Here is a 54676-nt window from a genome sequence, read left to right on the forward strand (position 1 = left end):
AATCCGGCGAGCTCAAGCGCATCGTCGAAGAGGCGACCCAGGGATGAGTGCCTGGCCGTCGACGTCACCGACTGACGGGGCGCTCGATGGCCGCCCGTTGCAGGACCGCGTTGTGCTGGTCGCTGGTGCCGGGGGAGGACTGGGCAGTGCCGCGGCGGTCGCCGCCGCAGCGGCCGGGGCCACCGTGGTCCTGCTGGGGCGCAAGCCGCGCCGGCTGGACCGGGTCTATGCCCAGGTCCAGGCGGTCGGCCCGGAACCCCTGCTGTACCCGCTGGACCTGGAAGGCGCCAGCCCCGATGACTATGCCGAACTGGCCCAGGCCCTGCAGCGCGAGCTGGGGCGGCTGGATGGCCTTCTGGTCTGCGCCGCGCATTTCCCCGGCCTGACCCCGTTCGAGCTGGCCGACCCTGCCAGCTTCGCCCGCGCGGTCCACGTCACCCTGACCGCCCCGGCCTGGTTGGCCCAGGCCTGCCTGCCGCTGCTTCGGCAGCGCGAGGATGCGGCCCTGGTATTCTCGGTCGATGCCCCCGAACGGGTGGGGCAGGCCTACTGGGGTGGGTACGGCGTGGCCCAGCATGGCCTGCGTGGCCTGATCGGCAGCCTCCACGATGAGCTGGGCCGCAGCCCGGTCCGGGTCAGCGGTCTGTACCCGGGGCCGCTGCGCACGGCACTGAGGGCCCGCGCCTATTCCGTCGATCAGGATCCGGCTGCTCAAGGGCCCGAAGCGGCCGCCGCTGCGGCCGTGACCCTGTTGTCCCGCGCCGGCCATGCCTGGCGGGGGCAGATTCTCGATGCCAGCGAGGCAGCTCCCGGCGAGTGAGTCCCGGGGAAAGACGGAGTGAAGAACCCGTCACGATTGCGTTGCGATCCGGTGCCGTTTGTCGCACAACCGTCACATTGATGGCGTAGCGTGTTAATCTAGTGTTAACCGTTATGGCTGCCTTCAGCCAAGCGGTAGGGAACCCCAGATAACTCTCCGACCAGCCACCCGCAGGGCTGATTGGATGCGCTTTTTTTCCGCCATCGCCAACTCGCATCGAGGCTACCGAAAAATGACCCACCCACTCCGGATGTCCAAGCTTACCCTTGGTCTCGTGGCTGCACTTGCTGCCGCTCCCGCCTTCGCCCAGAGCACCTCTGCCGGTGTCGGCGGCCAGGTCATGACCCGCGGCGGCCAGCCCGTCGCCGGCGCTGAAGTCACCATCACCCACACCGAGTCGGGCACGGTTTCCCGTGCTACCACCGATGCGGCCGGTCGCTACAACGCGCGCGGCCTGCGCGTGGGTGGCCCGTACAGCATCACCATCACCAAGCCGGGTGAAGGCACCAAGACCGAAGATGGCGTCTACCTGGGCGTGAACCAGACCGGCACCATCAACGCGACGCTGACCGGCGATCTGGCCGGCGCGACCAACCTGGACACCGTGCAGGTCACCGCCGTCGGCGGCGGCTCGGAAGTGTTCAGCGCCACCAAGATGGGCTCGGGCACCAACATCAGCCAGCAGCAGATCGAAGTTGCGCCGTCCATCGGCGGCAACATCCAGGATCTGATGCGCCTGGATCCGCGCGTGACCTTCATCGATCGCGCCTCGGGCTCGATTTCGGCTGGTGGCCAGAATCCGCGCTTCAACTCGATCAACATCGACGGCGTCTCGGCCAGCGACACCTTCGGCCTGGAAGGCAACAACATGCCGACCCGCCGCCAGCCGGTCGCCATGGAAGCCATCGAAGCACTGGACATCAACCTGTCCAACTACGACGTCAGCATCGCTGCCGCCGCCGGCGCCACCGTCAACGCGGTGACCAAGTCGGGTACCAATGAATTCCACGGTTCGGTGTACGGCACCTACCGTGATGGCGACTGGTTCGGCGACAACCCGGAAGGCCAGCCGTTCAAGGGCTTCACCAAGGAAGAAACCTACGGCATGACCCTGGGCGGCCCGATCGTCAAGGACAAGCTGTTCTTCTTCGCCAACTACGAAAAGTTCAAGCAGGCCGCCCCGGGCGCCGACCTGAGCGGCACCGCGCTGGGCAAGACCAACCCGCAGTTCACCCTGGCCGACGTGACCCGCGCGCAACAGATCGCGCAGGGCTATGGCATCAACGCCGGCGGCTTGGAAAGCAACGGCGACACGGAGATGGAAGAGTACGCGCTGAAGCTGGACTGGAACATCAGCGAGAACCACCGTGCCAACATCCGTTACAGCAAGATCGACCAGAGCAAGCTGCGCATCAACGGCATGACCACCAGCTCGGCCTCGCTGAGCTCGTACTGGTACCAGCATGACAAGACCAACGAGAGCTACGTCGCCCAGCTGTTCAGCGACTGGAGCCCGAACTTCTCGACCGAATTGAAGGCGTCGTACCGCGAGTACTCGGCGATCCGCAACGTGTCCACCGACGCGCCGAGCATTCGCATCTACTTCGGCGGCACCCAGGCTGCGCCGTCGGGTGACTCGCTGTACCTGGGTACCGAAGTCAACTCGCAGAACAACATCCTGGAAACCAAGGCGTGGAACTACTACGCCGCCGGTACCTGGACCCTGGGTGACCACGACGTCAAGTTCGGTGCGTCGTACGACACCAACGATATCTACAACTACTTCGGCGCGAACTCGTGGGGTGCCTACACCTTCTACGGTCTGGACAACTTCGCCGCTGGCCGCTGGAGCAGCTACAACTACAACCCGGAGCGCACCCCAGGCTCGATTCCGGCTGACTACAAGTTCAGCAACCTGGCCCTGTTCGTGCAGGACACCTGGTATGTCAACAACAACCTGACCCTGACCCTGGGTGTGCGTGCCGACCGCGCTGACACCAGCCCGGCCCCGGCCTACAACGCTGCGGCGTCGACGTTCTTCGGTCGCGACAACAGCGATGTGCTGAGCAACAAGTTCCTGATCCAGCCGCGCTTCGGCTTCAATTACACCTTCGACAGCGAGCGCCCGACCCAGCTGCGCGGTGGCGTGGGCCTGTTCCAGGGTGATGCGCCGCAGGTGTGGCTGAGCAACAGCTACTCGGCGACCGGCTTCAACAACTCGGTCTACGCCTACACGCGTAACGACCCGACGCTGCCGTTCAACCCGAACAAGGACAGCCAGCCGGTCCCGACCACCCCGGGCTCGAACCGTCAGAACGTCAACTTCGTCGGCAGCGACTTCAACATGCCGTCGGTGTACAAGGCCAACCTGGCCTTCGACCATGAGACCCCGTGGTACGGCATCGTGGCTTCGGCCGAGCTGCTGGTCACCAAGGTCAAGGACGCGCTGTACTACAAGAACCTGAACCTGGGTCCGGTGCAGCAGCTGGGTCCGGACGGTCGTGAGCTCTACTACGCAACGGCGCGCAACGGCAACCTGTGGACCAACAGCGACGCGCGCGCCGGGCGCAATGGCGCCTACGACTCGGTGTACGAAATCGCCAACACCAACAAGGGCCGCACCTCGCAGTTCACTGTGTCGTTGAGCAAGCCGTGGTCGGAAGCCAGCGACTGGTCCTGGAACATCGGCTACACCTACACCGATGCCACCGAAGTGGGCTCGCTGACCAGCTCCACCGCCAGCTCGGGTTGGGGTTACCAGTACGCCTTCAACGCCAACAGCGAAACCGAGAACACCTCGCGCTACCAGATCCGTGACCGCCTGTCGGGCTCGCTGAACTGGAAGCACAAGTTCTTCGGTGACTACGAAACCAAGGTCGGTCTGGTGTACGAAGGCCGCAGCGGCCGTCCGTACAGCTACGTCTACGTCAACGATGCCAACGGCGACAGCCGTTCCGCAAACGACCTGTTCTACGTGCCGAACCCGGGCGAGGTTCTGTTCGGCAATCTGGTGGGCAGCAACTTCACCCCGGATGCGGCAATGGAGAAGTCGTTCTACGCATGGCTTGCCGACAACCCGCAGCTGGCCAAGTACGCGGGTAGCTACGCTCCGGCAAACCAGTTCCGCACCGGCTGGATCAACACCTTCGATATCCGTATCAGCCAGCAGCTGCCGGGCTTCATGAAGGGTCACAAGTCGGAAGTGTGGCTGGACATCCAGAACGTCGGCAACATGCTCAACAAGAAGTGGGGCAACATCTACGACTACGGCTTCTTCGCCGATGCGCGTGTGGCCACCCTGCAGGGCATGAAGGACGGCAAGTACGTCTACAACTTCCGCGGCGCTGACCTGCCGGCGGTGGCTAACAATGACGCAGACGGTTTCGACGTCGGTGTCTCGCAGTGGTCGCTGCAGCTGGGCTTCCGCTACCAGTTCTGATGCGCTGACGTAGCTCTGCTGTAAACGGAAACGGCCGGGGAAACCCGGCCGTTTCCCGTTCAGGCGAAAGTCCTTGCAGGGTGTTGGGCAACGGCGTAGCATCTCGAAATGTGCGCGGTGCCAATGCCGCACAGGCGGTCCCGGAAAGGCGAACGCGGGCAGCACACATCCAACGGTCGGGCTTCCCGGCCGTTTTGCTTTTTAAGGGGGCGGCAGTACAGTCGGAAACCTTGAAGGAAGCGAAAAATTGGATATGACCACGAACGAAAAATCGGCCCGTGCACTGCCGGTGCAGGATGCACGGATCTACCCGCGCGGTGGGCTGGATGTGCTGTCGCGGGCCGAGGTGGCGCGCCTGCGCGATGCCTCCGCCGGCGGCATGCATGAGCTGCTGCGCCGCTGCGCGCTGGCCGTGCTGACCAGCGGCAGCGCCTCGGACGATCCGCGCGCTGCGCGCGATCTCTACCCTGATTTCGACATCCAGGTGGCTCAGCAGGATCGCGGCGTGCGCATCGACCTGGTCAACGCACCGGCGATGGCCTTCGTCGACGGTGAGATCATCCGCGGTGTCGCCGAACTGCTGTTCGCCGTCGTGCGCGACCTGGCCTACATGGCCATCGAGATGGGCCCGGCCTACGCGGCCGAGCTGGAGTCGTCCGAGGGCATCACCAATGCGGTGTTCGGCCTGCTGCGCAACGCGCGCATCCTCAACCCGGGCGATCCGAACCTGGTGGTGTGCTGGGGCGGACACTCGATCTCGCGCGACGAATACCTGTACACCAAGCAGGTCGGCTACGAGCTGGGCCTGCGCGGCCTGGACATCTGCACCGGCTGCGGCCCGGGTGCGATGAAGGGCCCGATGAAGGGTGCGACCATCGCCCATGCCAAGCAGCGCCGTACCGTGACGCGCTACATCGGCCTGACCGAGCCGGGCATCATCGCTGCCGAGTCGCCGAACCCGATCGTCAACCACCTGGTGATCATGCCGGACATCGAGAAGCGCCTTGAGGCCTTCGTCCGCATCGGCCACGGCATCATCGTGTTCGCCGGCGGCGTGGGCACCGCCGAAGAGATCCTGTACCTGCTTGGCATCCTGCTGCGCGAAGAGAACAAGGACCTGCCGTTCCCGCTGATCCTGACCGGTCCGACCGTGGCGGCGCCGTACTTCGAGCAGATCGACCGGTTCATCCGCCTGACCCTGGGTGATGAGGCTGCCGAGCGCTACGAGATCATCATCGGTGACCCGGTCGCGGTGGCCAAGAAGATGGCCAACGGCATCAAGCGCGTGCGCGAGCACCGCCTGGCGCAGAAGGACTCGTTCTTCTTCAACTGGTCGATCGAGATTCCGTGGGAGTACCAGCAGCCGTTCGTGCCGACCCACGAGGCGATGGCCGCGCTGGACCTGCACCACGGGCGCGCGCCGCACGCGCTGGCCGCCGACCTGCGCCGGGCGTTCTCGGGCATCGTCGCCGGCAACGTGAAGGAGGATGGCATGCGCCGCATCGAGCAGTTCGGGCCGTTCCAGATCCATGGCGACCCGGACATGATGCAGGCGCTGGACGCGCTGCTGCGCGCCTTCGTCGAGCAGCGCCGGATGAAGATCTCCGGCGAATACCAGCCCTGCTACCAGGTCCTGGCCTGAGCTCGAGCCGGCGCGATGGGGATCGCGCCGGCACTGGCAGGGGAGGGCGGGTCGTCAAGCCTTTGACGCCCGTCGCCCCGGATTGACCGTTCATCCTGCCGCCGCTTGCCGGTGGCAGGGCGATGGCCCATCGTGGCCACCAACACGCTGGGGAGCGTCCAATGTCTTTGCGCCGGCAAAACGGCTTCACGCTGGTTGAACTGATGGTCACGCTGGCGGTCTTCGTGATCCTGGCGTCGATCGCCTATCCGAGCTTCCGCGGCATGATCCGCTCGAACCGGCTGGCGACCGCCAACAATGAGCTGATCGCGCTGGCCAACCTAGCCCGCAGCGAAGGCATCCGCAACAGCAACGGTGGCGGTGTCTGTGGCAGCGCCGATGGCAAAGCCTGTGATGGCGACTGGTCCAAGGGTGTACTGGCCTGGTCGGACCTGGATGGCGACGGCCAGATGGGCAGCAATGATGTCGCGCTGCGCTTCTCGCAGGGCAATCCGCAGCTGAGTGTGGTGGGGCCGCCGGGCGCGGTCATCGCCTTCGACGGGCGCGGCCGGCGCAGGGCTGTCGCTGACCAGACGCTGGTGCTGTCGCCGGATGCGTGCAAGGCCGGTGAATCGAAAAGCACGTTGACGATCAACCAATCCGGCCAGGTCCGGGTGACCAAGGGAACCTGCTCATGAGCCGCCGCAATCTGGCCCGCCCGCGTTCGTCGCAGGGCGGTTTCAGCCTGATCGAAGTGATGGTGGCGGTGCTGATCCTGGCGTTCGGGCTGCTGGGCTTCGCCCTGCTGCAGACCACCAACGTCCGCTTCGTGCAGAGTGCGAACTACCGCACCCAGGCCACCAACCTGGCCAACGACCTGATCGAACTGATGCGCGCCCAGCGCACCGACACCCTGGCCGGCGGCGCCTATTCCTCGGCCTCCTTCTCGGCCGGCTCGGTGAAGCCCAGCGGAGCCTGCGCCTGGCCGACCGGCGCCGCAGTGACGCCGAAGACGAACGTGGCGCGCTGGCAGTGCGAGGTCGCGCGCACGCTGGGCGAGAAGGCCAGCGCGCAGGTGACCTTCGTGCAGGGTACCGGACAGGTCACCGTGGCCATCAGCTGGGGTGACCAGCGCTGGGATCCGAAGGATCCCGACAGCCTTACCACCTTCGGCCTGACGACCTTCCTGTGAGCGCGCCCATGAGTCCAATTTCGCGAGCCCGAGGCCTGTCGCTGATCGAACTGATGATCGCCATGGTCATCGGCCTGGTCCTGATGCTGGGCGTCACCCAGATCTTCATCGCCTCGCGTGCGGCGTCGCGCCTGTCCGAAGGCGCGGCCCGCACCCAGGAGAACGCGCGCTTCGCGCTCGATTTCCTGCAGCGCGACCTGCGCATGGCCGGCCATTTCGGCTGCGTCAACGACCAGGCCCACGTGGTCAAGAACACCGGCGATGTCGGCTACCACCTCGGCATCAGCTCGGGCAGTGGCGACCCGCAGGATTTCTCGGTTCCGGTACAGGGGTATGAGGCGGCAGGCACGGCGCCGGGCGCCACGTTGACGCTCGGCCGTGCGTGGAGCGCGGCACAGTCGGTTCCGAAAAGCATCGCCAACCTCAAGCCGGCGCCGTTGCCGGGCAGCGACATCCTTGTGCTGCGCCTGATGAGTCCGGAAGGGGCCGTCGTCACCGGCATCTCCGTGGCCGCGGGTGCGACCACCCTGACCGTCTCCAGTGATGGCATGGCCCGACTGAAGGCCAATGCCGCAGGCACGCCGACGGTCTTCGGCGTGGCCGACTGCACCCGTGCCGACGTATTCCCCGCCACCATCAGCGGTTCGACCGTGAAGGTGGACAAGGTCGACCTGAGCAACTACTCGATCAACAACGCGATGACCATGCTGTATCGCGCCGATGGCATGGCGTACTACATCGCGACCAATCCCAATGGCGAGCCGGCGCTTTACCGGGCACGCGCCAATGGCGCCGGCGGCTATGCCGATGGCGAGGAGTTGGTGGAAGGCATCGAGAACATGCAGTTCCTGTATGGCCTGGATGCCACCACGAACATCACCCTGCCCACGCCGCCGACCGGTCGCATCGTCGACCAGCGCGTGGCCAGTGCGGTGAGTACCGGCACCGATGCCACCGCCGCAGGGCAGTGGCGCCGCGTGGGCATGGTGCAGGTTGGCCTGCTGGCGCGCAGTCCGCAGCGTGCGTCGGCAGAAGCGCCGGGCAGTGCGGCCACTTATCCGGCCATCCTCGGGGTGGGCTTTACCCCGGCCGATCCTTACGACCAGCGCCATCGTGGCGCCTATGAAGCGTCCGTTGCGCTGCGCAACCGCTTGTTCGGGAACTGACGACCATGCGCACTCCTCCTTCCTCCAGGCGCCGTCCCTTCGTTGCCCAGGCACGACAGCAGGGTGCCGTTCTCTATGTCGCGCTGATCATGCTGGTGCTGCTGGCCCTGCTGGGCGTGATCGGCATGCAGGTGGCCGGCATGCAGGAGCGCATGGCGGCCGGCTACCGGGCGACCAACATGGCGTTCCAGAACGCCGAAGGCGCGGCACGCAGCGCCGAGAACGCGGTGGAGAACATCGCCAACCGCAGGGATGCCGGTACCAATCCGGCCGTGGTGTCTTCCGACATCAACCAGCAGTGCGATGACGGCTTCGATCCTTCGGGGTGGGTCGCGAAAACCAAGCTGGGCAGCAAGCCGGCCATCTATGTCCGTGAGATCCAGGGCTGCATCCAGGGGGAGGGGGCGCTGGACATGGGCAAGTCGGTGGAGAAGCCAACCCCGGTCTACCAGATCACGACCTACGCCGGTGATACCACCAGTGATGCGACGTCGCGTGCGGCGATCGATACCGTATTCAAGCTGTGAGGCTGGGGAGCCCATGAACACTCGCAACCGCAGGATCCTGGCAGGCGTTGGCCTTGCCGTCTTGGCCGCTGGCGGCTATCTGGCACATACCCTGTTTGCTGCACAGGCGCAGGGCGTGCTTGCGCAGGAGCCGATGAACGTGCAGACGCGCGCGACGCCGGCCTTCATCATGGCGGTGGATGATTCGGGTTCGATGAACTTCGAACGCATGTTCCCCGGTGGTGACGGGCGCATGCGCTGGAACAGCAACACCAACAGCTTCTTCAACAACGATGGAAGCTTCTTCAGCGTGGGCTCGGCGTGCGCCAACAACTCGGTGGACTGCTACCTCTACCTGTACCCGCATGCGGATTTCAACAAGGAGTATTCGCCGGGGCGCGCCATTCCGCCGCTGGACATCTACGGCTTCGCGCGTTCGCATGTCTACAACGCCAGTTACTTCAACCCGGCAGTGACCTACCGGCCGTGGACCAATGCCGACGGCACGCTGTGGGCGAATGCCTCGATCACCCAGACCCGCGCCGATCCACGGTCCGATCAGCGCGGCTACAAAGCCGTGTACAACATGACCGTCAATCGGGCCGACACCTCTGAGAAGTTCCAGTTCGTCAACGGCATGCGGATTCCCGACCTTTCCGGCACCGGCAATGAATACTATGTCGACAGCTGGTGGGATGGCGGGTGGAAGACCGCCGCGATCAGCAACACCGGCAACACCACGTACTCCATCAGCTACTTCCCGGCGACCTTCTACCTGCCGGCCGCAGCGCCTGCACCGGACGGATACAAGACCGACGACACCAGTCGCCCGGTGATCACCGGTGCCTGTGGCCCGGGCTGCAACCTGCGCCGCTACCAGATCAAGTCGGGCAACTACTCGAGCCCGGCCGCCTACAACGCCGCGATCCAGAATTTCTCCAACTGGTTCCAGTATCACCGCAACCGCGTGCTGGCCATCGTCGGTTCGTCGACCGCCGCCCTGGTGAGCGTGGATACGATGCGAGTGGGCTACTTCACCATCAACAAGCTCAGCAACGCGACCATGTATGACATGGTCACCAACCGAGCTGACCTCTACAAGCAGATTTATGCGCTGACGGCCAACGGCGGCACGCCCAACCGTCGCGCGGTGGAGTATCTGGTCGACCAGTTCCGTCGTACCGACGCCGATGCCCCCGTGCAGCTGGCCTGCCAGCGTAATGGCGGCATGCTGTTCACCGACGGCTACACCAACTCCGGCAATGCACCGAGCGGGTCCTTCGGTGACGCCGACTCGGTGAACTCGACCCACCTGCCGTCCATTCCGTTCTCCGACGGCTACAGCAATACCATCGCCGACATCGCCGCGGCGGCTTATGCAGGTGCCCGCACCCCCCTGCGCACCGGGACCAGCTTCCCGGCGGGGCAGGTGCCGGTCAGTGACAAGTGCAGTTCCCTGGACAAGAGCAGCCCGGACTGGAAGCGCCTGGACTGCCAGACCGACCTGCACATGAACTTCTACGGCGTGACCCCGGGCGCGCAGGGCAAGATCTACGGTGTCAACCAGGCCGCAACCGCCGATCCGTACAAGACGGCGCCGAACTGGGCCGGCAATGGCAATCCGCTGGATGTCGATGACGGTACCGTCATCGATGAGCTGTGGCATGCGGCCGTCAACAGCCGTGGCGAGTTCATCAACGCGCAGACCCCGGCGGACGTCACCGAGGCGATGCGCCGGGTACTGTCTTCGATCAGCGGTGGCGCATCGCCTTCAGGCACGATTGGTATCAGTGGTGCGCGCATCGGCACCGGCTCACTGGCGGTCACTCCGCGCTATGACATCACCAACAGCGGCACCGACTGGTCGAGCAAGCTGACTGCGGCCAGCGTCAAGGTCAACGCCGACCAGGTCGCGGAGCTCACCGAGGTGTGGGAAGCCTCCAGCCGCCTGACGTCGTCCGGCCGCCGGATCGTGGCCAACAAGCTGGGCTCGCCGGTGGACTTCAACAGTGCCCGCATCAGCCTGCAGGATCTGTGCAGCAAACCCAGCGGCAAGTACGCGTCGATGCTGGTCTGCTCCACCGACAAGCTGACGACGATCAAGGCCGACCTGGCCAGTGCCATCAACTATCTCAGTGCCGACAGCTCGACCGAGGTCCGCAACGGCGGCAAGTACCGTGACCGGACCACGCCGCTGGGTGACATCGTCAATTCGGCGCCGGTGGTCAGCTCGCCGCTGGACGATTACGGTTACCGCCAGCTCGGCGGCACCTATGCCAAGAGCTACACCGACTACCTGGCCACCAAGGCCAAGTCGCAGCGGTACATGGTCTATGTCGGTGCCAATGACGGCATGCTGCACGCCTTCGATGGCGGCATGAAGGCTGATGCCAAGCAGGACGGTACCGGCGGCACCGAGAGCTTTGCCTACATCCCGGCCACCGCGCTGGGCCACATGGCCAACCTGCTGTTCCCGTACAAATCCGATACGGCCGACCAGACCTTCCGCCACCGCTATTACGTCGATGGCCCGGTTGCCGTGTCCGATACCTACAACGGCACCGCGTGGCAGACCAGCCTGGTCGGCACCACGGGTGCAGGTGGCCGTTCGGTGTTCGCGCTGGATGTCACTGCACCTGGCAGCTTCGGCACTGGCAACGTGCTGTGGGAAATCAGCGACATCAACTCGTCGCTGAGGGACGAGGTGCGCAACAACATCGGTTTCGTGCTGGGCAAGCCGGTGATCGTGCCGGTGAAGAGTGGTACCGGCGTAGCCTGGAAGGCGATCTTCGGCAACGGCTACGGCAGTGCCAACGGCAAGGCGGTGCTGTTCGTGGTCGACATGGCCAGCGGCGATATCCGGATGATCGAAGCGGTCGAGGGCACCTCGGGTGCCGGCATCTCCGGAGACAATGGCTTGGGCAATGTGGTCGTCGTCGATCGCTGGACCGGCACCAGCCAGGATGCGCGCGGCCGTGATGGGCTGGCCGACACCGTCTATGCCGCCGATCAGCGTGGTGCCGTGTGGAAGTTCGACCTGACCAGCAGTGCGAACACCACGCTGACCGTGCCGATGTTCACCAGCCAGGTCGCCCAGGACTCCTCGAACAAGACCTATCGCCAGCCGATCACCGGTGGCATGACCGCTGCCACCGGTCCTTCGGGCGGCGTGATGCTCTATTTCGGCACTGGCAGCTTCTCCTTCACCAGCGACAAGGATGACAAGGCGCAGCAGGCGCTGTACGCCGTGAACGATCTGTCTGGCAAGACGGTGACCTCGACGGTGACCGCTGCCAACCTCGTTCCGTACACGGCCGCGGCCGCCACTGCGGGCGTCGATGAACGCAAGATCACGGCGGGGGCGGCCCCTGCAAATGCGCGAGGCTGGATGATCCAGCTGCCTGCCGGCAATGGCGAGCGTGCGGTGGGCAACCCGACCCTGGTCAGTGGCATCGTCTTCATGCCGACCTACGTGCCCAACATGCAGTCGGTAGGCTGTTCGACCAGCGGTTCGAACTGGCTGTTCGGGTTGTCGTCGATCAGTGGCTTGCCGATGTTGGAGAACGTGCGCTATGGCTCGCCGGCTGGCAGCCGGCCCGGGGCAGGGACCGCGGCCATTGCGCTGAAGACCGGAGGAACCGCGCCGGTGCGTGACGTCTCGCTGTCGGTGCTGCCGCGTCCGACGGATAACAAGGCGCCGCCCGGAGGCAGCACCTGCTGGATGGCAGTGGGTGCTGCGGGCAGCCAGTCGCTGTATCTGCCTTACCCGTGCGGTCGCCAGTCCTGGCGCCAGCTCCAGTAACCCAAGTGCGAGGATCCACGCTCATGTTGCACACTCCCATGCCTCGCCGCGCGGCTGGCTTCACGCTGATCGAATTGATGATCGTGGTGATCGTCATCGGCATCCTGGCGGCGATCGCCATTCCGTCCTACCAGGAGTACGTGCGCCGATCGCATCGTGCCGTGGTGAAGGCGGACCTGGCCGAGTACGCGCAGCGCGCAGAGCGCTACCACACCAGCAATAATTCCTACACCGGCTATGCACTGCCGACCAAGGTGTCGCCGCGTGATGGCGGCACCGCGCGCTACAACCTGGACTACAAGGGGGATGGCACCAGCTTCACCATCACTGCCACCCCGCAGGGCACGCAGGCAAAGGACAGCTGCGGCACGATGAGCGTGGACCAGGCCAACCGCAAGACGGCCGACGGTGGCGTTGCCAGCTGCTGGTGAAACAGGTGTTGATCTTCCTGTAATCGACCAGTACAATGCGCCTCCCCGCCCGAATAGCTCAGCCGGTTAGAGCACTTGACTGTTAATCAGGGGGTCGTTGGTTCGAGTCCAACTTCGGGCGCCAGATACTGCAAAAGCCGCGAGAAATCGCGGCTTTTGCTTTTCTGCGCAGACGTTCAGCAGGGTGCATCGCGATCCACGCGCTCGCTTCGGGTGCGGCCGCCATTGTTGACGATCAACGCGCCATGCAGCCGGTTGCCCGCGCAGATGCGCAGGGTCAGGTTGGCCCCGGGGCTGCGTCCATCTGCCTGGAAGAACAGCTGGGGACGTCCGCTGCTGGCCAGGGCCAGGATTGATACGTCCGAGCGCCCGGTGTTGTGGATCAGGATCGCCTCCGGCGACGCCGGCTCCCCGCGCTGGTCGCCACTGCGGTAGATGATCCAGCCGGCGCTCCAGTCGTCGCTGCAGCGCAGGCCGTCGACACTGGCGCAGAGGCCGATCAGCTCGCGCCTGCGCAATGCTTCGCTGCGCGCGCCGGACAGGCTCGCGTGCAGGGTCAGCTGCAGTGCATCGGCGCGTTGCCGCAGCAGCAGGGGCTGCAGCGCCGGCCAGGACGCGGCCAGCAGCACCGCCAGCACGGCGATGACCACCAGCAGTTCAGTCAGGTGCACGCCCCGCGCTGAGCGGGGGCCGAGGGGGCAGGGGGCATGGGTCGAGTACATGTATCCAGCCTCCGCGCCGGGCTGTGCGGCCGCCATCGGGAATCCCCGTGGCGGACTGCCCGGCGAACCCTCAGCCAGCCGTCACCCCTCGCCCCGTATACTCATCATTCCCGGGAACTGGCAACACCATGAGCGACAGTTTTGAACTTGTCTCGCCGTATTCGCCGGCGGGCGACCAGCCCGATGCCATCGCGAAGCTGACCAGCAACTTCGAGGCCGGCATCGCCAAGCAGACCCTGCTGGGTGTGACCGGCTCGGGCAAGACCTACACCATCGCCAACGTCATCCAGAACGTGCAGAAGCCGACGCTGATCATGGCGCCGAACAAGACGTTGGCGGCGCAGCTGTATGGCGAGTTCAAGGCGTTCTTCCCGCACAACGCGGTGGAGTACTTCGTCAGCTATTACGACTACTACCAGCCCGAAGCCTACGTGCCGTCGTCGGATACCTTCATCGAGAAGGACAGTTCGATCAACGAGCACATCGAGCAGATGCGGCTGGCCGCGACCAAGACCCTGCTGTCGCGCCCGGATGCGATCGTGGTGGCGACGGTCTCGGCGATCTACGGCCTGGGTGCGCCGGAAGACTACCTGTCACTGCGCCTGATCCTGTCCAGGGGCGAGCGCATCGACCAGCGCGACCTGATCAATCACCTGACCCAGCTGCAGTACACACGCAATGAGTACGAGCTGCAGCGCGGTACCTTCCGCGTGCGCGGCGAAGTGATCGACGTGTTCCCGGCCGAGTCGGACAGCGAAGCACTGCGCCTCGAACTGTTCGATGGCGAGGTCGAGAAGATCACCATGTTCGATCCGCTCACCGGCGAGACGCTGCGCAACATGCAGCGCTTCACCGTGTATCCGAAGACCCACTATGCGACCACGCGCGAACGCGTGCTGGCGGCGATCGAGACGATCAAGGTGGAGCTGAAGGAGCGGCTGGAGCAGCTGTACGCGCAGAACAAGCTGGTGGAGGCGCAGCGCCTCGCCCAGCGCACCCAGTTCGACCTGGAGATGATGGCCGAGGTCGGTTACTGCAACGGCATCGAGAACTACTCCCGGCACCTGACCGGCAAGGCCGCCGGCGAGCCGCCACCGACCCTGTTCGACTACCTGCCGGCCGATGCGCTGCTGGTCATCGACGAATCGCATGTGACCATTCCGCAGATCGGCGCCATGTTCAAGGGTGACCGCTCGCGCAAGGAAACCCTGGTCGAGTTCGGTTTCCGCCTGCCGTCGGCGCTGGACAACCGTCCGCTGCGTTTCGAGGAATGGGAGGAGCGCTGCCCACGCAGTATCTACGTGTCGGCCACGCCGGGCCCGTATGAGTACCGCGAGGCCGGTGACGAGATCACCGAGCTGGTGGTGCGCCCGACCGGCCTGATCGACCCGGTGGTGGAGATCCGCCCGGTAGGTACCCAGGTCGACGACCTGATGAGCGAGGCCAACGAGCGCATCAAGGCGGGCGACCGCGTGCTGGTCACCACGCTGACCAAGCGCATGGCCGAGAACCTCACCGAATACCTGACCGAGCATGGCATCCGCGTGCGCTACCTGCACTCGGACGTGGACACGGTCGAGCGCGTGGAGATCATCCGCGACCTGCGCCTGGGCAAGTTCGACGTGCTGGTTGGCATCAACCTGTTGCGCGAAGGCCTGGACATGCCCGAGGTATCGCTGGTGGCGATCCTGGATGCCGACAAGGAAGGCTTCCTGCGTTCCACCGGCTCGCTGATCCAGACCATCGGCCGCGCTGCCCGCAACGTGCGTGGCAAGGCGATCCTGTATGCCGACAGGATCACCCGTTCGATGCAGGCAGCGATCGATGAAACCGACCGCCGCCGCGCCAAGCAGGTCGAGTACAACGAAGAACATGGCATCGTGCCGCGCTCGGTGGCGCGCCCGATCGTCGATGTCCTCGAAGGCGCGCGTTCGGATGCCGCGGAGAAGGAGGCGAAGAAGGGCAAGGGCAAGGGACGGGCTGGCGTGGCCGAAGAGGCCGCTGACTATCGTTCGCTGTCGCCGGCGCAGCTGGGCGTCCGTCTCAAGGCACTGGAACAGCAGATGTACCAGCACGCCAAGGACCTGGAATTCGAGGATGCCGCGCGCGTGCGTGACCAGATCCGGCAGCTGAAGGAAGCCAGCCTGGGCTGAACGCGGCAGTGCAGCATCATCTTCACAAAAGTGTTGCGCTTCCCTGCCGGCATCCGTAATATACGCGGCCTGCACCGACGCAATCGCGGAAATGCAGAAGCAAAACGGGCGGTTAGCTCAGCGGTAGAGCACTACCTTGACATGGTAGGGGTCACAGGTTCGAACCCTGTACCGCCCACCACGAAGTCCTCGGAAGAGGGCTGTCGTGAACTGCAAAGCCCGGCCCTGGCGCCGGGTTTTTACGTAACAAGGCCAGCCTTCGGGCGGCAAGAACAAGATGGGCGGTTAGCTCAGCGGTAGAGCACTACCTTGACATGGTAGGGGTCACAGGTTCGAACCCTGTACCGCCCACCACCTGCTCCCGGCGTTGCCGGTGAAGCGGTGGAAACGATGAAAGCCGGCCCCGGGGCCGGCTTTTTTCGTTCTGGAAGAAGTGGTGCCCGTCTTGCCCGTGAAACCACATCCCTGCCGGTTCAGTGGCGTGAAATCAGCGGGTGATGCTGATCGAGCGCTGGATCTGCCAGTGGCCATCGACGCGTTCCCACAACTGCGCCACACGTACCCGGGCCAGCACAACGTGCGGGCTGCCGCCAGGGGCGTCTGCCGGTTGCTGGCTGCCCAGCCGCAGCACGCGGTCCTGGCGCAGGTGATAGAGCTGCAGGGGCAGCGCTTCATGCGCGTCCTGCGGCCCCTCGGTGCGCAGGATCTGGCTGCGCAGGGCATCCTCGGTGGGCCCGCTGCCGTTGCCGAACAGGCTGGAGAACAGCAGGATCAGGGCAAGCATCGGCATGGCACGGTGCTCCAGCGGGAAAGTGCGTGCAGGCTGGCATGGCCGGCCGGGCACCGCAGCCGGCCTGCGACGAAGGCGGGAATTGCGCCGCCAAAGGCAGGCAGGTGGCGATGAATCCGGGCCGCGCAGGCGTAGACTCGGCGCTACCGCGCAACCGCGCCATCACTGCAAGGAGCTGCCGCATGAGCGATCACGTCCCGGTATCCAGGCCCAATCCGTTCCTGGAACGCCTGTTCGGCGGCAACATGCTGGAAGGCACGTTCAAGGCAGTGATCTGGGTTGCGATCCTGTGCGCGCTGCTGGCGTGGACCACGCTGCGCTGAGCGACGCTGCCGCGCCGGGCCTGCCTGGTTGCAGGCCCTGCTGACGCGATGAATCCCGCTGCCGCCGCAAGGGCGCGGCAGCAGGGTCCGTTCGCGTGCCGTCAGGCGCTGAAGGCCTGGCGCAGGCTGCGCAGGGTTGCCTGGCGATGTTCCCTGGCCGTCGGCTCGCCCATCTCCAGTTCCTGCAGGCGCAGTCCAACCAGGGTCATCGACAGCGCATAGCCGCGTGCCGCGTCGGCAACGCGTGACAGGCCCACTGCACGGCGGGCCAGTGCATTCACATGTTCAAGGTCGGGCATCAGCCCCAGATAGGCGCGCTCGGCACTGTCCAGGTCTGGTGCACGCAAAATCGCGTGGGCTTCGGCGGTGGGGGAGACGGAGGCCATGGGGGGGGTCCTTGTCCGTAGGGGGCGCTCGCTCAGAACGAGCGCATCAGGGAAATGAAGGCCGACGTCTGCGTGCCGCGCCGTGCCATCGGGCTGTCCTTCACTGCATCGCCGAACCACTGGTTGGCCACCACGCCGGTCGCGCGCCATTTCGTACCCAGCGGCGTGCTGACCGCGATCTGCAGGCTCGGTGACGTGGTACTGCCGGGGCGATAGGCGTCAAGTCCCGAGCGCAGTGCTTCTTCGTCACTGATGCCGTAGTAGTAGTCGAGCAGCCGTGCACTGGAATGCACGACACCCGCCCGCGGCACCCAGGTGAAGCGGCCCGCCTGGATCGGATAGCTGTAATGCAGTCGCGACTCGAAACCACCGCCATGGCCGGTGACTTCACGCATCACGCTGGCCTCGACCATGCCCCAGTCGGCACTGTACTCACCGTTGATGCCCGCCATGGCTGACATCTGCCGGCTGTGCAGGCGGCGCAGCTGTGCATCGTTCACGTCGTCGGTCTTGAAGCGCAACGTGTAGGGCGTGACCGCCGCCGACAGCCGCAAGCCCTGATCCTTGTAAAGGTACATGCCCAGCGAGCCGGGACTGGCGAAGAAGCGCTTGCCCTGCCAGGCAATGGCCGGGACCACCAGCGGTTTGACGTCATAGTGCGCGTACGCACCGGAGGTCGCGCCAGCGCTGATGCCGGCCTGCACGCCCGGGTTCTGCTCGGCAGCGTGGGCGAGCAACGGCACGCCGAGGGTAGTGGTGAGCAGCAGCGGGCGCAGCAGGGTCGGGGACAGCGACGGCATCGATCAGCCACTTTGCGGGGGATGGCTGCGCATGGTGACGGGGTAACATTGTCAGAACATTGCGCCCGCGTGATCGGCACGCATGGGCGCAAAACCAGGGCGCCAGGCACTATGATCGGCAGCGTTTCCGGTAGACGAGTTCCTGATGCGCATCCTCCTGGTCGAAGACGATCCTGATCTGTCCCGCGCCCTGCAATCGGGCCTGGAGCGGCAGGGTGTGGTCGCCGACGTGGTCGGCAGCCTGGCCGAGGCCGCGCTCGCGTTGCGCGAACCGGTGCACCAGCTGCTGCTGCTTGACCGCCAGCTGCCCGATGGCGATGGCGCCGGATTCGTCGCGACGGCGCGTGCGCTTCGGCCGAACCTGGCAGTGATCATGCTGACCGCCAAGGGCACGCTGTCGGACAAGGTCGAAGGCCTGGACGTCGGTGCCGATGACTATCTGGTCAAGCCGGTGGCGATCGAGGAACTGATGGCGCGCATCCGCGCCGTATCGCGCAGGCCTTCGGCGATGGTGACGCCGAGCCTGCGGCTGGGGCGGCTCGAGTTCGATTTCGAATCGCTGCAGGCACAGGTGGAAGGCCAGCCATTGGCCCTGCCTCGGCGGCAGGTGCTGGTGCTGCAGGCGCTGGCGATGCGGCAGGGTCGTACGGTTACCCGTAGTGCGCTGGAGGCTGCGGTGTACGGGTTCGACGATGAGATCCAGTCCAATGCACTCGATGCGCATATCTCCAAGCTGCGCAAGGCGCTGCAGCAGGCCGGGGCCGGCGTGGAGATCCACGTGATCCGCGGCGTCGGCTACCTGCTGGCGGAGGCCTGAGATGGCCCGTCCGATCCGTTCGATCACCCTTGGCCTGGCCTGGCGCCTGTTCCTGGCGCAGGCCTTCACCGTGCTGTTCGCGGTGGTCGCGCTGATCCTGACCTGGGGTGACAAGGACTCCTGGGGCATGGACATGTTCGTTGCCGAGGCGGTGGCCAAGGCGGTGCACAGCGAAGGCGGCCGCCTGGTGCTGGACCAGGCGCGCTGGGACAAGCTCGATGCCAACGCCGGGGGAAATCTCTGGTTCGCCGCGGTGGACGACAGGGGCATGTGGCTGGAGCGCGGTACCATTCCTGCGATCCACGCGCCGCTGCTTGCGCGCCTGCCGACCGTGGGCGCCACTGAACTGGGTTCGCTGGTCCCACCCTACCTGGACGTGGCGCGGGTGATGATCCGCAACGAGGAGGGGCGCCGCATCACTGTGATGGCCGGTGGCGCGCCGAAGGGCGGGCTGCTTGATGGCGCGCTGATGGTGTTGCGCCTGATCGGCCTGTGGTTCTTCCTGCCGCTGATCGTGGTCACCCTGCTGGTGATGCCGACGGTGATCCACCGTGCGATGCGGGGCGTGCGCCGTTCTGCGCAGCAGGCCAAGGAGCTGGACATCGGCCAGCCCGGTGCGCGCCTGGATGCGCAGCTGGTTTCCACGGAAGTGGCGCCGCTGGTGGAAGCATTCAACGATGCCATCGACAAGGTGCAGCAGGGCTACGCGGCGCGCGACAAGTTCCTCGCCGACGCGGCGCACGAGCTGCGCGTACCGATCGCCGTGGTGCAGGCGCGCCTGTCTCAGCTGCCGCAGGGCGAGCTGAAATCGCAGCTGCTGACCGACGTGGCGCGGCTGGGCAATGTTGCCGAGCACCTGCTCGACCTGCAGCGGCTTGACCGCAATGTCGGCGCATTGCAGCGGCTGGACCTGGCCCTGCTGGTGCGAGAGGCTGCCGCGGACCTGGCGCCGCTGGTGGTGGGGGCCGGTTACGGATTCGAAGTGGACGCGCCGGAGGCGCCGGTGTGGATCCACGGCGACAGCCTGGCGCTGGGGCGGGTGATTGCCAATCTGGTACACAACGCGATCGTGCATGGCGGTGGCCGAGGCACCATCTGCGTGCGGTTGGACACACGCGGGTTGCTGGAAGTCAGCGACCAGGGCGCGGGCATTCCGGTGGGCGACCGCGAGGCGATCTTCGAGCCGTTCCATCGCCTGCGCGCGGCGGGCAGCGGTAGTGGTCTCGGTCTGCACCTGGTGAAGGAAATCGTGCAGCACCACGGTGGCTCGGTCAGTGTCGGCGAGGCTTCGGGCGGCGGCGCGAGCTTCCGGGTCAATTTCCATCGCGGCAGCGTCCGGCGCTGACGCGTTTGCGGGGCAAGTCCCGATAGGCAACCTGCCGCAGGCAACGTCAGGCTGGCCTCATGGCCGTCGAGCGTTCCCCGTCTCCCTTGCTGGGCAGTGGCGCTGCTGTGGCGCTGACACTGGGGGCGTTGGCCTGCGTGCAGCTTCCGCAGCTGCCGCCGCTGTGGGTCTGCAGGGTGATGATCGTGCTTGGCATCGCAGGGTGGGGCCTGCGTTGGCGGGGGCGCCTGCCGGCGGTCGTGCTGTTTGGTGCCGGATGGACGGCGCTGCACGGGCACTGGGCATTGCAGGACCAGCTTCCACCGGGCCAGCCAGCACGGGATGTGGTAGTCAGTGGCCGGGTCATCGATCTGCCAGATCATGGGACCACGCACACCCGCTTCCTGCTGCAGGTCAGCGAGAGCAGCGAACTGCCATGGTTGCGCGGCAAGCGGCTGCAGGTCACCTGGAACGATGCCTGGCGTGCCGCCGATGCCACCGTTGCAGGGCGTGGGCGCCATCAGGTCCTGGCCGGTGCGCAGTGGCATCTGGCCCTGCGCGTGCGGGCGCCGCGATCGCGGATCAATCCCGGTGGTTTCGACAGTGAACGCCATGCGCTGCTGCGCGGCGTGTCCGGCAACGGCACGGTGCGGGAGCCGGCCAGCGCGCGTGAGCTGCAGGCCGCGCATGGCCTGCCGGCATGGCGTGAACGCACCAGCGCCGCCATCGCCGCGCAGGTGGCCCATCCAGCGGCGCGCTTCGTGCAGGCGCTTGCGCTGGGTGATACGCGCGGCCTGTCCGACACCGATTGGGATCAGTTGCGGGCGCTGGGCCTGACCCATCTGGTGGCCATTTCCGGGTTCCATGTCGGAGTGGTCGCGGGGCTGGGGGCGTTGCTGTGTCGGGGGCTGTGGTGGCTGTGCCCCCTGCTGGCCCGCCATTGGCCGCGTCCGCTGGCGGCGGCCTGCGCTGCAGCCCTGGCCGCAGCAGGCTACGCGGTGCTGGCCGGCGGTGAATTGCCGACCGTGCGCACTGCGCTCATGATCGGGCTGGTCGCACTGGCGCGCAGCGGGCGACGCCCGCTCGGTCTCATGCAGGGGCTTGCGCTGGCGGCGCTGGCGCTGCTGCTGCCGGCGCCCCTGGCGGTGCTGTCGGCGGGCTTCTGGCTCAGTTTCGGTGGCGTGTTGTGGCTGGTGTGGTGCTTGCCGCCGGGACGTCCGCGCGGGGTGGCCGCCTACCTGCGCGGGTTCCTGGCCGCACAAGGGGTGGCCAGCGTCGGCCTGTTGCCGCTGGGCATCGCCTTGTTCGGGGGCACTGCCTGGCTGGGGCCGCTGGTGAACCTGCCGGTCATCCCGTGGTGGACATTGCTGGTGGTGCCCCTGTCGCTGCTGGGCACCGCGCTGCAGGTGCTGCATGACGGGGCCGGGCGCTGGGCGTGGTGCGCTGCGGCGTGGTTGTTCGAGATCAGCTGGCAGGCGCTGCAGCCGTTGGCGGCGCATCCTCGGGCGATGTGGTGGTTGGCCGAGGCGCCGGCCTGGGCCGTGCCGGCGGCGCTGCTGGGCGTGTTCTGGTGGCTGCTGCCGCGTGGTGCCGGGGGCGGGCTGGCCGGCCTGCTGCTGTGCCTGCCGCTGCTGTGGCCGCAACGTGAGCGACCGGCGGAGGGCGAACTGGAGCTGCTGGTGCACGATGTCGGCCAGGGCACGGCGGTGTTGCTGCGTACCGCGCGGCATGCGCTCTGGTACGACGTCGGGCCGCCGAACGGGGGCGAGGGCAGCGAGCGGGTCCTGGTTCCGTCATTGCGGGCGCTGGGGCAGGCTCCGCCTGACCGGGTGATGATCAGTCACGACGATCTCGACCATGCCGGCAACCTGCCGAGCCTGCGTCTTCAGCTGCCAGAGCTGCCATTGCAGGCGCCGCCGGGCAGTACGATCGCCGGGGCCGGGCGTTGCCAGCGCGGCCTGCGCTGGCACTGGGACGGCGTCGATTTCCAGGTGCTGCACCCGGATGCCGGCAGCCAGCGGGCCGAAAACGAGGACAGCTGCGTGCTGCGCGTGACCAGCGCTCAGGGCGTGGTCCTGTTGCCCGGGGACATCGGTCGTCCGGCCGAACAGGTGCTGCTGCGGGCGTCTCCGGTGGCGCTGAAGGCGGACGTGGTGCTGGTGCCGCACCATGGCAGCGGCGGCAGCTCCAGTGCGCCTTGGGTGGCGGCGGTGTCACCCCGGCTGGCGCTGGTCTCGGCCGGGCACCAGAACCGCTTTGGCCACCCGCGCCGGGACGTGGTCCGGCGCTGGCAGGCGCAGGGAGCCGAGGTGGTGTCCACCGCAGAGTCCGGGGCGATCCGCGTATGGCTTGGCGCACAAGGGCTGCAGCTGCGTGAACAGCGTATCCATGCATCCCGGTGGTGGGATGCCGCTGGGCGGGCGCGGTCGGCTGCTATCCTATCGCCGATCGAACAAGCGGCCGTTGGGCCGGAGGGTTGAAACGTGTGGGAACTGGTCAAGGCCGGTGGCTGGCCGATGGTGCCGCTGCTGCTGTTGGGCGTACTGGCTTTGGCGATCATCCTGGAGCGTTTCTGGTCCCTGCGGCGAACGGAGGTGCTGCCGCCCGGCCTCGGCCAGGAAGTGCGCAACTGGGCCGCACGCGGCAAGCTTGACCCGGCGCACCTGCAGACCCTGCGCGCCAACTCGCCGCTGGGCGCATTGCTGGCGGCCGCACTGGAAGCCCGCAACCGCCCGCGTGACCAGATCCGCGAGCGCATCGAAGACACCGGCCGCCACCTGGTGCATCGCATGGAGCGTTTCCTCAACGCGCTGGGCACCATTGCGTCGGCCGGTCCGCTGCTGGGCCTGCTGGGCACGGTGATCGGCATGATCCAGATGTTCCTGGGCATCCTCGACCATGGCGTGGGCGACGTGAACCAGCTGGCCGGCGGCATCGGCAAGGCCCTGGTGTGCACCGCCACCGGCATGATCGTGGCTATCCCGGCATTGATGTTCCATCGCTACTTCAAGGGCCGCATCCACGGCTACGTGGTGGAAATGGAGCAGGAAGCCAGCGCCCTGCTGGACACGCTGGATGGCCGCCCCGGGGTGATGACCCCGTCGCCGTCCGCGCGCCCGGCCAACGCCGCCACGGCGAAGGCCTGATCGATGCGTATCGGCAATGACCGATCCCAGGATGAGCCGCATATCGATCTGGTCCCGCTGATCGACGTCATCCTGGTGCTGATCATCTTCTTCGTGGTCACCACCACCTTCGATGCGCGCTCGACGCTGCAGGTGCAGCTGCCCACCGCCAGCCAGCAGCCCAACAACGAGCCGCCGCGTTCGCTCAGCGTGCTGATCAACGCCGAAGGCCGTTATTTCATCAATGACCAGGAAGTGCTGCGCAGCGACGTCGAGTCGGTCAAGCAGACCATCGCGTCTGTCGCCGGCAGTGACCGCAGCCAGCCCGTGCTGCTGCGTGCCGACGCACGCACCCCCTACCAGGCCGTGGTGACTGCGCAGGACGCGCTCGGTCAGCTCGGTTTCCGTCGTATCGCCATTGCAACTGCGCCAGAGGTGCGTCCATGAGTTCCCATCACGCGCCGGTGTGGCCGATCTACAAACGTCTGCTGGGCTACACCCGCACCTACTGGGTGTTCATGGTGGGCGCGGTCATCGCCATGGTGGTCGAAGCCCTGGCCGGCTACCACTTCACCAAGCTGATGGAGCCGCTGGTCAACGAAGGTTTCGTCGACCCGCAGCCGCGCGCGGCCGTGGTGCTGCCGCTGACCATCCTCGGCCTGTTCCTGATGCGCAGCCTGGCCACCTGGGTCAGTGACTACACGCTGGCCAAGACCGGCCGCAGCGTGGTCCGCGACCTGCGTGAGCAGGTGCTGCAGAAGTACCTGCACCTGCCGTCGTCGCACTTCGATACCGAAGCGACGCCGGTGATGGTCAGCCGCCTGAACTTCGATACCGAGCAGGTCACCCAGGCCAGTGCCGACGCGCTGAAGACCGTGGTGGCCGATACCCTCACCATCATCGCGATGCTGGCGGTGATGCTGCAGATGAGCGTCAAGGTCACCCTGGCGATGCTGGTGGTGGTGCCGCTGATCGGCGTGATCGTGTCCTACGTCGGCAAGCGCTACCGGCGCATCAGCCGCGGCATCCAGGACGGCATGGGCACCATGGCCCAGACTGCCGAGCAGTCACTGGCCGCGCAGCAGGAAGTGAAGGTGCATGGCACCCAGCAGCACGAGATCTCGCGCTACTCGCGCCTGGCCAACCGCATGCTGGCGCTGAACATGAAGGTCGAGGTCACCCGTGCCGCCGCCTCCAGCGTGGTGCAGTTCCTGGCCGCACTGGCGCTGGCGGTGATCGTGTGGGTGTCGACCCGCGAAGCCCTGGCAGGCCGCCTCAATGCCGGCCAGTTCATGGGCCTGATGACCTCGATGATGGCGATCATTCCCTCGCTGCGCCGCCTGACCAGCGTACAGACGTCCATCTCGCGCGGTGTTTCCGCCGCTGAGCGCCTGTTCGGCATCATCGACATGCAGGTGGAGCGCGACGAGGGCCAGCACCGCGTGCAGCGCGTGCGGGGTGAACTGGCGTTCGACCACGTCATGCTGCGCTACCGCGAGGACAGCGGCATCGCCCTGGACGACATCAGCTTCGTTGCCAGGCCGGGCACGGTGACGGCCATCGTTGGCCGTTCCGGCAGCGGCAAGACCAGCCTGATCCGGCTGGTGCCGCGCTTCTACGAGCCCAGTGGCGGTGTCATCACCCTCGACGGCGTGGCCCTGGACGACTACCCGCTGGCCGACCTGCGCCGGCAGGTGGCGATGGTCGGGCAGAAGGTCATGCTGTTCGATGACACCATCGCTGCCAACATCGCCTATGGCATGGAAGCGACCGACGAGCAGATCCGCGCAGCGGCCGAAGCCGCCAACGCGTGGGAGTTCATCGCACGCATGCCGCAGCAGCTGCAGACCCCGGTGGGCGAGAATGGCGCGCTGCTGTCCGGTGGCCAGCGCCAGCGCCTGGCGATTGCCCGCGCGATCCTGCGCGACGCTCCGATCCTGATCCTCGACGAAGCCACTGCGGCGCTGGACAACGAATCCGAGCGCCTGGTGCAGGATGCACTGCAGCGCCTGATGCCCGAACGCACCACGCTGGTCATCGCGCACCGCCTGTCGACCATTGAGCATGCCGACCAGGTGCTGGTGATGGATCATGGCCGCATCGTTGAACGTGGTACCCACAAGGAGCTGCTCGAACTGGGCGGCCTGTACCAGCATCTGCACAGCATGCAGTTCCGCGAAAGGCAGGACTGATGGCCGGCAAGGGTACCCAGACCCCGCCGTACTGGTACGACGGCACCCCGGTTCCGTGGACGATGCGCCTGCTGGCGCCGCTGTACGCAGGTGTCACGGCGCTGCGCCGGCGCGCCTATCGGCGTGGCTGGCGCAAGCGCCATTCGTTGCCGGTGCCGGTCATCGTGGTCGGCAACATCACCGCCGGCGGTACCGGCAAGACGCCGCTGACCATTGCCCTGGTCGAACGCCTGCGCGCGGCCGGCTGGAGGCCGGGCGTGGCCAGCCGTGGCTATGGTCGCGAAGACGCCGACAAGCCGCTGTGGGTGCAGGCTGATACGCCGACCGCCAAGGGCGGGGACGAACCGGTGCTGATCGCCTGGAAGACCGGCGTGCCGGTGCGCGTGGATCGCGACCGTGTCGCCGCCGGCAAGGCGCTGATCGAGGCCGGTTGCGATGTGATCGTCTGTGACGACGGCCTGCAGCACTACCGGCTGGCGCGCGACATCGAGATTGAAGTGGTTGATGCGCAGCGTCGCTACGGCAATGGCCGGATGATTCCGGCCGGGCCGCTGCGCGAGCCGGTCAGCCGCGCCAGCGAATGCGATTTCCGCGTGGTCAATCTCGGCCAGGCCGATGAGGAGACTGCGGCACAGGCCTGTGGCTTCGGCCAGTGGCCAATGGCCCTGCACATCGACAGTGCGCAGCCGCTGGCCGGTGGCCGCGCGCGCCCGCTGGCCTACTTCAAGGGACAGCGCGTGCATGCGGTGGCCGGCATCGCCCATCCGCAGCGCTTCTTCGACATGTTGCGCGCGCGCGGGATCGGCGTGGTGCCGCATGCGTTTGCCGACCACCAGGCCTACCAGCCGCAGGACCTGTCCTTCGGCAGCCAGCTGCCGGTACTGATGACCGAGAAGGATGCGGTGAAATGCCGGGCGTTCGGCAACGACTGGCACTACGCGGTTCCGCTGCGCGCGGAGTTGCCCGCGGCGTTCTGGGTGGCGTTGACCGATCGCCTGGACAAGCTGCGACCGAACTGAGTGGCGCGGTGGCGCTTGCATTCACGCGCCGCTGGCCGCATTCCCGTTGTAACGAGCCTGCCGAGTACCGCCCGCATGACCGAATTCGTCGTCGCCATTCCGGCCCGCTATGCCGCCTCGCGGCTGCCTGGCAAGCCGCTGCGCCCGCTGGGCGGCGAGCCGCTGGTGCTGCACGTGGCACGCCGCGCGCTGCAGGCCGGCGCCACTGAGGTATGGGTCGCTACCGACGATCAGCGCATTGCCGACGCGTTGTCCGGCCTGGCCGAAGTGAAGGTGGCGATGACCGCGACCACGCACGCCTCCGGCACCGATCGCCTGGCCGAATGCGCGCGCATTGCCGGCTGGGCCGATGACACGGTGGTGGTCAACCTGCAGGGTGACGAGCCGTTCGCACCGGCGGCGGGCATCCGCGCGGTGGCCGATGCGCTGGTCGCTGGCAATGCGCCGATGTCGACCCTCGCCACGACCGTCGAGGACGCGCACACCCTGTTCGACCCGAACGTGGTGAAGCTGGTGCGCAACGTGCGCAACGAGGCGATGTACTTCAGTCGCGCGCCGATCGCCTGGCACCGCGACGGCTTCGCACGCAGCCGCGACACGCTGCCGGACGGCCATGCCTGGCTGCGCCACATCGGCATCTACGGCTATCGCGCCGGCTTCCTGCAGCAGTTCGCGGCGATGCCGCCGGGCCAGCTGGAGCAGGTCGAGTCGCTGGAGCAGCTGCGCGTGCTGGAAGCCGGCTACCCGATCAGCGTGGCGATCTCGCCCGAGCCGTTCCCGCCGGGCATCGACACGCCCGAGGACCTGGAGCGCGCCGAGCGGCTGCTGCAGGCGATGGCAGCGCGATGAGGCTGCTGGTCGTCTGCCTCGGCAACATCTGCCGTTCGCCGATGGCCGAAGGGGCGTTGCGCGCACGGCTGGACGCCTCGCCGCTGGCCGGGCGGGTGCAGGTTGATTCGGCCGGCACCGGCGACTGGCACGTGGGCGAGCCGCCGGACCGCCGCGCGATCGCCTGCGCGGCCGGGCACGGCGTGGACATCGGCGGCCTGCGCGCACGCCAGCTGCAGGCCGTGGATTTCGACCGTTTCGACTGGATCCTGTGTGCCGACGAGGCCAACCTGCGTGATGCCGGGCGTCTGGCGTCGGCCGGCCAGCGCGAACGCCTGGCGCTGTACCTGCCCTGGTCGGGCGGGCAGGGGCGGGTAGCGATCCCCGATCCCTACACCGGCGGCAGCGATCATTTCGAACAGGTCTGGTCGCTGGTCGACGATGCTGCAAAACGTGCGGTGGCACGACTGTTGCATGACGCCGACTCCGGCATAATCGGGTCATGAACGTCCAGCCCGTCCCGGACCTGCCCGAGTTCGCCACCTGGCTCAATGCCACCCCCTGCACCCTGACCGAACTGCGCGGTCGGCCGGTCGCACTGCTGTTCGTCAATGCGGCCTCCGCCTGGAGTGCGCAACGCCTGGCCGAGTTCGGCCAATGGCTGTCGCGCCACCCGGGCAAGCTGCAGCCGCTGGTGCTGCAGGTGCCGCGCTTCGATTTCGAGCGCGACGCCAGTGCCGCACTGAAGCTGCTGCGCCGGCAGGGCCTGACCATGCCCGTGCTGCTCGATGCCGACTGGGATGGCTGGCGCCGCTTCGGCGTTACCGCCTGGCCGACCATGGTGCTGCTGGACGCGCAGGGCCGCGAACAGCAACGGCTGGTCGGGCAGGGCGCACCCGGTGAACTGGAGCGCGCCTTGAACGCGTTGTGCCAGGGCGCGCCTTCGGCACCGCCGCGCGGCGGCAGCGAACTGCATCCGGAACCGCGCCAGTCCCTGCGCTTCCCGCAGGGACTGGCGGTCAGCACCGAACGCCTGTACATCGCCGACAGCGGCCATCACCGCATCCTCGAATGCAGCCATGGCGGTCGCATCCTGCGCCAGTTCGGCCTCGGCACCGCCGATTTCATGGACGGCAACCTCGCCGAAGCGGCGTTCCACCGCCCGCAGGCGCTGGTGCTGGAGCGCGATTCGCTGTACGTCGCCGACACAGGCAACCACGCGGTGCGCCGTATCAACCTGCTGACCGGCATCGTCGACACGCTGTGTGGCAACGGGCGTCCCGGTGCGCCGGTGGAAGGTCCGGTCGCGCAGGCGCGGCAGGTCTCGCTGGACCATCCGGTCGGCCTGGCCATCGCCGACAACCAGCTGCACATCGCGATGGCCGGCGACAACCGTATCTGGAGCTACCACCTGGGCCAGCGCAGCCTGCAATGGCGCGCCGGCAGTGGTTCCATCGACGAGCGGGATGGCAGCGGCCATCTGGCTGCCTTTGCCCAACCGACCGCGCTGGCCGTGGTGCAGCAGGTGCTGTACGTCGCCGATGCGTTGGGATCCTCGATCCGTGCACTGCAGCTGCGCGGCGACCTGGTGCAGACGCTGGTCGGGCAGGGGCCGTGGCGCTTCGGCAGTGAAGACGGCCCGCGCGCGCAGGCCAGCCTGCAGTTCCCGCAGGCGATCGCCTTGAGCGCGGACGCCCCGCTGCTGTGGATTGCCGATACCGGCAACGGTCGCCTGCGCACGCTGCGCCTGGGCGGCGGCGAACTGACCACCCAGCCGCTGCCGCGCCGCCTGCATGGCCCGGCTGGACTGGCGGTGGGCGCAGGTGCGGTGTGGATCGCCGAGACCGACGCCCACGCCGTGCTGCGATTCGATCCCGACAGCGGCGTGCTCAGCGAAGTGCCGATCAGCGAATGACCGACGTTCCCGCTCCGGTCTTCGACGGCAAGGCCTTCGCGGCCCAGCTCAGCACCGCCCCCGGCGTGTACCGCATGTACGCGGCCGACGACACCCTGCTGTACGTGGGCAAGGCGCGTGCGCTGCGCAACCGCGTCGGCAGCTATTTCAACGGCAGCCCGAAGAACGCGCGGATCATGTCGATGATCTCGCAGATCACGCGCATGGACGTGACCGTGACGCGCTCGGAAGCCGAGGCGTTGCTGCTGGAAAACCAGCTGATCAAGTCGCTGTCGCCGCGTTACAACGTCTCGCTGCGCGATGACAAGACTTACCCGCATGTGCTGCTGACCCGCGAGGACTGGCCGCGCATTGCACTGCATCGCGGCCCGCGTGCCATTCCCGGCCGCTACTTCGGGCCGTATCCCGGCGTGACCGCGGTGCGCGAAACGCTGAACCTGATGCACAAGCTGTTCAAGCTGCGCAGCTGTGAGGACAGCGTGTTCCGCAACCGCTCGCGGCCCTGCCTGCAGTACCAGATCGGCCGTTGCAGCGCGCCCTGCGTGGAGCTGGTGCCGGCGCCGGACTACGCCGAGTCGGTGCGCCGCGCTGCGCTGTTCCTGGAAGGCAAGAGCGACGAACTGACCCGTGAGCTGGGCGAGCAGATGCAGGCCGCCAGCGAGGCGCTGGAGTTCGAGCAGGCCGCGCGCCTGCGCGACCTGATCTCCTCGCTGCGCAGCATGCAGACCCGTCAGTACGTGGACGGTCGCGCCGCCGACCTGGACGTACTGGCGGTGGCCATGCAGGGCTCGCAGGCCTGCGTGCTGCTGCTGGCCTTCCGTGATGGCCGCAACCTCGGCACCCGCCCGTTCTTCCCGCGTACCAATGGCGAGGAGAGCCCGGAGGAAGTGCTGGCCGCGTTCGTCTCGCAGTACTACATCGAATTCGAGCCGCCGCGCGAGATCCTGCTGGACCGCGAGATTCCCGACGCCGACCTGCTGGTCGCCGCACTGTCGGCCTCGGCCGAGCGCAAGGTGCAGCTGAAGTGGAACGTGCGCGGCGAGCGCGCCGGCTACGTGGAACTGGCCAGCCGCAACGCGCAGCTGACCCTGGCCACCGAACTCAACAGCCGCGACGCGCAGCACGCGCGCAGCGATGCACTGCGCGACATGCTGGGCCTGGCCGAGCCGGTCAAGCGTGTCGAGTGTTTCGATATCAGCCACACCATGGGTGAGGCCACAGTGGCCTCATGCGTGGTGTTCGACGCTGCCGGTCCGGTGCGCGCGCAGTACCGCCGCTTCAACATCAGCGGCATCGAGCCGGGCGACGACTATGCCGCCATGCGCCAGGCCATCGACCGCCGCTTCCGCCGTGCCGTGGAAGAGCAGGGCGTGCTGCCGGACGTGCTGCTGATCGACGGCGGCGCCGGCCAGCTGGCGCAGGCGCAGGCCGCACTGGCCGACCTGGGTGTGGAAGGCGTGCTGCTGGTGGGCGTGGCCAAGGGTGTGGAGCGCCGCGCCGGCCATGAAGCGCTGGTGATGCCCGACGGCCGCGAGCTGCGCCCCGGCGCGGCCAACCCGGCGCTGCAGTTCATCCAGCAGGTGCGCGACGAGGCGCACCGCTTCGCCATCACCGGCCACCGCGGCCGCCGCCAGAAGGCGCGGATGACCAGCAAGCTGGAGGACATCCCCGGTATCGGGCCGCGTCGCCGCGCCAGCCTGCTCAAGCATTTTGGTGGCCTGGTCGGCCTGAAAGCCGCTGGCGAAGCGGAAATCGCCAAGGTGGAAGGCATCAATGACGCCCTCGCGGCACGTATCTACGCTAACCTGCACGGGTTGGCCACGCCTGATGCGGCCGAGTAGAGAGAGAAGCACGCAAGCATGAAGTTGACCCTGCCCACCTGGCTGACGTTGTTGCGGATCGTGATGATCCCGGTGCTGGTGCTGGTGTTCTACCTGCCCTACACCTGGACCAACTTCGCTTCGGCGGCGATCTTCGGCCTGGCCGCGATCACCGACTGGCTCGACGGCTGGATTGCTCGCCGTTACCAGCTGGAGTCGGCCTTCGGTGCCTTCCTCGACCCGGTCGCGGACAAGCTGATGGTGGCAGTGGCACTGTTCCTGATCGTGCAGGGCCACCCGACGCCGTGGATGGCGTTCTGGGCGGCGGTCATCGTCGGACGTGAGATCGCGGTGTCGGCGCTGCGCGAGTGGATGGCCGAGCTGGGCCAGCGTGCCAAGGTGCGTGTAGCGATGATCGGCAAGGTCAAGACCACCGCGCAGATGGTTGCGCTGCTGTGCCTGCTGTATTCGGTGGCCCCGAACGTGCCGGTGGAAGACATCTGGATGGGCTGGCCGGTGTTCCACATCGGCGATTGGACCCTGGCGATTGCCGCCGTGCTGACCCTGTGGTCGGGCCTGCAGTACCTGCACGCCGCCTGGCCGAGCCTGCGCGATGACGAGCGCGCGGCACGCGAGCGTGCGCGGCAGAAGAAGCTGGGCAACTGAGCCCCGGGGTCGGATCCCTTTCCGAAGGAAAGGGCTCTGACCCCATCGATGCGCCCATCCACGCATGGCGTGGATCTACTGGAAATTTTGCATCCACAGATGATGCGGATCCATCGGTTTGCGGGGATGCTGTAGTAGATCCACGCCATGCGTGGATACGCGGTGCAAGTCGCTCCGCAGACCCTGAAAAAAGCACTTGACGCCATTCCCAGAATAGGTAGAATTTCGCCTCCCAAGCGGGAATAGCTCAGTTGGTAGAGCGCAACCTTGCCAAGGTTGAGGTCGCGAGTTCGAGTCTCGTTTCCCGCTCCAGATTCAAGAAAAACGCTCCCTGAAGGGAGCGTTTTTCGTTATGCGCGGCCGTGTCCACGCGGATCAATCATCATCCTGTGTCGACGCACGCGCACGCATGCCGGTGATGCGTGCTTCCTCGCGTGCCACCTGACGGTCGGCAAACCACTCCTGCACATCTCCCGCGAAACTCGCCGGTCGCCCCTTGCCCTGCACGCCCTCGGCGATCGAGGCCAGGCTGGAACGCGCGAGCTCCTCGCGCATGGCTTTCTGTGCATTGATCATCACCGCGTGGATGCCGCACACGCCACGGTTGGCCCATCGGGGTGGGGCACCATCAAACAGCGCGCAGCGCCCACGGATTTCCTGGCAGTCGAACAGTGCCTTCTGTCCCTCAACGGCATCGACCACATCCAGCACGCTGATGTCTTCGGGCGCACGCGCCAACTGGTAGCCGCCACGGATACCACCCGTGGACTCGACGATGCCGGCCTTCTCCAGCTTGGGGAAGATCTTTGCCATGAAGGCCGCAGGCACGCCCTGAAGCTCGGCCAGGTCGCGGCTGCTTGGCCGCTGCTCCAGCGGCGGGACCAGCCAGAGCAGGCAGTGCAGGGCGTACTCGACGCCCGTTCCGATGTGGGCCATGGGACCGGTCCATAAAAAATATAACGCGGACTATAGGGGCCTGAGTTACCCGCCGCAACCCTGCGGAACTTCATGCAGATCTTTGATTTCATTGGCGTTGTGGCGGGGAAAAGGAATAGGGCAGGGAGGCGCTGGCCTGAACCGCGCCGCCGTCAGGCGCTTGCACCACATAACGCGGACTCATATGATCCGCGTTATGTGGTGCGCCGCTGCAGCACATCGCCCGCGCCCGTGCCGTCCGGGCACCCGGGCGCCTGAACCCCCATTCCCTGAAGGATTTCCTCCGTGTCCCAACGCATTCTTGTCATCGGCGCCGGCTTTGCCGGCATGTGGAGCGCGCTCGCCGCCGCCCGTCTTCTCGACCAGGTCGCGCGTCGTGATGTGGAGATCGTGCTGGTGGCGCCGTCGCCGGAACTGCATGTGCGCCCGCGCCTCTACGAAAAGGGACCGGAGCGCATGAAAGCGCCGCTGCAGGCGATCTTCGATGCCGTTGGCGTGCGCTACCTTGCCGGCCGCGTTGAACACATCGACGCTGCCAACCAGCAGGTGCAGGTGGTGGACACGGGTGCCGATGCCGCAACGCAGAAATTGCGCTACGACCGCCTGGTGCTGGCCGCCGGTAGTCGTCTGAACTGCCCGCCCATTCCCGGCTTGCAGCAGCACGCCTTCAACGTCGACCAGATTGCCGATGCAGCCCGCCTGCAGGCACATGTGGAAGGCCTCGCCGCTCGCCCGCAGAGCGCGGCGCGAAATACGGTGGTGATCGCGGGCGCGGGCTTCACCGGTATCGAAACCGCGGCAGAAATGCCGACGCGCCTGCGCGAAGTTCTCGGTGCCGATGCTGCAGTAGACGTCATCATGGTCGAGCGCGCCGATGCGGTGGGCCCGGACCTGGGCGAAGGCCCGCGCCCTGTCATCACGCAGGCGCTCAAGGAATTGGGTGTGTCCTGGCGGCTGGGCTCGGGCGTCGCTCGCGTGGATGCGGAGGGCGTGACGCTGGAAAACGGAGAACGCATCGACGCCGCCACCGTTGTCTGGACGGCCGGTGCACGTGCCAGTGCGTTGACTGCTCAGATTCCCGGCCAGCACGATGCGGTGGGTCGCCTGCACGTGGACCGCACGCTGAAGGCGAACGGTGTCCACGCGGTGTTTGCTACCGGCGACTGCGCGCATGCCGCCACCGATGACGAGGGCAACGTGGCGATGATGTCCTGCCAGCACGCGATGAACCTGGGGCGCTCCGCCGGACACAACGCCGCGGCTGACCTGATCGGGGAAGCGATGATTCCGTATGCGCAGCCCAAGTACGTGACCTGCCTGGACCTGGGGCCGTGGGGTGCGGTCTACACCGAGGGCTGGGATCGCCAGGTGGTGCTGGCCGGTGCCGAAGCCAAGGCGCTGAAGACCCGCATCAACACCGAATGGATCTATCCACCCAGTGGCGCGCGCGCGGAGATCCTGGCGTCTGCAGATCCGCTGCGGATCGTTGTGGCCTGACGGCGCAGAAACGTTCTGCGAGCAACGCTCCCGAAAGGGAGCGTTGCGCTTCATCCCCACTTCACCGCCACTCCTTCGCCTCACCACGCGGCAGTTCGAAGCTGCATCTCCGTTCCTCCAGGGCGATGCAGCCATGTCCCACACTCCCTCCGCCTACGACCACGACGTGGTCATCGTCGGCGCCAGTTTCGCCGGTGCCGCCTGCGCGCTGGCCGCTGCCCAATACGGCCTGCGCGTCTGCGTGCTTGAACGCAAGGCCGACCCCGGCGAGCGCCTGCACACCACCGGCATCGTGGTGAAGGAGGCGATGGAGCAGACATGGCTGGGGCGCATGCCCGAACATCTGGTGCAGCACGTCGCGAACGTGCGCCTGTATGCGCCCAATCTGCGCAGCGTGTTGCTGGCCGCACCGGGCTACTACTTCCTCACTACTGATACACCGAACCTGATGCGCTGGCTGGCCAGCGAATTGCGCGCGAACGGTGTCGACCTGCGCCTGCAGCAGTCCTTCACCGACGCCCGTCGCTGTGGTGACGGCTGGCAGGTGGAAGGGGCAGGCCGCTGCGCCTATCTGGTCGGCGCCGACGGTGCACGCTCACGTGTTGCCCAGCACACCGGCCTCGGCCAGGTGCGTGACACCCTCTACGGCGTCGAACGTGAGTTCGCTGGCCTGCAACTGCCGCAGGGCGATGCACTGCATTGCTTCGTCAGCAAGCGCTACGCGCCGGGCTACATCGGCTGGGTCGCGCAGAATCCGACCGGCGTGCAGGTGGGGTTGGCGCTGCGTCACGATCCACAACGGGTGACGCCGCCGGACATCGAGGGTTTCCTCGACCACGTGCGCGATGTGGTCGGCATTCCGCCTTCGGTGCGTCCTTCGGCCACGCGTGCCGGCCTGGTGCCCTGCGGCCGGCCGGTTGGGCCGATCACCGGCCAACGCGTGATCCTGACCGGCGACGCTGCGGGCATCGTCTCGCCGCTCTCAGCCGGGGGCATCCACTCCTCGTGGCGGCACGCCTGGGCGGTCGGTGATGCCATCGGCCGCCACCTGCGTGGCACCGGTCCACAGCCGGAGCGGGTGGCGCGCCAGGTGGCGCCGGCATTCCCTGGCAAGCGCCTGCTGCGCTGGGCGATGGATCATCTGCAGGCCGATTGGCCGCTCGATACGCTGCTGCATACAGCTGCCACGCGCCGCATCGCCGAGCAGGTCTACTTCCATCGCCGTGGCCTGCGCACGTGAAGGGGGCAGGCAGCGGCGCCTGAACGCCGTCCTTCAGTTCACGTGAAAATTCCTGTTGACGCCGTGCAGCAATATCGACACAATAGCGCTCCTTCGACGCAGGTCGAACGAAATCTGCGGGAATAGCTCAGTTGGTAGAGCGCAACCTTGCCAAGGTTGAGGTCGCGAGTTCGAGTCTCGTTTCCCGCTCCAGATTCAAGAAGAACGCTCCCGCAAGGGGGCGTTTTTCGTTTGTCACACCGGTTGCACCACCGCCGCGCTAGCGTGCCTTGCCGGGCAGTGCGCTGCACCAGGTCCGGACATCCTGCTGGTCGAAACCGGGGCAGCGGTTGTCCTCCCGGATGTAGACGTAGGGGACGTCATCTTCGTAGGTGAAGTGGTAGTAGTAGTTCCGGTCCTTTCCGTACAACCAGTAGTTCGACGAGCCGTCGTTGATCGCATACGGTTCGAAGGTGAGGATCGAGGATTCGGCAGGAATGAAGTTGCTGCGCTCCATCAGGAGCAGCAGGGCGTTCGAGGCCAGTGGGGTGGCCAGCGCGACAACGAGCGCAGCGACAATCAATGTCGTGATCGAGGCAGTCAACAGCCAGCGGCGGGGACGTTTCACAGGCAGGCAGCATCGAAGCAAGACAGTGCCGCAATGTGCAATACGCAGTGAAAGGCGTCCAGTGTTCCGCGCGGGGAACGCATTGAAAGCGTAGTGAAAGGCTGGGTCAGCGTTGCCTGAACCGCACGCGTGTTGTGACCTTTTTCGGACCAATTCTCCATGTTCGCTCCACAATCGCACGGTAGCCTTCATGCTCCTTCTACACGTTGGCGGGCTGGTGGTCAGGCGTATCACTTCAGTGGCAGTGCCCAGGACCGGGCGCGGACTCTCCCTGCAGGCAGTGCTGCGCCCCGGCGCGCTGTTCGCAAGCCTGGCCTTGGCTGGCTGCATGTCGGTGCCGGTTCCGGACCTGCCTGATCGCACGCCCAGCACCTGGACCCAGGTGCCGCAGGGCCAGGGCGTGGCGGTGGACGCCAGGCAGTGGTGGAAAGTGCTGTCCGACCCGACGCTGGACGGTCTGGTCAACCAGGCCATCGCCGGCAATCTCGACCTGCAGCAGGCCACGCTGCGGCTGCAGGCGGTACGGATCGTCGCGGGCACGTCCGACTCGCGGTTCCTGCCGGAGATCTCGGCCAGCGCCAAGCAGGTGCAGGATGCTGCCGCGGTCGATACCTACTTCCATGCGGGCATTGAAGCGATCTGGGACCTGGGCCTGTTCGGCGCCGCCGAAAGCGCGCAGTTGAGCGCGCAGGCTTCGGCCGGCAATGCCGAGGCGCTGCGCAATGCCGCGCAGGTGGCGGTGATCGCCGACGTGGTGCGCAGCTATCTGGATCTGACCGTGGCGCAGGCCCAGCAGGATCTGCTGGCCCGACAGCAGGCCGTGGATGACCGCGGCGAACAACTGGCGCGGGTCCGCCAGCGCCTGCGCCTTGATGAGCCCGGCGAACTTGATCGCCTGCGTGCACGCCAGGCCGCCACCCGCGCGGCTACGGCCCAGGCCCGCGAGAATGCGGACAACGCGGCCCGCGCGCTGGCGCTGCTGCTCGGCCGCGATGGACCGGATCCGGCCTGGCGCGCATACCGCACGCCGCCGAAACTCGGCGCATTTTCGCTGCAACAGGTCCCGGCGGACCTGCTGCGGCATCGGCCGCAGATCCTGCTGGCCGAATCAGAGGTGATGCAGGCTGCCGCCAGCAAGGGCTCGGCGCGCGCGGCGATGTATCCGCGGGTCAGCCTCGGCGGCTCCATCCTGTATGCCTACAACCTCACCCAGAACGCCCGTTCCAATTCCGATTCCAGCCCGTCGATCGGCCCATACATCGATATTCCGCTGTGGGACTGGGGCCAGCGTCGTGCGCGCTTCCATGCCGATGAAAAGCAGCTGGATGCCGCGTTGCTCGGCTACCGCAAGGCCGTGCTGGAAGGCGTGAGCGAAGTGGAAGGCGCGCTCGGCAGCCTGGCACGCCAGGACAGCAGCATCCAGTCGCTGCGTGCGGCCGATGATGCCGCCGGCCAGCAGGTCAAGCGCCAGGCGCGGCAGGTGCAGCTTGGCCTGTCCAGCGAATTCGATGGGCTCGACACGCAGCGTGCCGCACTGGCCTCGCAGGCCGATCTGATCGGTGCGCAGGGCGCGCGCGTGCTGGCTTTTGCTTCGCTGTACCGCGCCCTCGGCGGTGCCCCGCTGCCCGCCGAGGGTGAGGGCGAATCGCAATGATCGCGCTGGCCCGCAAGACCCTGGCCTATGAGTGGCGCCGGTTCCTGCCGGTGGTGCTGGCGATGTGCTTCGCCGGCGTGCTGTTGATCGTGCAGGCGGCGCTGGTGCTGGGCATCTTTGGTACCGCCGCGATCTACGTGAAGGCATCCTCGGCCGACATCTGGGCCGGTTTCCCCGGCACCCAGAGCGTCAACTACGGGCATGCGATCAGCGCGGATGTTGAAAGCCACCTGCGCATGGACCCGGATGTCACCCGCGTCGAACCCTACGAGTGGGTTGATGGCGAATGGCGCTCCAGCGCGCAGGGCACCGGCAACGTGTCGGTGTACCTGTCCGGCATCTCCACCCAGGACGACGCGATGATGTTCGCGCGCATCCTGCCTGCCGGCCTGCGCGCGCAGCTGCGTGAGCCGGGTGCGGTGATCGTCGACAGCGCCGATCTGGATACGCTGGGCGTGGACCTGCAGAACAACCGTGCGTGGATCAATGGCAAGGCGGTGCGCGTGGTCGCCGCGCAACCGGGCCTGCGTGGCCTCGGTGGCGTCAACGTGCTGGCGTCGCTGGATACCGCGCGCGCCATCGCCGGTACCGACCCGCATGAAGGCAGTACCTATTTCGTGGCCGGCCTGCGCTCGCCGGACCTGGCCGATCGCGTGCGTGATCGCTTGGCGGCGTCAATGGGCCAGGCCACGCCGGTCGAGTTCTGGACCGCACCGGAGTTCGCCAGCCGCTCGCAGCAGTATTGGCTGTTCGATACCGGCGCAGGTATCGCCGTGTTGTTCATGGCCGTCATCGTCTGCTTCGTCGGTGCGGTGATCACCAACCAGTCGTTCGCCTCGGTGGTGGCTGGTTCGGTGCGTGAGTACGCCACGCTCAACGCACTCGGTGCGGGCCGCTATGCGCTGGCGCGGGTGGTGTTCGAGCAGGCGTTGCTGATCGGCGGCGTGGGCATGTTGCTGGCGGCGGGGTTCAGTACGGTGGTGCTGTTGATCGCGCAGACCCAGCGCGTACCGGTGCAGTTGACGCCGATGGTCATCATCGGCTGCGTAGCGCTGGTCGCGGTGATGGCCATGCTCTCCAGCATCATGGCGGTACGCAGTGTCGTCCGCTCCGATCCTTCGTTGCTGCTGCGTTGAGGGCCGGCCAATGACATCTACACGCGCCGTCGCCCCGACCCTGCAGGCCGACGCACTGGAAAAAGGTTTCATGTCCGGCGATGTACAGGTGCCGGTGCTGCGTGGCCTGTCACTGGACATCTATCCCGGTGAACTGACCCTCGTATCTGGCCCGTCCGGCTGTGGCAAGAGCACGCTGTTGTCGTTGCTGTCCGGCCTGTCCGCGCCCGATGGTGGCCGCGTGCACGCACTCGGCCAGGACGTGGGGCACATGAGCCGCAGCGAGGTGGAACGCTTCCGCCTGCACCATGTCGGCTTTGTGTTCCAGGGCTTCAACCTGTTCCCGGCGTTGACCGCGCTGGAGCAGGTGCAGTTGCCGCTGGGCTACCGCGGCATGAGCAATCGCGAAAGCGAACCGCTGGCCCGCAGGGCGCTGGAAGAGGTGGGCCTCAGCCACCGCAGCCACATGCGCCCGGCGCAGCTGTCCGGCGGCGAGAAGCAGCGCGTGGCGGTGGCCCGCGCCTTCGCCAAGTCGCCGACACTGATCTTCGCCGACGAACCCACCAGCGCGCTGGACGCCGAGAATGGCCAGCGCGTGATCGACATCCTGCATCGCTATGCACGCGCGCATGGCGCCACCGTGCTGTGCGTGAGCCACGATCCGCGCCTGATCCGGCATGCCGATCGGGTGATCGCCATGGAAGACGGCATGGTCCGTGATGACCGCCGCCAGAACGAAACTGTAGAGTCCGCCCCATGACCAAGACGTCGCACCTGCTTCCCCTCAGCCTGGCCCTGTCCGCGGCACTGCTGCTTGGCGCCTGTTCAAAGGACGTGCCCGCGTCTGCACCGGCGCCTTCAGGCAAGGCCGATGCCGCCGCCGGCAAGGTCGCGGTCGCGCGCGGCATCATCGACGTCGAGGGCGGGCTGATCGCATTGGCGCCGCCGGTGGATGGCTCGATCACTGCCGCGCCGGTGAAGGAGGGCGCCACGGTGAAGAAGGGACAGTTGCTGCTGTCGCTGGATGGCGCCCTGCTGCAGCAGGAGGTGGCAATGGCCACCGCCGACCTGGCCCTGGCCAATGACCGCCTGAAGGGCAGCCAGGCGCAGCTGCGCGAACTGGAGCGCAACGCCACCCGCCTGTCCACGGGCGCCAGCGAAGGCGTGTCGTCCAACCAGCAGGCCGATGCGGCCAAGCAGCAGCTGGCCGGCGTACGTGCCGATGTCGACGTGGCCGGTGCGCAGGTCGACATGGCCCAGCACAAGCTGGAACACGCAAAACTGAAACTGCAGCAGATGTCGCTGAGCGCGCCGGAGGCCGGCACCGTGGTCGGCCAGGTGCCGGGGCTCGGCGCCTTCGTGCAGGCCGGCAAGCCGGCCATCTCGCTGCTGCCGGCGCGTCCGCTGCAGGTACGTGCCGAACTCAGCGCGGCCTACGCCGATGCCGTGCAGGTGGGCATGAAGGCTACCGTGGTGCCGGATAGCGACGGTGCCGAGAACACCGGCACGCTGCCGTCCGCACGCGTGGTGCGCATCAGCCCGGTATTCGCGCAGGCACGCCTGCCTGAAGACGCGGGACGTGGCGTGGCCAAGGTGGTGGAGTGTGTGCTGGAGTTCGATGGCGAGGCCAAGGCGCGCTTCGGCCAGCATGTGCGGGTGGAGTTCCGGAAGTAGGCCTAGCGTTGCAGCGGGGGCGTCTCCGCGCGCCCTCGACGCCTGAGCGCCCGCCACGCACTCACCGCCGACACCACGCACAGCGCCAGCAGCAGGCCCACGTCCAGCAGCAGCAACCACAGCAGGTGCATGCCGTGCACCGGCGGCTGATGCATGGCCGACAGCATCCACGGCACCGACCATGCCAGCAGCAGGACGAAGCCGATCAGCAGGCGCAGCCACAGTCGCTCCAGTTTCCAGGGGCGCACGATCAGGGCGGCCACCACCAGCTCGACGGTGCCCAGCAACGCGAACACGATGACGGTGCTGGTCGGGTAGGGCAGCTCGGCGCCTTCCAGGTGATGCAGCAGCCAGTAGTCCGGGGTGAAGCCAGCATTGACCAGCGCAGCGATCAGCGCGAACCAGGTCAATGCGACCAGCAGCCAGAAGAAGCGGACGTAGCGCTCAGGCATGGGCGGTGTCCATGGTGGCGGGCAGGCGGTTGCGTGATGCATACCATGCGGAGATGACGATTGCGGCCAGTGCCAGCAGGCCGGGCCCGAGGGTGAAGTACAGCAGGCGCAGCGGGTGGTTGTGCATCAGCGTCCAGCTGGCGAATGCCAAGGGAATGGCCAGCACCAGCAGCTTGGCGAAGAGCGGCCGCAGCACCGCGATCAGCGGCTGTGCAACGAGGAACATCCAGAACAGATAGAACTGGGCGATGCCCAGGCCGATGTCGCGATGGGAGGTGAAGCCGAAATGGTCGCGATACCAGTTCATTCCCAGCGGAATCAGTGCCCAGTACAGCAGCGCCACCACCAGATGCAGCAGCAGGGCGATCAACAGGGGCTTACCGCGAAGGAACATGAGCGTACGGGGCTGGGCGGGGCAGCGTACCCCAGTGCGGACGCCCGTGACCGCATGATGTGAAGACTGTTGACGGCGTGAAGGAATTTGGACACAATAGCGCTCCTTCGACGCAGGTCGAACGGAATCTGCGGGAATAGCTCAGTTGGTAGAGCGCAACCTTGCCAAGGTTGAGGTCGCGAGTTCGAGTCTCGTTTCCCGCTCCAGATTCTACAGGGCCCCGGTAGGGGCCTTGTTTTTCTCCCGCCACGGCAAGGCGGGGCACGTTGGGCCACAAGGCTTTACGCGCAGTCAGAAAGGTGAAATCGCTGGTGTGTGTCCCGGATTTCCGGTACCATGTCGGCTTACGCGGGAATAGCTCAGTTGGTAGAGCGCAACCTTGCCAAGGTTGAGGTCGCGAGTTCGAGTCTCGTTTCCCGCTCCATGTTCCGACAGGCCCCATCATGGGGTTTTGTCTTGTCAGGGCCCTGTTCCTGGCGCGCAGTACGTTGGCCTCATGGCAGAGTGGCTATGCACCGGATTGCAAATCCGTTTACAGCGGTTCGATTCCGCTTGAGGCCTCCAAATTGAAAAGCCCTGACTCTGGTCAGGGCTTTTTCTTTGCCTGCCGTTCGGCGGCGTCAGCCAGGATTCCTTGATTCGCGTCTGAAATCATGGGTCTGCCATCCGTTTTCGGGTGGCAAGCTGGCGTTAACACGTGCCGCGTGCGTTTGCGTGAGTTCGAGCGGGGATGGCAACCGAGCGACGCTGGGGTGACTACTGGCAGTACACGATCAAGCGGGCGGGGCTGCTGCCCCAGCCGGCCTGCCTGGGCTTGGTGTCCGAAGCCGAGGGGGGACGAGTCTGTACGTCATCTAGGGGCGCTGCTTGATCGTGGCGTGGTGCCTGAGGAGCTAGCGAGCACCACGGCGGCGGCGAAGGATCTGTGCAGCCAGGCGCCTGAGTTATGACCCCGCCTTGGTGACCGGCGAGACTCTGGGGAAAGGAGCTGCCTGCAAGGTGCGTAAAGCTGGCGAGCAAGGACAGCTCTACGCCCGGCAAGTGAGCAGCCTTCTGATCAACGTCGCCGCAGCAAGGTGCTCAGCGAGGACCCAACGTTCTGAGCGATCGCGGTGAGCGGGCAGCCGTGGATCTAGCTGCACCGCTTTTCCCGGAGCCGCTGAAGGCAGGGGGGGGGCATCATGCCTTTGGATCTGGTGGAGCCTGTTGCATCCGAGGGCGGCTGGCACGGGCAATGCGAGTCTTTGCTCATCGAGGTTGTGATCGAACAGCAGGCCGTCGTGATTGAACAGGTCGCTACTCTGGAAAGGCACTGCACCGATGCGGACTGACCTCTGGGATCAATTCGGCGAACTCGTGACCAGTAGCCCCCGATTGCTGGCGACCGTCAGTGTGCAGAGCAGTGACGGAACCAGCACGATGACCACTTACGACGAAGTGCAGATGCGGGTCTTTGGTCAGCTCAAATTGCCCATCCCACACGACGTTTGGGTTCGGTCTGGGCATTTGGTAGAGGCCCCGTCCTACCTGCCGCTCATCGAAGCGACCATCTAGCAAGACAAGGCGCCGCCCGGGTGTCAGCAAGCATCCGAGCGGCAGCGCAGTACAAGCGATCTCAGTACCTGGCATTGGCCGCGGCCCCGTCGCCCTCGCGAGAGCCGCCGGATTGTCGGCTTCACCTATCGCAGATACCTGGAAATCATGGCAAAACCGATCATTTCCTGGCCAGGCGGCAGGCGACGGCTGCTGAAGCACCTCTATCCGGACCTCCCGGCCCACGATTGCTATGTCGAGGTGTTTGCCAGGGGTGACGCCCCTCTGATGATTGAGCTTGACAAGGTGGGTTTGGATTATTCAACTGGCGGCGCAAGTGTAATTGGCGTGGCTGGATTCATGGATTGCGCTGGGTCGTCGCCCATGAATTAAGTAAGCGGATGTGCTTGCTGTTGCTATCAAATGGATGTCTTTGGGTTGTATTCAAGGAGACGATTATGAAACGGATGTTATGGTCATGTGCTTTGTTTGCAGGCTTGGTGCTCCCTTTGTGTGCGAAGGCGGAATGGGTTTGTCGCACACAGTCAGGCGAGGTGTCTGTTGGTGGCGGAGACGCTCATCAGGAACCTGATATTCAGATATGCGAGTGGGTCGGTGGCGGAACGCCACCAGGGGGCGGGACAGGCGGTGGAACAGGGGGTCAGTACTGTCCAGTGCTTTTGATGTCAAAGCCGTCCGGCTGCACGTCAGAGATTCCAGTTCAGGGTGCGGATTATGCTGCTGACAAGTTCATGTTGGGGTCTGGTCTCGCTACTGCTCTATCCAATCTTTCGAATGGAAATATTTCGTCTCAGGCTCGGGATCAAATTTTCTCCGCTCTAGCTAAGCATACGGCGGATTACTCTGACATTCGAAAGTCGGTCAATGATAATAATGTTGCGCTGATTGATGGAATGGTGCAGGCGTGCGATTATCAGAGGCAATTCGATCTCGCGAATCCACCAATGTCTCCCCATCCGGGTGGAGTTTCACCAGGCCTCAAGGCTTGCCTCGGGACGGTGGAGCGCCTTAATGCTGAGGCAAATTTGTCTTTCACATCATTCTTTCAGGCTTGGCTTAATCGGACAGGGATTGTTCTCACTGATTTGGGGATCCCTCAGACGGTGATTAATTGGTTTGCTCCTGAGAATTCGCTTTCGGCGAAGATCGAGGCGGCAAATGAGCAGAACGCGTGCAATCTTTGGTTTGGTGAGGTGCGACGAAATGGATGCTAATATTAGGTTTGTGTCGGCGATTTTCATTGCCTTAATGGCTATGGCGAATCTGGTTGGATGCAGGGATTCTCAGGATGCTGGTGTTGACCGTCCTGCTACGGACGCTGCAGCGAAAGTCGACGATGATCGGCAGAGGCCAGAGGTAGGGTTGAGTGGATCAAGGGGGATCGCCGGCCTGCCTCCAAGCGCACTCCAACAATATTATGCATGTGGCGCAGATGAAGGGTCATGCAACAGAGATCCGCTGGTTGCGGCAAGCCCTGAGGAGGCGCAGTGGTTGCAGGCTAGGGGATATCCAGCGCCGGATCAGATCAAGAGTTCTCTTGCGGCTAGCACTGAATCTTTGAGGCTTGCTGCAGAAGAATCTGGGTCACTTGTTGACAAAAGTCTATATGGGCAGGCTTTGTTGAGGGATGGCAAGTACAGGGATGTGGTGGGGTCGATGGTTGATAGCTTCGTGCGCGATGGAAATATTTATGGTCTGTATCTAACTTCAGATGCCTATATGCAATCGGAGGAGTTAATGAATCCTCCTCTGGCAATGGCATATTTGCGATTAGCCTATCTCGCTGGGGATTCAAAGGCAGGTGGTGTTCTTGAGGCGAAGTTCGGCCAGATGACTCCTCCCGAACGTGCTTTCGCTGATCGCAGGGCTGCAGATTTGAAGAGGAACATGGCGCCGGACGGATCTTGGCCGAGGCCGTAGATTGGATGGTTGCGTTACCATCGGGCAGTTTTCTGCCCGATGGTTATGATGTGCGGGTTAGAATATTTTGGTGACCCCGCCGCGGGTGATAGAGTTGCTTGAGGGAAATCGCGTTGGTAAGGAGTAAGCTCTGCTCCACTTCTTCAGTGACCTGTGAATCCGAACGATTCGAGATGGCGGTTTGAATCGCCCTCGGGCATGTCGTATCGCGAAGCGTTGGATTTACAGGAGCTGGGTCTTCTAGGGGATTCTGCAGCGACGACGCAGTTCTTGCTTGGAGTGACGTGTGCGGATCACGGGCTTGCCATCAGAGTTCGGTCAGGCACCGTGTCTGGCTATCACTCCCTGTCAAAGCACCTGAGCGAGATGGGCCTGATGCCCGGCCTGCCGGCCTGAGCGATACAGCTCGCCCCGATGTTGAGCGGAACGGCCACCATCGTCTTCAGCCATGCGCTGCTGGGATCGGGGCGTCGATTCGCGCTCGCTGCATTGACGTCCACGTTGTTCGGCGTGGCGATGTTCAGCAACGGCGCCTTCACCACCAGCAGCCCGCTGCACGGCATGTATGCAATCGGCATCTTTTCGATCCTGACGCTGCTGCTGCGCCAGGTAGCGCTGGGCGCCGACGTGTCCCCCGCGCATGGCATGGGTGGCCCCGGCCACATCGCTGCTGGGGATGGTCTACCTGTGGTCGGTGATGTCCGGCTTCGATCCGCCGCCGTACCGTGGCCTGACCCAGCGCATCGCGCTGCTGCCGGCGTTCGGCGGGTGCACCTTCGCTGCGCTGGAGTTGCGTCAGCGGCACATCCGCCACTGAGGCGGGGCTGTTACGCTGGCCTCTGCGCATGAACGGCTGCAGGCACCTGACATGACCCTCCGGCCATTGACCGGCGACGACGCGGACATCCTCTGGGCTGCGCGATTGCGGGCACTTCGTGACTCTCCCGCGGCATTCCTGTCCACGCTTGCCGAGGCGGAGAAAGACACCTCGGACGTGATGCGTGCGCAGTTGGCCGACCCTCAGACGCGCTACTTCGGTGCGTTCGTTGATGGCGCCCTTGTCGGCTTCCTGCGCTACGTGCGTCCGGTTCGCATCGCGCGGCGACATACCGCGGAGGTGCACAGTGTCCATGTGGATGCCGGCCACCGCGGCCAGGGGATCGCGCGGCAGCTGTTTCTCGCGGCATTCGCGGATGCGCACGCGGAAGGTATTGAATCGCTCACCCTTACGGTGCTGGCGGACAATGCTGCCGCTTGCAGGGTGTACGAATCACTGGGTTTCACCGCGTTCGGAAGGGAGCCGCAGGCGGTGAAGCGTGCGGGTGCGTACACGGATCTGGTCGCCTACCAGGTATCCCTGCACTGAGGGCGGCCTGCTGTCATACGGCACGGGCAGGGGCGAGGTTCCATGGCACGATGGTGTAAGCCCCTCACTGCATGAAGCACGGGCAATGCACGTACAGGTATCGAGCTGGGATGAGGTTGTACCCGCGCAGCGTCGCCAGGCGGTGGAGCTGGTGCGGAGCGCTTTCCCGGACATGCAGGGAGACGGCTACGCCACCCCGGGGCCGGTCGCTCTGGCCCTGGCCCTGGAAGGCGATCAAGTGGTCGCCCACCTCGCACTGTACGAACGTAGCGTCCTGCTGGACGACGACGCGGAACGGATCGGCCTGATCGGCGGTGTCGTGGTGCGTACAGATGCCCGCGGAAATCGCGTCGCGTCACGCTTGATCGAAGCTGCGCATGCCGAGCTGCGTCATCGTGGGATCGATTTCGCGGTGCTGTTCGCCCTCGATCATCGGCACTACGCCTCGGCTGGATATGCGCCGATGCAGAACGAAACCTGCTTCATCGAAGACGGCCAAGCGCGTCGGTTCGTCTATCGAGGCGGCATGGTCGCCGCTTTGGGTGCGCGGCGATGGACCATCGCGGTCCTCGATCTGCAGGGTGAAACGGTCTAGACGGCGCCTGCGTGCAGTTGCGACCAAACCCCAGTATCGTGGCGATTGTCCAATGCGAACCAGGGAGCGGTGCGGGATGGCACGATATCTGCTGATGGCGATGCTTCTGCTGGGATGTGCCCCGCTGGCATCGGCCCAGGTCTACAAATGCAAGGGCGCATCCGGAGAAACGGTATACAGCCAGAATCCGTGCGCTGCCGGTGCCGAACCCATGAAGCTGCGTTCCAGTCGTTCCTCCACCGAGTCGGCGGGAGAGGCTGCGAACCGTGCGGCCGTGTACCAGAACACTGAACTGGCCGACGCCGGTATCGAGGAACGCAACTGCGTACAGGGCGAGCGCGCGCGGATCTATGGTCCGCTGGAATCACGAAGCCAGGAGGTGGGGCGCCAGATCGCCGAATTGAATCGACAACTGGCCACGACCAACGGCACGCTGGCCGGGGCAACCCAGGATTCGGGCATCCGCGCACAGGTCGCCAGCATGCAGCAATCGCTGAGTGCAGAGCGGGTCGCGGCCGATACGCAGATGGCGAACGCACGCGAGCAGTGTGCTTCGACCCGCCGTGACCGTGAGCGCTCGGTGCGCGACAAGTTCAGCAACGCACCGGCAATCACGCGCTGAAACGTCGTCATCAGGTGGGAGCGCGCGTCGGAAGTGCCGTTTCCGCGCGGAAGTTGCGTCCCACCGGTTCGCTCACGCCCAGGTAGTGGCGGAACAGGTAGATCAGCGGCTTCCAGCGGGCGACGTCGATGTGCTGGGTACCGGTCACGGTGATCGCTTCGTGCGCATGCACGCAACGGATGCGTCCCTCGACGATCACGAAGCCCTGGCCGTCATCCTCGCCGGGCGGGTGCATCGCCATCACGCTGACTTCCACCTGCAGCGGGCACTCGGCAATCGCCACCGGCGCGACGTGGGTCGAGTCGATCGCACTGAAGCCTCCCAGTGCGAACTTGTCGCGGACGTGCACGTAGCCCATCGCCTGTTTGGCGGCCGGTACCGGCTGGCAGCCGGTTGCCCGTGCGATCGCCTCGACCTGTGTGGCCTGCGCGGAGGAGGGGAAGTTCAGCACGCACTCGTTGCGCAGCTGCAGGTTGCGATAGCCCTGGCCCTGTACGCCGAGGCCGAGCACCACCCGGTTGCCCAGGGCCCAGAACGAAGACAGCGGACTGATGTTGCTGCTGCCGTCGTCGTTCAGCGTGGTCATCAGCAGCACCGGCGTGCCCGGGTACAGGACCGAAGGAGTGATGCGGCGGCGGGGGATCGGAGCGGTTTTCACGGCAGGCCTTGCGCTATCGGGGTGGCCACTGTGCCTTGGCAGACGGTGCCGACGCTTCGGCCTGCATCGAACTGTCGGCCCGCAACGGCGTGCCACAATGCGGGCATGGTCCACACCTCCGGTTCCCTTGTCAGTGTCGGTGCCCTGGTCGGTGACCAGGCGCGCGCGGCCATGCTGCTGCAGCTGATGGATGGGCGTGCCTACACCGCGATGGAGCTGGCCCGCGTGGCCGGGGTGACACCGCAGACGGCGAGTACGCATCTGCGCAGGCTGGTCGAGGGCGATCTGCTGGTCGCGGTCGCGCAGGGGCGACACCGCTACCACCGGCTGGCCTCGCACGAGGTTGCCGACATGCTGGAAGGCATCCTGCGCGTTGCCGATCGCACGCCGTCCTGCACGGCTTCCGCATCGCGCAGCATGCCGGCGTTGCGCCAGGCGCGTTCCTGCTACCGGCATCTGGCCGGCGTGCACGCGGTGGCGATCACTGACCATCTGCTGCGCGCAGGGCATGTACGCATGCAGGCGGCGCACTGGGACGTGACCGATGCCGGTGCGGTGTTCCTGCGGCAGATCGGGCAGCCGTTGGCCGATCTGCTGCAGCAGCCGAGGGCGGCCAAGCCTGCGCGGCACTGCCGGGGCTGCCTGGACTGCACCGAGCGACGACCGCACCTGGCCGGTCTGGTCGGTGAAGCCATGCTGGACAGTTTTCTGCACAACGATTGGTTGCGAAGGGTGGAGAACCGGCGCGAGCTGCGGATCACCCCGGCAGGGCAGGCCGCCTTTGCACGCCTGTTTTCGATCCACAGCTTCGGCGGCTGACGGGCGCGACATTCGGCACCCGCTTGCGCGCGCTGATAATCTGCGATTCCTCGTGACGCAGGCCAACCTTCATTTCCACAACGGCGGTTGCGTTCATACCCGGCCGATCCGCATGTTGATCGGCCAGCGGATCGCACGGCGCTGTTGCGGATCGCCCCAGTGTGCGGCCAGTTCGTCTGCGTAGTCCTGCAGCAGTGCCTGCTGGCCGGCTTCGCGTGCGCGCCGCACCGCCGACCAGGTGCTGAAGTAGCCCAGCGTCTCGACCAGGTTCCAGTCGCGCTCGATCGCCAGTGTGGGATAGGCGAACTCGTCGAACGGGAACGCCAGGTCGGCATAGCCGCTGTCGACCAGGCGGCGCTCGGCCGGCCAGTAGCGGCCCATGTCAGTGCCGTAGAAGCGGGAGAAGCGTGGTTGCAGGTCGGCCTCCAACTGCGGTGTGCCGTAGCTGACCAGCGCCAGCACGGCACCGGGCGCGGCAACGCGGCGCACTTCGGCGTAGAACGCTGGCAGATCGAACCAGTGCGCGGCCTGGGCGACGGCAATCAGATCGGCACTGGCATCCGCCAATGGCAGTTGTTCGGCCGAGGCCTGCTGGTAGCTGACGCCTGCCGCAGGCGCTGCGTTGGCGATCTGGTCGGCGCTCGGGTCCATGCCCAGCACTGCATCGAAGTGCGGTGCGAGCAGGCGGGTGAGCTGGCCGTTGCCACACCCCACATCGATCGCCAGTGCGTGCGTGCTGCACGACGACGCGAGGAAGTCCGCCAATGCAGCGGGATAGTCGGGACGGTGTGCGGCGTAGTTGCGGCCGCCCTGGTCGAACCAGTTCTGTGGGCTCATCGATGCAGTCCTCGTACCTCGGTCAGGCGTTGTGCGAAGCCGCGCTGTTCCAGCGCGCGTGCGGTAGCTTCGAGGACATCGAGCAGCGGATGGCCGATCTCGGCTTCCAGCGTGCCGATGGCTTCGAAGATCAGTGACCAGTGCGGCTCCAGGCGGCGCAGCAGGGCCTGGCCCTCGGCGGTGAGGGTCAACGCGCTCTTGCGCGCGTCTGCGGCCATCGGTTGCCGCCGCAGCAGCCCCTGGTCGATCATCAGGCCCACCGTCTGGCTGATTGCGCCCTGGGTGAGGCGGCTGGCGTCGGTGATTTCGCCCACGGTGCGCGCGCCACCGGCGAGGGCGCGCATCACGGGGGTGTAGCGCGCGCGGTAATCCAGGCCCATGTCCCGATAGACCTGTTCGGCCCCCTGGTCAACGAGTTCGGCGGTGTAGCGAAGCAGTTCGCCCAGTCCAGCAGTGTGTCTCATGGCTGGCAATATGCATTAGGCCTAATGGAGTTTCAAGGGCCAGTCTCAGCCGCCTGCGACATGGGAAGGCGCTATGGTCGAGTTCCGAGTCTTAGGGAGCTGGAATGGCGAGCAAGGACATGAACGATCGCGGCACGCTGGCGGTACGTCGGCAATGAGCAAATCTTCTGTGGAAGTACGTTGGCTGACGTTCCGGCTGATGAACGGCCAGTCGATCGGACCGGATCGACTGAAGGATGGATGGGTGATTGCTTCGGAGACCCGCCACTGCGGGGTGCGCCGCGAGTCCATCGAAGGCGCGGGCGTGGTCTACGCGCTGTATGCACCGGCCAACCTGGCCTCCCCACGGCGCGCGGAGATGCGCATGCGCGAATTCCTGATGAGCTCCGGCTACACCTTCACCATGGGCACGCTGGGCGGCTGACGCCGCCCTTTGGGGATTACGGGCGCACGGTCAGTGCCTGGCCGAGCATGCCGATCGGACCGCGTGCATCGTGCAGCACCGTGCTGGTCAGGCCCAGGCCTTGGTGGCCGAACGATACGGACGTGTCGAAGCCCAGCCACTCGCCCTCGGGCATGCCGAACAGGTGCGCGGTCAGATCGAGGTTGGGAAAGGCAACCTCCTTCGGATCGGCACGCACGGCCATGCCATTGGACAGGTCGAACAGGGTGGCCGCACGCGCCAGCGCACTGACCGGCTCGTCGTCCAGCAGCGCGTGCTTCGCGCGCGCCCAGTAGGTGGCCCGTCCAGGCCCCTGGTCGTGCCGGCGGATCTCCACGCTCTTGATGAATCCACCTGGCCACACCGTACCCGGATCCCACGCGGGCATCGAATCCGGTGGCGCGATGGCGGCGATCGGCGTGCCGGCGATGGCCCCGGTATCGTTCGGGCGCATCAGCCACGCACGGACACGCAGCGCCGGGCGATCGTCATGGCGCAGCGTGGCTTCGACCAGTTCAATGGTGCGGCCACCGCGCAGCACCTGCACATCGGCCTCCATTGCTTCGATCGGGATGGTGCCGAGGATGTCGTAGGACAGGCGCGCGATCAGGAAGCCATGGCCACGCGCGGCGGCGTCACGTTCCAGGTGGTGGGCCAGCAACCCGATCGCCGGTGCGATGTGCTGCTCGCGGATGTTCCAGGCGCCGCCGGTATGTTCAGTCGGCAGGTAGCGGGTGTCATTCAGTCGTTCGAAGAAGGCCATCGTGTGCGTTGCTTCAGCAGGGAGGAAGGTGGGAGGTGCTGCACCGGTCCCTGCATCGTAAGCGTTTGGCAGCATCGCAGGCTGAGCCGGCTCCTGCAGGAGCCGGCCGGATGCCGGTCAGGGAGACGGGCAGTCCATTTCGCGACACAGCTTGTACTCGGCCAGACACTGCTCGGAGGTCTTGCCCAGCGGTCCCTGTGATGTACGCAGGCACTGCTCGTACTTCAGCGTGCAGAACTCGCAGGTTCCTGCGGCGAAGGCCAGGCCGGTCACGGCCATGCCAAGGAGCATCACGGTCTTCAAGGTCGTCTTGATCATCACGTCAGTCCTTTGTGTGCCCGTCACTGGGCCCGGCCACCATAGCAGCCCTTCCGGCATGCACTTGATGCGTTGCGGCACGCGATGGACTCAGCGTTGCACGGCCTTCAAGGCGTCGACCAGCTGTGCACCAGAAAAACCACAGTGTCCTTCGCCCACTGGCGGCAACACGCGTGGCAGCGGGCGTGCGCCCGCCCGTGCGGCCAGTTGCGGATACACCGTCTGCATGTGCGGCACGATGGTCGGGTCGTTGTGATTGAACTGGATCACCAGTGGTCGCTTCATTGCGCCGGCCATTGCCAGCGTGTCGCGGACATGCGCCTGTGCCGCAGGCACGGGATCGATGCGCTGCACGCCGGCATTGAACGCGGCATCATCACCGAATCCGCTGAAGACCACGCCGATGTTGCCGACCGGCATGCCGCCGCTGCGCGTGGCCAGTTCATGCAGGACCAGCGCATGCAGGCTGATGGTGCCGGCCAGTGCATCAGGGGAGACCTGCAGCCGCCGCGCCAGTACTGTGGCGTGCGACGGATCGCGCTGCAGGGCATTGGCGATGCCCTGGTACAACTCGCCCTGCGGCAATGCGGCGGCTTCGCGCGATACCAGGCCGGTTGGCGGCAGCCCATCGGCCTTGGGGAAGAAATAATCGAATGCGACCAGCGTGGTCAGCAGATCGGTCGCGATCTGTTCGCCACTGAGATTGGCGCCGCACAGCGACACGCCACCGGCGTAGTGTTGCGGGAAACGCTCCAGGCTGCCGATGGTCACGGCGCCACCCATCGAGAATCCCAGCATCCAAGTGTGGCGCAGATGCGTGAGTTCCTCCACTGCATGCTGGCGCAGGCGTTCCGTATCGGTGATCGCATCGGCCACTGCCCAGCCCTGGCTGGCATAGGCGCTCTGCGCGACGGCGTAACCTGCGGCCAGTAGCGGCGCAGTGCTGTCATTGGCCGCCATGGGTACGGTGCGCGGCACGCCGACCGGTTCGTAGCCATGGGCCAGCATCACCAGGTCGCCGTTCCAGTCGGCCGGCACATCCAGTCGCCATGGTGCGCCCTGCAGCTCGCCGCTGAGCGTGCGTGCCGCCGTGGGCGGTGCCGCCAGCAGGACCGTCGATGGCAACAGCAGGCCGAGGGCGAGGGCACATCGAAGCAAGGGGCGCATCGGGGTCGTTCCATGCAGGAATGGCGCCGAGCATAGATGCCAGCGAAACGTTGCGCGCGCTGCACTGCCGCAGGGGATTGTGGGTCGACCGTGCTGCGCTCTACGCTGGCCGCATGGTCCTGCACGTCATCGCGTCGATTATCCGGATTCCCCAGGGGAAGGCGGGATAGCGCGCGGTCGTCACGGCCAGGCAACCCGCCCGGGCAGGCGGGCTGCACATGGCGCTCTCCCGGGCACTGGAATCCACCGAGGAGAACGCAGATGCAACCTCTTTCATCGACCGACGAAGCCCCGACCCTGCACCTGCTGTGCGGCAAGATCGGTGCAGGCAAATCGACCCTGTCGCAGCAACTGGCGGCGAAGCCGCGCCACGTCCTGATCAGCGAAGACGCATGGCTGGCCACGCTGCATCCGGGCGACATCCACTCCATCGCCGATTACCTGCAGCGTGCAGCCACGCTGCGCAGTGTGCTGACCGATCATCTGCGTGCATTGTTGCGCGTGGGCGTCTCGGTGGTGCTCGATTTCCCCTTCAACACGCCGGCCGCACGGGCATGGGCGCGCGAGGTGTTCGAGCCGGTGGATGCTGCGCACCGGCTGCATTTTCTCGACGTTGCCGACGAGGTCTGCAAGGCGCGGCTGCATGCGCGCAATGCGCGCGGCGAGCACCCCTTCCAGGCCAACGATGAGGCCTTCGACCAGATCACCCGCCACTTCGTGGCACCGGCGGCGGAGGAGGGCTTCGTGGTGATGCGCTACACCGAGGCCGGCCCGGTATAGCGCGGTCGGTTCAGTCGACGAAGGCCGGCTTGCCCTCGGTGGCGGTCTGCACCAGCGTTCTGCGGAAGGTCTCGACCAGGGGACGCAGGTTGATGCGGTGCCAGGCCGCCCACAGCGGCGTGCGGTAACTGAACCACGGCAGCTCGCGCAGCACCACGCCCGCCGGTGCCTGGTGGTCCAGGCTGCGCTGGATCGTGGTCTGGCCCAGCCCGGCGGCGACCAGGCCGAGCGCGGCCAGCGGCTCGGTCGCTTCCATGGCGATGGTCGGGGTGAAACCGGCCTTCGCACAGGCAGCGATGAAGGTGTCATGGCGCAGCGCGCTTTCCTTGTGCATCACGCCGATCCATTGCTGGCTGGCCAGATCCTCGGGCGTGATGGTCTCTGCGCTGGCCAGTGGGTGGCCGGCCGGCAGCGCCAGCAGCATCGGGTCGTTCAGTACCTGCGTGGCTTCCAGGTCCGGATCGTCGAATGCGGGTGGTTCGCAGACCAGGGCGATGTCCAGGCTGCGTTGCCGCAGGCCTTCCAGCTGCACGTCCGACTGCTGGTTGTACAGCGCGATGTGTACGGCAGGACGGTCGCCGCGCAGTTCGCGCAGGGCGGTGGGCAGTACGCCGGAGTGCATCGCGTACTCCAGATAGCCGATGCACAGGCCGCCTTCGTCGCCGCGGCCGAGCCGGCGTGCCAGCGATTCCAGCCGGTTGGCGTGGGTCAGCAGGGCGCGCGCCTCGGCCAGGAAGGTGCGGCCGTCGGCGGTCAGGCGGATGCGCTGCTGCGAGCGTTCGAACAGCTGCAGTTCCAGCCGTTCCTCCAGCTGGGCGATCTGCCGGCTGAGTGGGGACTGGGAAATGTGAAGGCGCTCGGCGGCGCGGCCGACGTGTTCATCTTCGGCGACGGCCACGAAGTAGCGCAGTTGGCGGAGATCGAGCATAAGACCTTCCGGGACTC

At 66.0% G+C, this 54676-nt stretch carries 56 protein-coding genes, 8 tRNA genes and 1 pseudogene (1 of these 65 only partly in view); 49 read left to right on the top strand and 16 right to left on the bottom strand.

Annotated features, from left to right (window positions below):
• From grxD to EGM71_RS07160, 11 genes are all read left to right on the top strand, one after another.
• Positions 1-47: the 3' portion of a Grx4 family monothiol glutaredoxin gene (grxD, locus tag EGM71_RS07110; protein WP_005415957.1), read on the top strand. It extends 274 nt beyond the left edge of the window; 47 of the gene's 321 nt are visible here — the last part of the coding sequence; its start codon lies off the left edge, out of view; the stop codon is at positions 45-47.
• Positions 44-820: an SDR family NAD(P)-dependent oxidoreductase gene (locus EGM71_RS07115; protein ID WP_188488751.1), complete on the top strand. Its 777-nt coding sequence runs from the start codon at positions 44-46 to the stop codon at positions 818-820. Before grxD ends, EGM71_RS07115 begins: the two co-directional genes overlap by 4 nt.
• A gap of 250 nt (positions 821-1070) precedes the next feature.
• Complete coding sequence (locus EGM71_RS07120; protein ID WP_188488753.1) at positions 1071-4259, top strand: TonB-dependent receptor; 3189 nt, start codon at positions 1071-1073, stop codon at positions 4257-4259.
• A gap of 253 nt (positions 4260-4512) precedes the next feature.
• The gene (gene ppnN / locus EGM71_RS07125) at positions 4513-5901 is read left to right on the top strand and encodes a nucleotide 5'-monophosphate nucleosidase PpnN (protein WP_014036604.1); all 1389 of its coding nucleotides are present in this window, start codon (positions 4513-4515) and stop codon (positions 5899-5901) included.
• A gap of 161 nt (positions 5902-6062) precedes the next feature.
• The gene (locus EGM71_RS07130; RefSeq protein ID WP_014036605.1) at positions 6063-6578 is read left to right on the top strand and encodes a pilus assembly FimT family protein; all 516 of its coding nucleotides are present in this window, start codon (positions 6063-6065) and stop codon (positions 6576-6578) included.
• Positions 6575-7072, top strand: a complete 498-nt coding sequence (gene pilV / locus EGM71_RS07135; protein WP_100439065.1) for a type IV pilus modification protein PilV — start codon at positions 6575-6577, stop codon at positions 7070-7072. The genes EGM71_RS07130 and pilV overlap by 4 nt, the downstream gene beginning before the upstream one ends.
• Before the next feature lie 8 nt (positions 7073-7080).
• Entirely contained in the window at positions 7081-8238 is a 1158-nt protein-coding gene (locus tag EGM71_RS07140; protein ID WP_188488755.1) for a PilW family protein, read from the top strand.
• Between the two features lie 5 nt (positions 8239-8243).
• Positions 8244-8765: a pilus assembly PilX family protein gene (locus tag EGM71_RS07145; RefSeq protein ID WP_188488757.1), complete on the top strand. Its 522-nt coding sequence runs from the start codon at positions 8244-8246 to the stop codon at positions 8763-8765.
• A gap of 13 nt (positions 8766-8778) precedes the next feature.
• Positions 8779-12546, top strand: a complete 3768-nt coding sequence (locus tag EGM71_RS07150; RefSeq protein WP_188488759.1) for a pilus assembly protein — start codon at positions 8779-8781, stop codon at positions 12544-12546.
• Between the two features lie 23 nt (positions 12547-12569).
• Entirely contained in the window at positions 12570-12977 is a 408-nt protein-coding gene (locus EGM71_RS07155; RefSeq protein ID WP_087922075.1) for a type IV pilin protein, read from the top strand.
• A gap of 47 nt (positions 12978-13024) precedes the next feature.
• Positions 13025-13101: transfer RNA gene (locus EGM71_RS07160), tRNA-Asn, on the top strand.
• A gap of 52 nt (positions 13102-13153) precedes the next feature.
• Here the strand turns inward: EGM71_RS07160 and EGM71_RS07165 are convergent.
• Entirely contained in the window at positions 13154-13699 is a 546-nt protein-coding gene (locus EGM71_RS07165; protein WP_188488761.1) for a GspH/FimT family pseudopilin, read from the bottom strand.
• Positions 13700-13827: 128 nt separating this feature from the next.
• On the opposite strand from EGM71_RS07165, the gene uvrB reads away from it, so the two are divergent.
• The 3 genes from uvrB to EGM71_RS07180 all read left to right on the top strand — a co-directional run bounded on the left by uvrB (position 13828) and on the right by EGM71_RS07180 (position 16206).
• On the top strand, positions 13828-15852 hold the full coding sequence (gene uvrB, locus EGM71_RS07170) for an excinuclease ABC subunit UvrB (RefSeq protein WP_188488763.1): 2025 nt from the start codon (positions 13828-13830) through the stop codon (positions 15850-15852).
• Between the two features lie 106 nt (positions 15853-15958).
• Positions 15959-16033, top strand: a tRNA-Val gene (locus EGM71_RS07175).
• Between the two features lie 98 nt (positions 16034-16131).
• Positions 16132-16206, top strand: a tRNA-Val gene (locus tag EGM71_RS07180).
• Between the two features lie 133 nt (positions 16207-16339).
• Here EGM71_RS07180 and EGM71_RS07185 read toward each other — a convergent pair.
• Positions 16340-16642 carry a hypothetical protein gene (locus tag EGM71_RS07185; protein WP_188488765.1) on the bottom strand — a complete coding sequence of 101 codons (303 nt, stop codon included), beginning with the start codon at positions 16640-16642 and terminating at the stop codon, positions 16340-16342.
• A gap of 182 nt (positions 16643-16824) precedes the next feature.
• Here EGM71_RS07185 and EGM71_RS07190 point away from each other — a divergent pair, with 182 nt between their 5' ends.
• A complete protein-coding gene (locus tag EGM71_RS07190) occupies positions 16825-16965 on the top strand; it encodes a hypothetical protein (protein WP_162838510.1) in 141 nt (46 codons plus the stop codon).
• Between the two features lie 101 nt (positions 16966-17066).
• Here EGM71_RS07190 and EGM71_RS07195 read toward each other — a convergent pair whose 3' ends face one another.
• Both EGM71_RS07195 and EGM71_RS07200 read right to left on the bottom strand, forming a co-directional pair.
• Positions 17067-17351 carry a hypothetical protein gene (locus EGM71_RS07195; protein ID WP_053500526.1) on the bottom strand — a complete coding sequence of 95 codons (285 nt, stop codon included), beginning with the start codon at positions 17349-17351 and terminating at the stop codon, positions 17067-17069.
• A gap of 32 nt (positions 17352-17383) precedes the next feature.
• Positions 17384-18151, bottom strand: coding sequence for a MipA/OmpV family protein (locus EGM71_RS07200; protein WP_188488767.1), 768 nt, complete (start codon positions 18149-18151; stop codon positions 17384-17386).
• 145 nt (positions 18152-18296) lie between these two features.
• Here EGM71_RS07200 and EGM71_RS07205 point away from each other — a divergent pair, with 145 nt between their 5' ends.
• The 13 genes from EGM71_RS07205 to EGM71_RS07265 all read left to right on the top strand — a co-directional run bounded on the left by EGM71_RS07205 (position 18297) and on the right by EGM71_RS07265 (position 32169).
• Positions 18297-18968 carry a response regulator transcription factor gene (locus EGM71_RS07205; RefSeq protein ID WP_005415973.1) on the top strand — a complete coding sequence of 224 codons (672 nt, stop codon included), beginning with the start codon at positions 18297-18299 and terminating at the stop codon, positions 18966-18968.
• A 1-nt stretch (position 18969) separates the two neighbouring features.
• A complete protein-coding gene (locus EGM71_RS07210) occupies positions 18970-20313 on the top strand; it encodes a sensor histidine kinase (protein ID WP_188488769.1) in 1344 nt (447 codons plus the stop codon).
• A gap of 59 nt (positions 20314-20372) precedes the next feature.
• Complete coding sequence (locus EGM71_RS07215; protein WP_188488771.1) at positions 20373-22772, top strand: DNA internalization-related competence protein ComEC/Rec2; 2400 nt, start codon at positions 20373-20375, stop codon at positions 22770-22772.
• A gap of 3 nt (positions 22773-22775) precedes the next feature.
• Positions 22776-23438, top strand: coding sequence for a MotA/TolQ/ExbB proton channel family protein (locus EGM71_RS07220; protein ID WP_188488773.1), 663 nt, complete (start codon positions 22776-22778; stop codon positions 23436-23438).
• Between the two features lie 3 nt (positions 23439-23441).
• A complete protein-coding gene (locus EGM71_RS07225) occupies positions 23442-23864 on the top strand; it encodes an ExbD/TolR family protein (protein ID WP_005415977.1) in 423 nt (140 codons plus the stop codon).
• Positions 23861-25609, top strand: coding sequence for a lipid A export permease/ATP-binding protein MsbA (gene msbA, locus EGM71_RS07230; protein WP_188488775.1), 1749 nt, complete (start codon positions 23861-23863; stop codon positions 25607-25609). Before EGM71_RS07225 ends, msbA begins: the two co-directional genes overlap by 4 nt.
• Positions 25609-26628: a tetraacyldisaccharide 4'-kinase gene (lpxK, locus tag EGM71_RS07235; protein ID WP_188488777.1), complete on the top strand. Its 1020-nt coding sequence runs from the start codon at positions 25609-25611 to the stop codon at positions 26626-26628. Before msbA ends, lpxK begins: the two co-directional genes overlap by 1 nt.
• 75 nt (positions 26629-26703) lie before the next feature.
• Positions 26704-27477: a 3-deoxy-manno-octulosonate cytidylyltransferase gene (gene kdsB, locus EGM71_RS07240; protein ID WP_188488779.1), complete on the top strand. Its 774-nt coding sequence runs from the start codon at positions 26704-26706 to the stop codon at positions 27475-27477.
• Positions 27474-27962 carry a low molecular weight protein-tyrosine-phosphatase gene (locus tag EGM71_RS07245; protein WP_188488781.1) on the top strand — a complete coding sequence of 163 codons (489 nt, stop codon included), beginning with the start codon at positions 27474-27476 and terminating at the stop codon, positions 27960-27962. The genes kdsB and EGM71_RS07245 overlap by 4 nt, the downstream gene beginning before the upstream one ends.
• Complete coding sequence (locus EGM71_RS07250; protein ID WP_188488783.1) at positions 27959-29371, top strand: hypothetical protein; 1413 nt, start codon at positions 27959-27961, stop codon at positions 29369-29371. Before EGM71_RS07245 ends, EGM71_RS07250 begins: the two co-directional genes overlap by 4 nt.
• The gene (uvrC, locus tag EGM71_RS07255) at positions 29368-31212 is read left to right on the top strand and encodes an excinuclease ABC subunit UvrC (protein ID WP_188488785.1); all 1845 of its coding nucleotides are present in this window, start codon (positions 29368-29370) and stop codon (positions 31210-31212) included. The genes EGM71_RS07250 and uvrC overlap by 4 nt, the downstream gene beginning before the upstream one ends.
• A gap of 18 nt (positions 31213-31230) precedes the next feature.
• The gene (gene pgsA, locus EGM71_RS07260; protein WP_012510614.1) at positions 31231-31857 is read left to right on the top strand and encodes a CDP-diacylglycerol--glycerol-3-phosphate 3-phosphatidyltransferase; all 627 of its coding nucleotides are present in this window, start codon (positions 31231-31233) and stop codon (positions 31855-31857) included.
• Between the two features lie 236 nt (positions 31858-32093).
• Positions 32094-32169 (top strand) — tRNA-Gly (locus tag EGM71_RS07265).
• Between the two features lie 63 nt (positions 32170-32232).
• On the opposite strand, the gene EGM71_RS07270 is transcribed toward EGM71_RS07265, so the two are convergent.
• The gene (locus EGM71_RS07270) at positions 32233-32793 is read right to left on the bottom strand and encodes an RrF2 family transcriptional regulator (RefSeq protein WP_188488787.1); all 561 of its coding nucleotides are present in this window, start codon (positions 32791-32793) and stop codon (positions 32233-32235) included.
• A 285-nt stretch (positions 32794-33078) separates the two neighbouring features.
• Here EGM71_RS07270 and EGM71_RS07275 point away from each other — a divergent pair, with 285 nt between their 5' ends.
• The 3 genes from EGM71_RS07275 to EGM71_RS07285 all read left to right on the top strand — a co-directional run bounded on the left by EGM71_RS07275 (position 33079) and on the right by EGM71_RS07285 (position 35722).
• The gene (locus tag EGM71_RS07275; RefSeq protein WP_188488789.1) at positions 33079-34290 is read left to right on the top strand and encodes an NAD(P)/FAD-dependent oxidoreductase; all 1212 of its coding nucleotides are present in this window, start codon (positions 33079-33081) and stop codon (positions 34288-34290) included.
• Between the two features lie 133 nt (positions 34291-34423).
• Positions 34424-35530, top strand: coding sequence for an NAD(P)/FAD-dependent oxidoreductase (locus EGM71_RS07280; RefSeq protein WP_188488791.1), 1107 nt, complete (start codon positions 34424-34426; stop codon positions 35528-35530).
• A gap of 116 nt (positions 35531-35646) precedes the next feature.
• A tRNA-Gly gene (locus EGM71_RS07285) sits at positions 35647-35722 on the top strand.
• Between the two features lie 67 nt (positions 35723-35789).
• Here the strand turns inward: EGM71_RS07285 and EGM71_RS07290 are convergent.
• Positions 35790-36137 carry a hypothetical protein gene (locus tag EGM71_RS07290; RefSeq protein ID WP_223224545.1) on the bottom strand — a complete coding sequence of 116 codons (348 nt, stop codon included), beginning with the start codon at positions 36135-36137 and terminating at the stop codon, positions 35790-35792.
• Positions 36138-36327: 190 nt separating this feature from the next.
• Between EGM71_RS07290 and EGM71_RS07295 the strand changes: the two genes are divergently transcribed.
• Genes EGM71_RS07295 through EGM71_RS07310 form a run of 4 tightly spaced genes read left to right on the top strand, consistent with a single transcriptional unit; the run spans position 36328 to position 40580 of the window.
• Positions 36328-37791, top strand: a complete 1464-nt coding sequence (locus EGM71_RS07295) for a TolC family protein (RefSeq protein ID WP_188488792.1) — start codon at positions 36328-36330, stop codon at positions 37789-37791.
• A complete protein-coding gene (locus EGM71_RS07300) occupies positions 37788-38927 on the top strand; it encodes an ABC transporter permease (protein WP_188488795.1) in 1140 nt (379 codons plus the stop codon). The genes EGM71_RS07295 and EGM71_RS07300 overlap by 4 nt, the downstream gene beginning before the upstream one ends.
• A 10-nt stretch (positions 38928-38937) precedes the next feature.
• Positions 38938-39666, top strand: a complete 729-nt coding sequence (locus EGM71_RS07305) for an ABC transporter ATP-binding protein (protein ID WP_188488797.1) — start codon at positions 38938-38940, stop codon at positions 39664-39666.
• On the top strand, positions 39663-40580 hold the full coding sequence (locus tag EGM71_RS07310; protein ID WP_188488799.1) for an HlyD family secretion protein: 918 nt from the start codon (positions 39663-39665) through the stop codon (positions 40578-40580). Before EGM71_RS07305 ends, EGM71_RS07310 begins: the two co-directional genes overlap by 4 nt.
• A 2-nt stretch (positions 40581-40582) precedes the next feature.
• Here the strand turns inward: EGM71_RS07310 and EGM71_RS07315 are convergent, their stop codons facing one another.
• Both EGM71_RS07315 and EGM71_RS07320 read right to left on the bottom strand, forming a co-directional pair.
• A complete protein-coding gene (locus EGM71_RS07315) occupies positions 40583-41032 on the bottom strand; it encodes a hypothetical protein (protein ID WP_188488801.1) in 450 nt (149 codons plus the stop codon).
• On the bottom strand, positions 41025-41426 hold the full coding sequence (locus EGM71_RS07320; protein ID WP_188488803.1) for a hypothetical protein: 402 nt from the start codon (positions 41424-41426) through the stop codon (positions 41025-41027). The genes EGM71_RS07315 and EGM71_RS07320 overlap by 8 nt, the downstream gene beginning before the upstream one ends.
• A 130-nt stretch (positions 41427-41556) precedes the next feature.
• Between EGM71_RS07320 and EGM71_RS07325 the strand changes: the two genes are divergently transcribed.
• From EGM71_RS07325 to EGM71_RS07350, 6 genes are all read left to right on the top strand, one after another.
• Positions 41557-41632, top strand: a tRNA-Gly gene (locus tag EGM71_RS07325).
• A gap of 142 nt (positions 41633-41774) precedes the next feature.
• Positions 41775-41850, top strand: a tRNA-Gly gene (locus EGM71_RS07330).
• A 66-nt stretch (positions 41851-41916) separates the two neighbouring features.
• Positions 41917-41990 (top strand) — tRNA-Cys (locus tag EGM71_RS07335).
• Positions 41991-42607: 617 nt separating this feature from the next.
• Positions 42608-42757, top strand: a complete 150-nt coding sequence (locus EGM71_RS20810; protein WP_223224546.1) for a hypothetical protein — start codon at positions 42608-42610, stop codon at positions 42755-42757.
• An 885-nt stretch (positions 42758-43642) separates the two neighbouring features.
• Positions 43643-44194: a hypothetical protein gene (locus tag EGM71_RS07345; RefSeq protein WP_188488805.1), complete on the top strand. Its 552-nt coding sequence runs from the start codon at positions 43643-43645 to the stop codon at positions 44192-44194.
• Entirely contained in the window at positions 44184-44900 is a 717-nt protein-coding gene (locus tag EGM71_RS07350; protein ID WP_188488806.1) for a hypothetical protein, read from the top strand. The genes EGM71_RS07345 and EGM71_RS07350 overlap by 11 nt, the downstream gene beginning before the upstream one ends.
• Before the next feature lie 338 nt (positions 44901-45238).
• Here the strand turns inward: EGM71_RS07350 and EGM71_RS07355 are convergent, their stop codons facing one another.
• Complete coding sequence (locus EGM71_RS07355; protein WP_188488808.1) at positions 45239-45478, bottom strand: hypothetical protein; 240 nt, start codon at positions 45476-45478, stop codon at positions 45239-45241.
• A gap of 62 nt (positions 45479-45540) precedes the next feature.
• Here EGM71_RS07355 and EGM71_RS07360 point away from each other — a divergent pair, with 62 nt between their 5' ends.
• From EGM71_RS07360 to EGM71_RS07375, 5 genes and pseudogenes are all read left to right on the top strand, one after another.
• Entirely contained in the window at positions 45541-45717 is a 177-nt protein-coding gene (locus tag EGM71_RS07360) for a hypothetical protein (RefSeq protein WP_188488810.1), read from the top strand.
• 51 nt (positions 45718-45768) lie between these two features.
• Positions 45769-46266, top strand: coding sequence for a GNAT family N-acetyltransferase (locus EGM71_RS07365; RefSeq protein ID WP_188488812.1), 498 nt, complete (start codon positions 45769-45771; stop codon positions 46264-46266).
• Positions 46267-46351: 85 nt separating this feature from the next.
• The gene (locus EGM71_RS07370) at positions 46352-46861 is read left to right on the top strand and encodes a GNAT family N-acetyltransferase (protein ID WP_188488814.1); all 510 of its coding nucleotides are present in this window, start codon (positions 46352-46354) and stop codon (positions 46859-46861) included.
• A 100-nt stretch (positions 46862-46961) separates the two neighbouring features.
• Positions 46962-47066 (top strand): annotated as a pseudogene (locus EGM71_RS20900) (DUF4124 domain-containing protein); the annotation flags it as partial.
• A 6-nt stretch (positions 47067-47072) separates the two neighbouring features.
• The gene (locus EGM71_RS07375; protein WP_262975151.1) at positions 47073-47483 is read left to right on the top strand and encodes a DUF4124 domain-containing protein; all 411 of its coding nucleotides are present in this window, start codon (positions 47073-47075) and stop codon (positions 47481-47483) included.
• A gap of 10 nt (positions 47484-47493) precedes the next feature.
• Here the strand turns inward: EGM71_RS07375 and EGM71_RS07380 are convergent, their stop codons facing one another.
• Positions 47494-48141, bottom strand: a complete 648-nt coding sequence (locus tag EGM71_RS07380; protein WP_188488818.1) for a flavin reductase family protein — start codon at positions 48139-48141, stop codon at positions 47494-47496.
• Positions 48142-48246: 105 nt separating this feature from the next.
• On the opposite strand from EGM71_RS07380, the gene EGM71_RS07385 reads away from it, so the two are divergent.
• Positions 48247-48960, top strand: coding sequence for an ArsR/SmtB family transcription factor (locus tag EGM71_RS07385; RefSeq protein WP_188488820.1), 714 nt, complete (start codon positions 48247-48249; stop codon positions 48958-48960).
• 93 nt (positions 48961-49053) lie between these two features.
• On the opposite strand, the gene EGM71_RS07390 is transcribed toward EGM71_RS07385, so the two are convergent.
• Both EGM71_RS07390 and EGM71_RS07395 read right to left on the bottom strand, forming a co-directional pair.
• Positions 49054-49797, bottom strand: a complete 744-nt coding sequence (locus EGM71_RS07390) for a class I SAM-dependent methyltransferase (protein WP_188488823.1) — start codon at positions 49795-49797, stop codon at positions 49054-49056.
• Positions 49794-50261, bottom strand: a complete 468-nt coding sequence (locus EGM71_RS07395) for a MarR family winged helix-turn-helix transcriptional regulator (RefSeq protein ID WP_188488824.1) — start codon at positions 50259-50261, stop codon at positions 49794-49796. Before EGM71_RS07395 ends, EGM71_RS07390 begins: the two co-directional genes overlap by 4 nt.
• A 154-nt stretch (positions 50262-50415) precedes the next feature.
• Here EGM71_RS07395 and EGM71_RS07400 point away from each other — a divergent pair, with 154 nt between their 5' ends.
• Positions 50416-50685, top strand: a complete 270-nt coding sequence (locus EGM71_RS07400; protein ID WP_029380059.1) for a hypothetical protein — start codon at positions 50416-50418, stop codon at positions 50683-50685.
• A gap of 16 nt (positions 50686-50701) precedes the next feature.
• Here the strand turns inward: EGM71_RS07400 and EGM71_RS07405 are convergent, their stop codons facing one another.
• The 3 genes from EGM71_RS07405 to EGM71_RS07415 form a co-directional block, all read right to left on the bottom strand.
• Positions 50702-51466 (bottom strand): thioesterase family protein, encoded by a 765-nt coding sequence (locus EGM71_RS07405; protein ID WP_188488834.1) that lies wholly within the window; start codon positions 51464-51466, stop codon positions 50702-50704.
• 117 nt (positions 51467-51583) lie between these two features.
• Complete coding sequence (locus EGM71_RS07410) at positions 51584-51784, bottom strand: hypothetical protein (protein ID WP_188488835.1); 201 nt, start codon at positions 51782-51784, stop codon at positions 51584-51586.
• 90 nt (positions 51785-51874) lie between these two features.
• Positions 51875-52951 carry an alpha/beta hydrolase family protein gene (locus tag EGM71_RS07415; RefSeq protein WP_188488836.1) on the bottom strand — a complete coding sequence of 359 codons (1077 nt, stop codon included), beginning with the start codon at positions 52949-52951 and terminating at the stop codon, positions 51875-51877.
• A gap of 261 nt (positions 52952-53212) precedes the next feature.
• On the opposite strand from EGM71_RS07415, the gene EGM71_RS07420 reads away from it, so the two are divergent.
• On the top strand, positions 53213-53731 hold the full coding sequence (locus tag EGM71_RS07420) for an AAA family ATPase (protein WP_188488837.1): 519 nt from the start codon (positions 53213-53215) through the stop codon (positions 53729-53731).
• A 10-nt stretch (positions 53732-53741) separates the two neighbouring features.
• Here the strand turns inward: EGM71_RS07420 and EGM71_RS07425 are convergent, their stop codons facing one another.
• On the bottom strand, positions 53742-54659 hold the full coding sequence (locus tag EGM71_RS07425; protein ID WP_188488838.1) for a LysR family transcriptional regulator: 918 nt from the start codon (positions 54657-54659) through the stop codon (positions 53742-53744).
• Between the last annotated feature and the right edge of the window lie 17 nt (positions 54660-54676).

The sequence above is a fragment of the Stenotrophomonas maltophilia genome, from assembly GCF_006970445.1.
Taxonomy (GTDB): Bacteria; Pseudomonadota; Gammaproteobacteria; order Xanthomonadales; family Xanthomonadaceae; genus Stenotrophomonas; species Stenotrophomonas maltophilia_AU.

Coding starts and splice junctions, on each gene's coding strand:
- EGM71_RS07115 (WP_188488751.1), top strand. CDS start 44: ATGAGTGCCTGGCCGTCGACGTCACCGACTGACGGGGCGCTCGATGGC.
- EGM71_RS07120 (WP_188488753.1), top strand. CDS start 1,071: ATGTCCAAGCTTACCCTTGGTCTCGTGGCTGCACTTGCTGCCGCTCCC.
- ppnN (WP_014036604.1), top strand. CDS start 4,513: ATGACCACGAACGAAAAATCGGCCCGTGCACTGCCGGTGCAGGATGCA.
- EGM71_RS07130 (WP_014036605.1), top strand. CDS start 6,063: ATGTCTTTGCGCCGGCAAAACGGCTTCACGCTGGTTGAACTGATGGTC.
- pilV (WP_100439065.1), top strand. CDS start 6,575: ATGAGCCGCCGCAATCTGGCCCGCCCGCGTTCGTCGCAGGGCGGTTTC.
- EGM71_RS07140 (WP_188488755.1), top strand. CDS start 7,081: ATGAGTCCAATTTCGCGAGCCCGAGGCCTGTCGCTGATCGAACTGATG.
- EGM71_RS07145 (WP_188488757.1), top strand. CDS start 8,244: ATGCGCACTCCTCCTTCCTCCAGGCGCCGTCCCTTCGTTGCCCAGGCA.
- EGM71_RS07150 (WP_188488759.1), top strand. CDS start 8,779: ATGAACACTCGCAACCGCAGGATCCTGGCAGGCGTTGGCCTTGCCGTC.
- EGM71_RS07155 (WP_087922075.1), top strand. CDS start 12,570: ATGTTGCACACTCCCATGCCTCGCCGCGCGGCTGGCTTCACGCTGATC.
- EGM71_RS07165 (WP_188488761.1), bottom strand. CDS start 13,699: ATGTACTCGACCCATGCCCCCTGCCCCCTCGGCCCCCGCTCAGCGCGG.
- uvrB (WP_188488763.1), top strand. CDS start 13,828: ATGAGCGACAGTTTTGAACTTGTCTCGCCGTATTCGCCGGCGGGCGAC.
- EGM71_RS07185 (WP_188488765.1), bottom strand. CDS start 16,642: ATGCCGATGCTTGCCCTGATCCTGCTGTTCTCCAGCCTGTTCGGCAAC.
- EGM71_RS07190 (WP_162838510.1), top strand. CDS start 16,825: ATGAGCGATCACGTCCCGGTATCCAGGCCCAATCCGTTCCTGGAACGC.
- EGM71_RS07195 (WP_053500526.1), bottom strand. CDS start 17,351: ATGGCCTCCGTCTCCCCCACCGCCGAAGCCCACGCGATTTTGCGTGCA.
- EGM71_RS07200 (WP_188488767.1), bottom strand. CDS start 18,151: ATGCCGTCGCTGTCCCCGACCCTGCTGCGCCCGCTGCTGCTCACCACT.
- EGM71_RS07205 (WP_005415973.1), top strand. CDS start 18,297: ATGCGCATCCTCCTGGTCGAAGACGATCCTGATCTGTCCCGCGCCCTG.
- EGM71_RS07210 (WP_188488769.1), top strand. CDS start 18,970: ATGGCCCGTCCGATCCGTTCGATCACCCTTGGCCTGGCCTGGCGCCTG.
- EGM71_RS07215 (WP_188488771.1), top strand. CDS start 20,373: ATGGCCGTCGAGCGTTCCCCGTCTCCCTTGCTGGGCAGTGGCGCTGCT.
- EGM71_RS07225 (WP_005415977.1), top strand. CDS start 23,442: ATGCGTATCGGCAATGACCGATCCCAGGATGAGCCGCATATCGATCTG.
- msbA (WP_188488775.1), top strand. CDS start 23,861: ATGAGTTCCCATCACGCGCCGGTGTGGCCGATCTACAAACGTCTGCTG.
- lpxK (WP_188488777.1), top strand. CDS start 25,609: ATGGCCGGCAAGGGTACCCAGACCCCGCCGTACTGGTACGACGGCACC.
- kdsB (WP_188488779.1), top strand. CDS start 26,704: ATGACCGAATTCGTCGTCGCCATTCCGGCCCGCTATGCCGCCTCGCGG.
- EGM71_RS07245 (WP_188488781.1), top strand. CDS start 27,474: ATGAGGCTGCTGGTCGTCTGCCTCGGCAACATCTGCCGTTCGCCGATG.
- EGM71_RS07250 (WP_188488783.1), top strand. CDS start 27,959: ATGAACGTCCAGCCCGTCCCGGACCTGCCCGAGTTCGCCACCTGGCTC.
- uvrC (WP_188488785.1), top strand. CDS start 29,368: ATGACCGACGTTCCCGCTCCGGTCTTCGACGGCAAGGCCTTCGCGGCC.
- pgsA (WP_012510614.1), top strand. CDS start 31,231: ATGAAGTTGACCCTGCCCACCTGGCTGACGTTGTTGCGGATCGTGATG.
- EGM71_RS07270 (WP_188488787.1), bottom strand. CDS start 32,793: ATGGCCCACATCGGAACGGGCGTCGAGTACGCCCTGCACTGCCTGCTC.
- EGM71_RS07280 (WP_188488791.1), top strand. CDS start 34,424: ATGTCCCACACTCCCTCCGCCTACGACCACGACGTGGTCATCGTCGGC.
- EGM71_RS07295 (WP_188488792.1), top strand. CDS start 36,328: ATGCTCCTTCTACACGTTGGCGGGCTGGTGGTCAGGCGTATCACTTCA.
- EGM71_RS07300 (WP_188488795.1), top strand. CDS start 37,788: ATGATCGCGCTGGCCCGCAAGACCCTGGCCTATGAGTGGCGCCGGTTC.
- EGM71_RS07305 (WP_188488797.1), top strand. CDS start 38,938: ATGACATCTACACGCGCCGTCGCCCCGACCCTGCAGGCCGACGCACTG.
- EGM71_RS07310 (WP_188488799.1), top strand. CDS start 39,663: ATGACCAAGACGTCGCACCTGCTTCCCCTCAGCCTGGCCCTGTCCGCG.
- EGM71_RS07315 (WP_188488801.1), bottom strand. CDS start 41,032: ATGCCTGAGCGCTACGTCCGCTTCTTCTGGCTGCTGGTCGCATTGACC.
- EGM71_RS07320 (WP_188488803.1), bottom strand. CDS start 41,426: ATGTTCCTTCGCGGTAAGCCCCTGTTGATCGCCCTGCTGCTGCATCTG.
- EGM71_RS20810 (WP_223224546.1), top strand. CDS start 42,608: ATGCCTTTGGATCTGGTGGAGCCTGTTGCATCCGAGGGCGGCTGGCAC.
- EGM71_RS07345 (WP_188488805.1), top strand. CDS start 43,643: ATGTCAAAGCCGTCCGGCTGCACGTCAGAGATTCCAGTTCAGGGTGCG.
- EGM71_RS07350 (WP_188488806.1), top strand. CDS start 44,184: ATGGATGCTAATATTAGGTTTGTGTCGGCGATTTTCATTGCCTTAATG.
- EGM71_RS07355 (WP_188488808.1), bottom strand. CDS start 45,478: ATGCCGATTGCATACATGCCGTGCAGCGGGCTGCTGGTGGTGAAGGCG.
- EGM71_RS07360 (WP_188488810.1), top strand. CDS start 45,541: ATGGCATGGGTGGCCCCGGCCACATCGCTGCTGGGGATGGTCTACCTG.
- EGM71_RS07365 (WP_188488812.1), top strand. CDS start 45,769: ATGACCCTCCGGCCATTGACCGGCGACGACGCGGACATCCTCTGGGCT.
- EGM71_RS07370 (WP_188488814.1), top strand. CDS start 46,352: ATGCACGTACAGGTATCGAGCTGGGATGAGGTTGTACCCGCGCAGCGT.
- EGM71_RS07375 (WP_262975151.1), top strand. CDS start 47,073: ATGAAGCTGCGTTCCAGTCGTTCCTCCACCGAGTCGGCGGGAGAGGCT.
- EGM71_RS07385 (WP_188488820.1), top strand. CDS start 48,247: ATGGTCCACACCTCCGGTTCCCTTGTCAGTGTCGGTGCCCTGGTCGGT.
- EGM71_RS07390 (WP_188488823.1), bottom strand. CDS start 49,797: ATGAGCCCACAGAACTGGTTCGACCAGGGCGGCCGCAACTACGCCGCA.
- EGM71_RS07395 (WP_188488824.1), bottom strand. CDS start 50,261: ATGAGACACACTGCTGGACTGGGCGAACTGCTTCGCTACACCGCCGAA.
- EGM71_RS07400 (WP_029380059.1), top strand. CDS start 50,416: ATGAGCAAATCTTCTGTGGAAGTACGTTGGCTGACGTTCCGGCTGATG.
- EGM71_RS07405 (WP_188488834.1), bottom strand. CDS start 51,466: ATGGCCTTCTTCGAACGACTGAATGACACCCGCTACCTGCCGACTGAA.
- EGM71_RS07410 (WP_188488835.1), bottom strand. CDS start 51,784: ATGATCAAGACGACCTTGAAGACCGTGATGCTCCTTGGCATGGCCGTG.
- EGM71_RS07415 (WP_188488836.1), bottom strand. CDS start 52,951: ATGCGCCCCTTGCTTCGATGTGCCCTCGCCCTCGGCCTGCTGTTGCCA.
- EGM71_RS07420 (WP_188488837.1), top strand. CDS start 53,213: ATGCAACCTCTTTCATCGACCGACGAAGCCCCGACCCTGCACCTGCTG.
- EGM71_RS07425 (WP_188488838.1), bottom strand. CDS start 54,659: ATGCTCGATCTCCGCCAACTGCGCTACTTCGTGGCCGTCGCCGAAGAT.